55 protein-coding genes are annotated in these 56,752 nt (G+C 70.5%); 21 read left to right on the top strand and 34 right to left on the bottom strand.

Going from position 1 to position 56,752, the window contains the following annotated elements; all coding sequences use genetic code 11:
- Positions 1-229: 229 nt before the first annotated feature.
- On the top strand, positions 230-529 hold the full coding sequence (locus ACFO6S_RS18335) for a hypothetical protein (protein ID WP_378419392.1): 300 nt from the start codon (positions 230-232) through the stop codon (positions 527-529).
- 58 nt (positions 530-587) lie between these two features.
- Here the strand turns inward: ACFO6S_RS18335 and ACFO6S_RS18330 are convergent, their stop codons facing one another.
- Both ACFO6S_RS18330 and ACFO6S_RS18325 read right to left on the bottom strand, forming a co-directional pair.
- On the bottom strand, positions 588-1,079 hold the full coding sequence (locus tag ACFO6S_RS18330) for a YflT domain-containing protein (RefSeq protein ID WP_378419391.1): 492 nt from the start codon (positions 1,077-1,079) through the stop codon (positions 588-590).
- 85 nt (positions 1,080-1,164) lie between these two features.
- Positions 1,165-2,121: an HpcH/HpaI aldolase/citrate lyase family protein gene (locus ACFO6S_RS18325; RefSeq protein ID WP_378419390.1), complete on the bottom strand. Its 957-nt coding sequence runs from the start codon at positions 2,119-2,121 to the stop codon at positions 1,165-1,167.
- Between the two features lie 98 nt (positions 2,122-2,219).
- Between ACFO6S_RS18325 and ACFO6S_RS18320 the strand changes: the two genes are divergently transcribed.
- From ACFO6S_RS18320 to ACFO6S_RS18295, 6 genes are all read left to right on the top strand, one after another.
- On the top strand, positions 2,220-3,491 hold the full coding sequence (locus ACFO6S_RS18320) for a magnesium transporter MgtE N-terminal domain-containing protein (protein WP_378419389.1): 1,272 nt from the start codon (positions 2,220-2,222) through the stop codon (positions 3,489-3,491).
- On the top strand, positions 3,484-3,987 hold the full coding sequence (locus tag ACFO6S_RS18315; RefSeq protein WP_378419388.1) for a DUF1003 domain-containing protein: 504 nt from the start codon (positions 3,484-3,486) through the stop codon (positions 3,985-3,987). The genes ACFO6S_RS18320 and ACFO6S_RS18315 overlap by 8 nt, the downstream gene beginning before the upstream one ends.
- A gap of 112 nt (positions 3,988-4,099) precedes the next feature.
- Positions 4,100-5,266 carry a lytic transglycosylase domain-containing protein gene (locus tag ACFO6S_RS18310; RefSeq protein WP_378419387.1) on the top strand — a complete coding sequence of 389 codons (1,167 nt, stop codon included), beginning with the start codon at positions 4,100-4,102 and terminating at the stop codon, positions 5,264-5,266.
- 200 nt (positions 5,267-5,466) lie between these two features.
- Entirely contained in the window at positions 5,467-6,321 is an 855-nt protein-coding gene (locus ACFO6S_RS18305; RefSeq protein ID WP_378419386.1) for a lytic transglycosylase domain-containing protein, read from the top strand.
- Between the two features lie 26 nt (positions 6,322-6,347).
- The gene (locus ACFO6S_RS18300; RefSeq protein ID WP_378419385.1) at positions 6,348-7,484 is read left to right on the top strand and encodes an Mrp/NBP35 family ATP-binding protein; all 1,137 of its coding nucleotides are present in this window, start codon (positions 6,348-6,350) and stop codon (positions 7,482-7,484) included.
- A gap of 110 nt (positions 7,485-7,594) precedes the next feature.
- Positions 7,595-8,032: a hypothetical protein gene (locus tag ACFO6S_RS18295; RefSeq protein ID WP_378419384.1), complete on the top strand. Its 438-nt coding sequence runs from the start codon at positions 7,595-7,597 to the stop codon at positions 8,030-8,032.
- Between the two features lie 72 nt (positions 8,033-8,104).
- Here the strand turns inward: ACFO6S_RS18295 and tatB are convergent, their stop codons facing one another.
- From tatB to sigE, 4 genes are all read right to left on the bottom strand, one after another.
- The gene (gene tatB, locus ACFO6S_RS18290; protein ID WP_378419383.1) at positions 8,105-8,548 is read right to left on the bottom strand and encodes a Sec-independent protein translocase protein TatB; all 444 of its coding nucleotides are present in this window, start codon (positions 8,546-8,548) and stop codon (positions 8,105-8,107) included.
- A 73-nt stretch (positions 8,549-8,621) separates the two neighbouring features.
- Complete coding sequence (locus ACFO6S_RS18285) at positions 8,622-10,100, bottom strand: S1C family serine protease (RefSeq protein ID WP_378419468.1); 1,479 nt, start codon at positions 10,098-10,100, stop codon at positions 8,622-8,624.
- A gap of 110 nt (positions 10,101-10,210) precedes the next feature.
- The gene (locus ACFO6S_RS18280; protein ID WP_378419382.1) at positions 10,211-10,585 is read right to left on the bottom strand and encodes an RNA polymerase subunit sigma-70; all 375 of its coding nucleotides are present in this window, start codon (positions 10,583-10,585) and stop codon (positions 10,211-10,213) included.
- Between the two features lie 17 nt (positions 10,586-10,602).
- Entirely contained in the window at positions 10,603-11,238 is a 636-nt protein-coding gene (sigE, locus tag ACFO6S_RS18275) for an RNA polymerase sigma factor SigE (protein WP_378419381.1), read from the bottom strand.
- 289 nt (positions 11,239-11,527) lie between these two features.
- Here sigE and ACFO6S_RS18270 point away from each other — a divergent pair, with 289 nt between their 5' ends.
- The 4 genes from ACFO6S_RS18270 (at position 11,528) to ACFO6S_RS18255 (ending at position 15,489) form a co-directional block, all read left to right on the top strand.
- Positions 11,528-12,139, top strand: a complete 612-nt coding sequence (locus tag ACFO6S_RS18270; protein WP_378419467.1) for an O-methyltransferase — start codon at positions 11,528-11,530, stop codon at positions 12,137-12,139.
- A 79-nt stretch (positions 12,140-12,218) separates the two neighbouring features.
- On the top strand, positions 12,219-12,908 hold the full coding sequence (locus ACFO6S_RS18265; RefSeq protein ID WP_378419380.1) for a TetR/AcrR family transcriptional regulator: 690 nt from the start codon (positions 12,219-12,221) through the stop codon (positions 12,906-12,908).
- A gap of 11 nt (positions 12,909-12,919) precedes the next feature.
- Positions 12,920-13,849 carry an ABC transporter ATP-binding protein gene (locus ACFO6S_RS18260; RefSeq protein ID WP_378419379.1) on the top strand — a complete coding sequence of 310 codons (930 nt, stop codon included), beginning with the start codon at positions 12,920-12,922 and terminating at the stop codon, positions 13,847-13,849.
- Positions 13,846-15,489: an ABC transporter permease gene (locus ACFO6S_RS18255; protein ID WP_378419378.1), complete on the top strand. Its 1,644-nt coding sequence runs from the start codon at positions 13,846-13,848 to the stop codon at positions 15,487-15,489. The genes ACFO6S_RS18260 and ACFO6S_RS18255 overlap by 4 nt, the downstream gene beginning before the upstream one ends.
- Position 15,490: 1 nt before the next feature.
- Here ACFO6S_RS18255 and glgC read toward each other — a convergent pair whose 3' ends face one another.
- Positions 15,491-16,705 (bottom strand): glucose-1-phosphate adenylyltransferase, encoded by a 1,215-nt coding sequence (gene glgC, locus ACFO6S_RS18250; RefSeq protein WP_378419377.1) that lies wholly within the window; start codon positions 16,703-16,705, stop codon positions 15,491-15,493.
- Between the two features lie 75 nt (positions 16,706-16,780).
- Between glgC and glgA the strand changes: the two genes are divergently transcribed.
- Positions 16,781-17,983: a glycogen synthase gene (glgA, locus tag ACFO6S_RS18245; RefSeq protein ID WP_378419376.1), complete on the top strand. Its 1,203-nt coding sequence runs from the start codon at positions 16,781-16,783 to the stop codon at positions 17,981-17,983.
- Here glgA and ACFO6S_RS18240 read toward each other — a convergent pair.
- The 11 genes from ACFO6S_RS18240 to ACFO6S_RS18190 all read right to left on the bottom strand — a co-directional run bounded on the left by ACFO6S_RS18240 (position 17,968) and on the right by ACFO6S_RS18190 (position 26,584).
- Positions 17,968-18,801, bottom strand: a complete 834-nt coding sequence (locus tag ACFO6S_RS18240) for a putative RNA methyltransferase (protein WP_378419375.1) — start codon at positions 18,799-18,801, stop codon at positions 17,968-17,970. The two genes, glgA and ACFO6S_RS18240, sit on opposite strands and share 16 nt — an antisense overlap.
- A gap of 177 nt (positions 18,802-18,978) precedes the next feature.
- Positions 18,979-19,146 (bottom strand): DUF3117 domain-containing protein, encoded by a 168-nt coding sequence (locus ACFO6S_RS18235; RefSeq protein ID WP_005059648.1) that lies wholly within the window; start codon positions 19,144-19,146, stop codon positions 18,979-18,981.
- 163 nt (positions 19,147-19,309) lie between these two features.
- Complete coding sequence (locus ACFO6S_RS18230; RefSeq protein ID WP_378419374.1) at positions 19,310-19,891, bottom strand: DNA-3-methyladenine glycosylase I; 582 nt, start codon at positions 19,889-19,891, stop codon at positions 19,310-19,312.
- On the bottom strand, positions 19,888-20,292 hold the full coding sequence (locus tag ACFO6S_RS18225; protein WP_378419373.1) for a DivIVA domain-containing protein: 405 nt from the start codon (positions 20,290-20,292) through the stop codon (positions 19,888-19,890). Before ACFO6S_RS18225 ends, ACFO6S_RS18230 begins: the two co-directional genes overlap by 4 nt.
- Before the next feature lie 87 nt (positions 20,293-20,379).
- The gene (locus ACFO6S_RS18220) at positions 20,380-21,306 is read right to left on the bottom strand and encodes a glucosyl-3-phosphoglycerate synthase (protein WP_378419372.1); all 927 of its coding nucleotides are present in this window, start codon (positions 21,304-21,306) and stop codon (positions 20,380-20,382) included.
- Entirely contained in the window at positions 21,303-22,199 is an 897-nt protein-coding gene (gene folP, locus ACFO6S_RS18215) for a dihydropteroate synthase (protein WP_378419371.1), read from the bottom strand. The genes ACFO6S_RS18220 and folP overlap by 4 nt, the downstream gene beginning before the upstream one ends.
- Positions 22,200-22,281: 82 nt before the next feature.
- Positions 22,282-22,827, bottom strand: a complete 546-nt coding sequence (locus ACFO6S_RS18210; protein WP_378419370.1) for an LOG family protein — start codon at positions 22,825-22,827, stop codon at positions 22,282-22,284.
- Positions 22,824-23,654: an LOG family protein gene (locus tag ACFO6S_RS18205; protein ID WP_378419369.1), complete on the bottom strand. Its 831-nt coding sequence runs from the start codon at positions 23,652-23,654 to the stop codon at positions 22,824-22,826. Before ACFO6S_RS18205 ends, ACFO6S_RS18210 begins: the two co-directional genes overlap by 4 nt.
- Positions 23,655-23,692: 38 nt before the next feature.
- Positions 23,693-24,787 (bottom strand): succinyl-diaminopimelate desuccinylase, encoded by a 1,095-nt coding sequence (gene dapE / locus ACFO6S_RS18200; RefSeq protein ID WP_378419368.1) that lies wholly within the window; start codon positions 24,785-24,787, stop codon positions 23,693-23,695.
- A gap of 79 nt (positions 24,788-24,866) precedes the next feature.
- A complete protein-coding gene (locus ACFO6S_RS18195; protein WP_378419367.1) occupies positions 24,867-25,925 on the bottom strand; it encodes a chymotrypsin family serine protease in 1,059 nt (352 codons plus the stop codon).
- Positions 25,926-26,206: 281 nt separating this feature from the next.
- Positions 26,207-26,584: a hypothetical protein gene (locus ACFO6S_RS18190; RefSeq protein WP_378419466.1), complete on the bottom strand. Its 378-nt coding sequence runs from the start codon at positions 26,582-26,584 to the stop codon at positions 26,207-26,209.
- Positions 26,585-26,929: 345 nt separating this feature from the next.
- Between ACFO6S_RS18190 and dapD the strand changes: the two genes are divergently transcribed.
- The 4 genes from dapD (at position 26,930) to ACFO6S_RS18170 (ending at position 31,726) form a co-directional block, all read left to right on the top strand.
- A complete protein-coding gene (dapD, locus tag ACFO6S_RS18185) occupies positions 26,930-27,883 on the top strand; it encodes a 2,3,4,5-tetrahydropyridine-2,6-dicarboxylate N-succinyltransferase (RefSeq protein WP_378419366.1) in 954 nt (317 codons plus the stop codon).
- Positions 27,883-29,277, top strand: coding sequence for an amino acid permease (locus tag ACFO6S_RS18180; RefSeq protein WP_378419365.1), 1,395 nt, complete (start codon positions 27,883-27,885; stop codon positions 29,275-29,277). Before dapD ends, ACFO6S_RS18180 begins: the two co-directional genes overlap by 1 nt.
- Before the next feature lie 100 nt (positions 29,278-29,377).
- Positions 29,378-30,187: an enoyl-CoA hydratase gene (locus tag ACFO6S_RS18175; protein ID WP_378419364.1), complete on the top strand. Its 810-nt coding sequence runs from the start codon at positions 29,378-29,380 to the stop codon at positions 30,185-30,187.
- A gap of 84 nt (positions 30,188-30,271) precedes the next feature.
- Complete coding sequence (locus ACFO6S_RS18170) at positions 30,272-31,726, top strand: HNH endonuclease signature motif containing protein (RefSeq protein ID WP_378419363.1); 1,455 nt, start codon at positions 30,272-30,274, stop codon at positions 31,724-31,726.
- A gap of 169 nt (positions 31,727-31,895) precedes the next feature.
- On the opposite strand, the gene ACFO6S_RS18165 is transcribed toward ACFO6S_RS18170, so the two are convergent.
- From ACFO6S_RS18165 to ACFO6S_RS18120, 10 genes are all read right to left on the bottom strand, one after another.
- Entirely contained in the window at positions 31,896-32,300 is a 405-nt protein-coding gene (locus tag ACFO6S_RS18165) for a YrdB family protein (protein ID WP_378419362.1), read from the bottom strand.
- Positions 32,297-33,331, bottom strand: a complete 1,035-nt coding sequence (locus ACFO6S_RS18160) for an NADP-dependent oxidoreductase (RefSeq protein WP_378419361.1) — start codon at positions 33,329-33,331, stop codon at positions 32,297-32,299. Before ACFO6S_RS18160 ends, ACFO6S_RS18165 begins: the two co-directional genes overlap by 4 nt.
- Positions 33,332-33,437: 106 nt before the next feature.
- Entirely contained in the window at positions 33,438-34,835 is a 1,398-nt protein-coding gene (locus tag ACFO6S_RS18155; RefSeq protein ID WP_378419360.1) for an acyl-CoA synthetase, read from the bottom strand.
- Positions 34,836-34,869: 34 nt separating this feature from the next.
- Complete coding sequence (locus ACFO6S_RS18150; RefSeq protein WP_378419359.1) at positions 34,870-35,838, bottom strand: proline dehydrogenase family protein; 969 nt, start codon at positions 35,836-35,838, stop codon at positions 34,870-34,872.
- Between the two features lie 5 nt (positions 35,839-35,843).
- Complete coding sequence (pruA, locus tag ACFO6S_RS18145) at positions 35,844-37,487, bottom strand: L-glutamate gamma-semialdehyde dehydrogenase (RefSeq protein ID WP_378419358.1); 1,644 nt, start codon at positions 37,485-37,487, stop codon at positions 35,844-35,846.
- A 165-nt stretch (positions 37,488-37,652) separates the two neighbouring features.
- Positions 37,653-38,750 (bottom strand): succinyldiaminopimelate transaminase, encoded by a 1,098-nt coding sequence (dapC, locus tag ACFO6S_RS18140; protein WP_378419357.1) that lies wholly within the window; start codon positions 38,748-38,750, stop codon positions 37,653-37,655.
- A 3-nt stretch (positions 38,751-38,753) separates the two neighbouring features.
- Entirely contained in the window at positions 38,754-39,077 is a 324-nt protein-coding gene (gene fdxA, locus ACFO6S_RS18135; RefSeq protein ID WP_378419356.1) for a ferredoxin, read from the bottom strand.
- A gap of 115 nt (positions 39,078-39,192) precedes the next feature.
- The gene (locus ACFO6S_RS18130) at positions 39,193-39,969 is read right to left on the bottom strand and encodes a hypothetical protein (protein ID WP_378419355.1); all 777 of its coding nucleotides are present in this window, start codon (positions 39,967-39,969) and stop codon (positions 39,193-39,195) included.
- Positions 39,966-42,524, bottom strand: a complete 2,559-nt coding sequence (locus ACFO6S_RS18125; RefSeq protein WP_378419465.1) for a bifunctional FO biosynthesis protein CofGH — start codon at positions 42,522-42,524, stop codon at positions 39,966-39,968. The genes ACFO6S_RS18130 and ACFO6S_RS18125 overlap by 4 nt, the downstream gene beginning before the upstream one ends.
- Before the next feature lie 91 nt (positions 42,525-42,615).
- Positions 42,616-42,798, bottom strand: coding sequence for a hypothetical protein (locus tag ACFO6S_RS18120; RefSeq protein WP_378419354.1), 183 nt, complete (start codon positions 42,796-42,798; stop codon positions 42,616-42,618).
- Between the two features lie 132 nt (positions 42,799-42,930).
- Here ACFO6S_RS18120 and ACFO6S_RS18115 point away from each other — a divergent pair, with 132 nt between their 5' ends.
- The 5 genes from ACFO6S_RS18115 (at position 42,931) to ACFO6S_RS18095 (ending at position 49,886) form a co-directional block, all read left to right on the top strand.
- Positions 42,931-43,410, top strand: coding sequence for a PH domain-containing protein (locus tag ACFO6S_RS18115; protein ID WP_378419464.1), 480 nt, complete (start codon positions 42,931-42,933; stop codon positions 43,408-43,410).
- A 149-nt stretch (positions 43,411-43,559) separates the two neighbouring features.
- A complete protein-coding gene (locus ACFO6S_RS18110; protein WP_378419463.1) occupies positions 43,560-45,020 on the top strand; it encodes a PH domain-containing protein in 1,461 nt (486 codons plus the stop codon).
- 114 nt (positions 45,021-45,134) lie between these two features.
- Positions 45,135-46,097, top strand: a complete 963-nt coding sequence (locus tag ACFO6S_RS18105; protein WP_378419353.1) for an esterase/lipase family protein — start codon at positions 45,135-45,137, stop codon at positions 46,095-46,097.
- Between the two features lie 79 nt (positions 46,098-46,176).
- Positions 46,177-49,176, top strand: a complete 3,000-nt coding sequence (locus tag ACFO6S_RS18100) for an alpha-mannosidase (RefSeq protein WP_378419352.1) — start codon at positions 46,177-46,179, stop codon at positions 49,174-49,176.
- Between the two features lie 20 nt (positions 49,177-49,196).
- Positions 49,197-49,886 (top strand): uracil-DNA glycosylase, encoded by a 690-nt coding sequence (locus tag ACFO6S_RS18095; RefSeq protein ID WP_378419462.1) that lies wholly within the window; start codon positions 49,197-49,199, stop codon positions 49,884-49,886.
- Here the strand turns inward: ACFO6S_RS18095 and ACFO6S_RS18090 are convergent.
- The 6 genes from ACFO6S_RS18090 to typA form a co-directional block, all read right to left on the bottom strand.
- Positions 49,883-51,253, bottom strand: a complete 1,371-nt coding sequence (locus ACFO6S_RS18090; RefSeq protein WP_378419350.1) for a YncE family protein — start codon at positions 51,251-51,253, stop codon at positions 49,883-49,885. The two genes, ACFO6S_RS18095 and ACFO6S_RS18090, sit on opposite strands and share 4 nt — an antisense overlap.
- A gap of 100 nt (positions 51,254-51,353) precedes the next feature.
- Positions 51,354-51,761, bottom strand: coding sequence for a hypothetical protein (locus ACFO6S_RS18085; protein ID WP_378419348.1), 408 nt, complete (start codon positions 51,759-51,761; stop codon positions 51,354-51,356).
- Positions 51,762-51,784: 23 nt separating this feature from the next.
- Positions 51,785-51,943 (bottom strand): hypothetical protein, encoded by a 159-nt coding sequence (locus ACFO6S_RS18080; RefSeq protein ID WP_378419346.1) that lies wholly within the window; start codon positions 51,941-51,943, stop codon positions 51,785-51,787.
- A 73-nt stretch (positions 51,944-52,016) separates the two neighbouring features.
- Positions 52,017-52,916, bottom strand: coding sequence for an N-acetyl-1-D-myo-inositol-2-amino-2-deoxy-alpha-D-glucopyranoside deacetylase (gene mshB, locus ACFO6S_RS18075; protein ID WP_378419344.1), 900 nt, complete (start codon positions 52,914-52,916; stop codon positions 52,017-52,019).
- A complete protein-coding gene (locus tag ACFO6S_RS18070) occupies positions 52,916-54,748 on the bottom strand; it encodes an ABC transporter family substrate-binding protein (RefSeq protein WP_378419342.1) in 1,833 nt (610 codons plus the stop codon). Before ACFO6S_RS18070 ends, mshB begins: the two co-directional genes overlap by 1 nt.
- A 91-nt stretch (positions 54,749-54,839) precedes the next feature.
- The gene (typA, locus tag ACFO6S_RS18065; RefSeq protein ID WP_378419340.1) at positions 54,840-56,747 is read right to left on the bottom strand and encodes a translational GTPase TypA; all 1,908 of its coding nucleotides are present in this window, start codon (positions 56,745-56,747) and stop codon (positions 54,840-54,842) included.
- Between the last annotated feature and the right edge of the window lie 5 nt (positions 56,748-56,752).

Raw genomic sequence — 56,752 nt, 5'->3', positions numbered from 1 at the left:
GCCGCAGGCCGCCGCACACCACGACGTGATCAGCAAGTTCATCGCCCGTAGCACGGAATTCGGGCCGTTGCGGGGCCAGGCTGGCACCCTGCTGTGAATGCCGCCGCGGCCCTGTCCGTGGCCGCGATTGCTGGCCTAGCGTCGAAATCGGATCGAGGTTCCGAGCACGGGAACCGACCACCCCACGGGACCCGAACCTCGTATCCGACACCGAGGAAAGGACACCACCATGACCGCACCGCAGCAGCCCCGCCGAAGCCGCCGGACCGCCAGACGCCTCGTCGTGACCGGAGCGCTGATCGGACTGCCGCTGATGGCCGTGACCGGAACCGCGATGGCCGACCCGGTCCATCACGACGGCGACCGCGGTCAGTACCAACAGGGCGACCACCACGACGGGGACCGGGACAACGGCTGGAATCAGCACCACGACCGGAACCAGAACAACTGGAACCCCGGCAACTGGAACCAGGGCAATGACTGGCAGCCCCCGAACCCGCAGTTCCCGGCACCCGCATTCGGGAGCTGAGGCCCGTCGGACCCCGCCGCCGCGCGCAACCTCCCCCGAGCGCGCGGCGGCGGTCTCGTCAGATGGCCAGCTTGGCCAGCAGGTCGCGGGCCCGTTCGGCCGACTTCGGGTCGCACAGCACGTCGTAGCGGCCGGCGACCAGCTGCATGGTCGAGGAGAAGTCCCGGGTGCCGCGGGTCGCCGCGTACGGAATCGTCGTCGAGATCAACCCGAACACGACACCGCCGAAGATGCCCGCCGCGAGCGGTCCGAGCAGTCCGCCGGTGAAGATCCCGAGCAGCAGGCCCAGGAACACGCCCAGCCAGGCACCCGAGACAACTCCGCCACCAATGACTTTCGCCCAGGTGAGTCGGCCGAGCACCCGCTCGACCTGCATCAGGTCGACGCCCACGATGGTGACGTCCTGCACCGAGAACTGTTCGTCGGAGAGGTAGTCGACCGCGCGCTGCGCCTCCGCGTAGGTGGGGTACGAACCGATCGGCCAGCCGGACGGCGGGGTCGGCAAACCGCCGCGTCCGGGCCCGTTCGGCGTTGCGAGTGGATTGGCCATTGTCGGTGCTCCCTCAGGTCTGTGGCGTTGACACCGGGTGCTCCTGCCGTGCACCCAGTGTCCATTTTACGGAGATTGCGGACCTTTACGGAGATTGCGGATCGAACCGCTGGGTCCGGGTCATTCGCGCCGCCCGCCCCTTGCCCGCGATCACCTGCGCCATCTTCGCGCTGGCCTCGTCGATCATCTCGTCGCCGAGCATCGCGGCGCCGCGTCCCCCGCCGGCGGCCGAGGTGTGGAACTCGTAGGCGTCGAGGATCATCTCGGCACGGTCGTAGTCGGCCTGGCGTGGGCTGAACACCTCGTTGGCGGCGTCGATCTGCGTCGGGTGCAGCACCCACTTGCCGTCGAAGCCCAGTGCCGCAGTCCGGCCTGCCGCGCGCCGGAAGGCCTCGACGTCGCGGATCTGCAGGTACGGGCCGTCGATCGCCTCCAGGCCGTGGGCGCGGGCGGCCATCAGGATGGTCATCAGGATGTGGTGGTAGGCGTCGCCGGTGTCGTACCCGTCGGGCTGCTCGCCGACCACCAGGGTCCGCATGTTGATGCTCGCCATGAAGTCCGCGGGGCCGAACACCAGGGTCTGGACCCGCGGACTGGCGGTCGCGATGGCGTCGATGTTGGTGAGCCCCAGCGCATTCTCGATCTGCGCCTCGATGCCGATCCGTCCCACCTCGAGCCCGTGCGCCTTCTCGACCTGGGTCAGCAGCAGGTCCAACGCCTGCACGTGCGCGGCGTCGGTCACCTTCGGCAGCAAGATCGCGTCCAGGTTGGCGCCCGCGCCCCCGACCACCTCCACCACGTCGGCGTAGGTCCACTGCGTGGTCCAGTCGTTGATCCGGACCACCTTGATCTGGTCGCCCCAGCCGTCCGAGTTGAGGGCGTCGACGATCTCGACGCGCGCCTGCGCCTTGGCGATCGGGGCCACCGCGTCCTCGAGGTCGAGGAACACCTCGTCGGCGGGCAGGCCCTTCGCCTTCTCGATCATCTTCCGGCTGCTGCCGGGTACCGCCAGGACGGACCGACGCGAGCGCGCAGGCACCATGAGGACCTCCAGTGGATGGAAGGACGTGCCCCTCGGTAAACCGCGTGTGCCAGCCCGCGATCCTCCGTCGGGGCACCGAGCGAATTAGCCTTGCCATCATGGCAGCAATGAGCAAGGTCTTCGCAGCCAGGCTGGCGGGCCTGGTGGTGCTCGGACCGGACGGCGAATCCATCGGCCGGGTACGCGACGTCGTGATCACCATTCGGGTCGGCCGGCAGCGGCCGCGGGTCCTCGGGCTGGTGGTCGAACTGCTCACTCGCGGCCGGATATTCATCCCGATGCTTCGGGTGACGGCGATCGCCCCCGGCTCGGTCGCGGTCACCGGAAACGTCAGCCTGCGCAGGTTCACCCAGAAGCCCGGCGAGGTACTGGTCCTCGCGCAGGTCCTCGACACCACCGTGCGGGTCGACGACCCGGAGCTCGACGAGCTGGCGGGGCAGGACGTGCTGGTGGTGGACCTCGGTATCGAGCTGACCCGGACGAGGGACTGGGTGGTCGCGCGGGTGGCCGTCCGGCGGCCGCGCGGGCGGCTGTCCCGCCGCGCGGCCATGCACGTCGTGGAGTGGCCACACGTGCACGGGCTCACCCAGACGCAGCTGGCCCTGCCCGGGCAGGGCGTCTCGCAGCTGCTCGCCCAGTTCGAGGGAATGCGCCCCGCCGACGTGGCCAACGCGATCCGGGAGCTGCCGGACAAGCGGCGCTACGAGGTGGCGGTCGCGCTCGACGACGAGCGCCTCGCGGACGTGGTCCAGGAGCTGCCCACCGACTCGCAGACCGACCTGCTGATGCACCTCGAGGTGGAGCGCGCGGCGGACGTGCTCGAGGCCATGGACCCCGACGACGCCGCCGACCTGCTCGGTGAGCTGCCCGACGCCGAGGCCGAGTCACTGCTGCAGCTGATGGACCCGGAGGACTCGGAACCCGTCCGGCGGCTGCTGCAGCACTCCCCCCACACGGCCGGCGGCCTGATGACCCCCGAACCGGTGATCCTGACCCCCGCCACGACGGTGGCCGAGGCGCTGGCGCGGGCCCGGCACCCCGACCTGACACCCGCCCTGGCGAGCATCGCGTTCGTGGTCCGGCCGCCGATCTCCACCCCCACCGGGCGCTACCTGGGGTGCGTGCACCTGCAGCGACTGCTGCGCGAACCACCGGCGACACTGGTCGGCGGCATCCTGGACACCGACCTCACCCGGCTCGGCCCCGAGGACCCGCTGACCACGGTGACCCGGTACTTCGCCCGGTACAACCTGGTGTGCGGGCCGGTCGTCGACGACGAGGGCCACCTGCTCGGCGCCGTCGCGGTCGACGACGTGCTCGACCACCTGCTCCCGACCGACTGGCGCGACGAGGCGGCCGACGATGAGTGAGAAGACCACGACCCCGGCCGGCCAGCGCCTCGACACGCCCCGGGGGTCCCGCCGCATCGGCCTGCACATCGACATCGAGGCGGTCGGCCGGGTCAGCGAGTCGATCGCCCGTTTCCTCGGCACCGGCAAGTACCTGCTGATCCAGACGGTCTTCGTGATCGTCTGGATCATCCTCAACGTGGCCGCCGTCGGGCTGCAGTGGGACCCGTACCCGTTCATCCTGTTGAACCTGGCCTTCTCCACCCAGGCCGCGTACGCGGCGCCACTGATCCTGCTCGCCCAAAACCGGCAGGAGAACCGCGACCGGGTCTCGCTGGAGGAGGACCGGTCCCGGGCCGAGCAGACCAAGGCGGACACCGAGTTTCTCGCCCGCGAGCTCGCCGCCCTGCGGATCGCGGTCGGCGAGGTGGCCACCCGCGACTACCTGCGCCGCGAACTCGACGAGATCAAGGGTCTGCTCGCCGATCTCGACACCGACCGCACCCCGCCCGGGTAGCGGGGCCGGCCGAGGCGTCTCGACCGGACCCGCGTCGACCCAAACGCCGCGCACCACCGTTTCCGTTATGTAACCTGAATCACATTTGCAGGAACGGTGACGGGGAGGGCTCATGCGGCTCAGGGGTATCGCGACTGCGGCAACGATCGGGCTGGTGTCGCTGGCCACGGCCGCGTCGTCGGTCGGCACGGTGACCGCGGCGGACCTGCCGAGCCAGCCGGCGCCGGCCGCCGTCTCACCGGAGCCGCTGCCGGCAGGCGCCCCGCCCACCGGGCCCGACGCAGTGCCGACCGGAACCGTGGGACTGGTGGGAGCGGCGCCGCGCCCAGTCCGCACGCCCCGGGCCTACACCCCGCCGCCGCCGGTGGTGTTCGAACTGCCGCCCGCCGTCGCCGAGAAGCTCACCCAGGCCCCGGTCTCGCTGAGCGCGCTCGGCATCCCCGAACTGGTGCTCGGCGCCTACCGGGCCGCCGAGGCAACGATGTCCGACGAGGCGCCCGGCTGCGGCGTGAGCTGGCACCTGCTGGCCGGGATCGGCCGGATCGAGTCCGGACACGCGGGCGGCGGGCGCACCGACGCCGCCGGCACGACGGTGACCCGGATCCTCGGACCCACCCTGGACGGCACGCTGGCCGGAAACAACGTCATCACCGACACCGACGGCGGCCGCCTCGACGGGGACCTCCGGCACGACCGTGCGGTCGGGCCGATGCAGTTCATCCCGGGCACCTGGGCCAGGTACGCCGCGGACGGCAACGACGACGACGTCTCGGACCCGAACAACATCTTCGACGCCACGCTCGCGGCGGCCCGCTACCTGTGCTCCGGCGGGCTGAACCTGCACGAGCCCGCCCAGGAGCTCAAGGCGGTGCTGCGGTACAACAACTCGGCCGCGTACGCGACGAACGTGCTCGCCTGGTCGGCCGCCTACGCCGCGGGCGGCACGCCTGCCCCCGGCTCGATCCCGGACGTCCCCGCCGAACCCGCCAAGCCCGGCGAACCAGGCAAGCCCGGCGACCCCGCGAAGCCTGACGACAGGTCCCCGGCGCTGAACGCGTCGGCGCCGACGCCGCCCACCTCGACCCCGACGACACCGCCGCCGGCGCCGTTGTTCCCGGGCCTGCCTGCGCTGCCCGAACTGCCGTGCCTGATCTTCTGCCCGCCGCCCCCCGCGCCGGTCCAGGCACCCCCGGCCCCGGCGCCAGCCGGCAACGCTGCCCCGGCTCCCGCCGGGGCCGCTGACCATGTCCCGGCCGGGGCCGCTGCACCGGTCCGCTGACCAGGCCGCCACGCCCGGGCGGCACGCCCGGCCGAGATCAATTCGACACCTGAAGAAAGTCCTCCTGACCTCCACCGACGCCGCGCCCTGCCCACTTTCACATCACGGCAAGATAACGGAAGCATCTCAAACCGGGTAGCCTCGATTTCGGTCTAGAGCATCACAGCGCCCCATCCGGGGGTTCGCAGGAGGTTTTCTCGGTGGGTCGTCACAACAAGAAGTCCAACTCGACGCTGCGCCGCGGCTCCGTCATCGCACTGACCGGGATGATTCCCGGCGGACTGATCACCGCGGCCGCCACCTCCGGCGCCGCCCCCGCGATCCCGTTCCTCACCACGGCCGCTAAGTCCGACCCGATCGCCGCAGAACCCGCGACCGTCGATGCGACGCAGGAGCAGGAGGTGACGGCCCAGCCGATCGCCGAGCCCGCACCCGCGCCGGTCGCCATCCCAGCGCCCGCCGACGCCGCACCCGCGCCCCTGCCCGCCCCGCTCCCGGAGGGCCCGCTCGGCATTCCCGCGATCAACTACGCCGCGTACCAGAACGCCGAGCGGGTCATCGCCGAGCGACAGCCCGACTGCGGCATCAACTGGATGCAGGTCGCAGGCGTGGGACGGGTGGAGTCCAGCCATGCCAACGGCGGCAAGGCCGACGGCAACGGCAACCTGTTCGAGCCGATCATCGGTCTTCCCCTCGACGGCAGCCTGCCCGGCCAGGCCGTCATCATGGACAGCGACGGCGGCGCCCTCGACGGCGACTCTGTCTACGACCGCGCGGTCGGTCCCACCCAGTTCATCCCGACCACCTGGGCGCACTACGGCATCGACGGCAACGGCGACGGCAAGGCCGACCCTCAGAACCTGTTCGACGCCGCCGCGTCCACCGCCAACTACCTGTGTGACGGCGGCACGAACATGCGCGACATCGTCTCCGCGACCAAGGCGATCCTGCGGTACAACAACTCGATGGCCTACGTCGCGAACGTCACGGCCTGGTCGCTGGCGTACTCCACCGGCATCACCCCCACCGCGGACGCCCTCCCCCGGATCCACTGATTCGGCTCACCACTACCATCGGGGGTATGCCAGCAGTGACCGAGTCCGACGTTCGTAGCGCGCTCGCCAAGGTTCTCGACCCCGAGATCCGCAAACCCATCACCGAGCTCGGGATGGTCAAGAGCGTGGTGATCGCCGACGACGCGAGCGTCGACATCATCGTGCTGCTGACGACCGCCAGCTGCCCGATGCGCACCGAGATCGTCGACCGGGTCACCACCGCCGTGGCCGACGTCGCCGGCATCGGCGCGATCCGCGTCGAGCTCGACGTGATGGACGACGAGCAGCGCACCACCCTCCGCAAGTCACTGCGGGGCGATTCCGCGGAGCCCGTCATCCCGTTCGCCCAGCCCGGGTCGCTGACCCGCGTGTACGCCGTCGCGTCCGGTAAGGGTGGCGTCGGAAAGTCGTCCGTCACGGTGAACCTCGCGGCCGCCATGGCGGCGAAGGGGCTGTCCGTTGGCGTGCTCGACGCCGACATCTACGGCCACTCGGTCCCCCGCATGCTCGGCACCGACGCCAAGCCCACCCAGGTCGAGCGGATGATCATGCCGCCGCAGGCGCACGACGTGAAGCTCATCTCGATCGCCCAGTTCACCCAGGGCAACACCCCCGTCGTGTGGCGCGGGCCGATGCTGCACCGGGCCCTGCAGCAGTTCCTCGCCGACGTCTTCTGGGGCGACCTGGACATCCTGCTTCTGGACCTGCCGCCGGGCACCGGCGACGTCGCGATCTCGGTCGCCCAGCTCATCCCGGGCGCCGAGATCCTCGTCGTCACCACGCCCCAGCAGGCGGCCGCCGAGGTCGCCGAGCGCGCCGGTGCGATCGCCCTGCAGACCCGTCAGCGCATCGCAGGCGTGATCGAGAACATGTCGTGGATGGACCTGCCCGACGGCACCCGGATGGACGTCTTCGGCTCCGGCGGCGGTCAGGCCGTGGCCGACCGGCTCACCAAGGCCGTCGGCGCCAAGGTCTCACTGCTCGGTCAGATCCCCCTCGAGCAGGCCGTCCGCGAGGGCGGTGACGAGGGCACCCCGATCGTGCTCAGCGCGCCGGACTCCCCGGCAGGCACTGCCCTGCGCGAGATCGCCGAGAAGCTGTCGGTCCGCTCCCGCGGGCTCGCGGGCATGTCGCTGGGCATCGACACCACCCGGCACCTGTAGGAACACCCGAACTGGACAATTCGACCCCGACAAATCGCCCCAGCGGTTACCTTCGCACCCGAACCACTGATCGATGCCGCCCCGCGGCATCCGACGACAGGAATCCGGGTATGAACAAGGCCGTCCTCCGCACCGCGCTGTTCTCCGTCACCGCAGTGCCCCTGCTGTTCGTCTCCCCCGGGGTCGCATCCGCGGCCGTCGTGTCCAGCGCCGACATCATCGAGAACGACGTGGTCGCGTCGGTCGAGGGAGTCGACGCGGCCGCGCTCTGCGGCGCCACCCTGCTCGACCAGGGAACCGGAACCGTTGTCGGGGACATCGCCCCTGCCGCACCGAACGACGGCTGGATCGGCTACTCGTGGCCCGCCGTGGCGGACGGGGTCTACGAGGTGCGGCACCGTTGCACGGTCGGCGACGAGGTCGTGTTCGCGAATTCCCACCGCGACCTGGTGGCCCCGAACGCGATCCGGCCGGCGTTCGGCTCTCTCGGCACCGGCAGCGGCTGGGTCGGCGAGCCCGGCCTCATCGAGACCCTGTTCGGGTCGTAACCGCCGGCATTCCACCCGAACCACGACGGGCCCCTGCCGGAACTTCGGCAGGGGCCCGTCGCGTCGAGATCTCTAGGTGGCGTCGCCGTCGAACGGCGGACGCTCGCCCTCCGCCAGCGGGGCGGAGTCGCTCGGGGGTTTCGGCGCGGACCCGTTCACGGCCGCTGCGCTGCCGGCCGCACCGCTGCCGCCCTTGGTCATGTCGATGCCGCTCAGTGGCTTGCCCTCGAAGCTGCTGAACAGTGAGTCGTCGCCGTCGAGTAGGTGCTTGGTGATCACCCCGCGCGGAGTCATCCCACGCAACTGCTGCAGGTCCGCGAGCGGCTTGCGCAGGTCGTCGAACTCGGGACCCAGTTCGTCCTTGAGCTGCGCCGTGGCGCCGCTCGCGTAGTCCCTGACCTGACGCAGCGATTTCGAGACCCAGCCGACAGCGCCCGGTAGACGCTCTGGTCCCAGGACCACGAGCGCCGCGACGAGCAGGACCATCAACTCGCCCCAACCAATGTTGCCAAACACGTGCCCCAGAGTACGTGGCCCCGGCACCGCACGTCGCCCGCACCGAGAAAATCACCTCGCGGGCGCCCCGGGGTCAGTCCGAGACCGGGGTCACCTGGACCTCGACCGACCGTCCCGACCGGATCAGCTGCACCGGCACCGACTGCCCCGCCTGCTGCTGGTGCACGGCGACCACCAGTTCGTCCGCGCTGCCGACGTTGCGCTCGCCCACCTTGACGATCACGTCGCCCTCGACGATGCCGGCCTGCTCGGCCGGGCTGCCGCTCTGCACGTTCGCGACCTGGGCGCCGGTGGTTTGCTCGTTGGTGACCGACCGGGCGTTGACGCCGATCTCCGAGTGGTGCATCGCGCCGTCACGGATCAGCGCCTGGGCGACCTGGGTGACGTCGTCGACCGGGATCGCGAAGCCGAGGCCCACCGACCCGCCGCTCTCGCTCCGGATCGCCGAGTTGATCCCGATGACCCGGCCCTCGTCGTCGACCAGCGGGCCACCCGAGTTGCCGGGGTTGATCGCGGCATCGGTCTGCACCGCGTCGATCACCGCGTCGGTGTCGGTGCCGTCGCCGCCGAGGCGGACCGGCCGGTGCAGCGCGCTGACGATGCCACTGGTGACGGTGTTGCTCAGGCCCAGCGGCGAACCGACGGCCACCACGTCGTCCCCGACCGCGACGTCACCGGACTTGCCGAGTTGGGCGACGGTCAGGTTGCCGACGTCGACCTTGACCACCGCGAGGTCGGTCTTGGTGTCGCGCCCGACGATCTTGGCGGGCACCCGGGTGCCGTCGTCGAACACCACATGCAGCGTCGCCTTCTCCGGGTCGCTGGCGGCCATCGAGATCACGTGGTTGTTGGTGACGATGTAGCCGGCACCGTCGATGACCACCCCGGACCCCGTCCCCGACGCATCGCGGAGCGCCACCTGGAGCGAGACCACCGAGGGCTGGACCGCGGCCGCCACCTTGGCCACCTGGCCCGCCTCCCGGTCCCCGGCACCGGACTGGGTGAGCGATACCTTCTGGCTGGTCAGTGCGCCGACGTTCTCCGCCGTGACGCGGCCGACGACGCCGCCGACCAGTCCGATCGTGAGCGCGACACCGGCCAGCGCGGCCAGTGCACGGGGCGCGATCCGGTCACCGAGCAGGACGTCGCGCACGCTGAGCTTGGCGGCAGGCGGCGTCGTGGGCTCCGGCGGCGTGGTCAGCGCGGCGGCACCGAGGCGGACCGACGCGTCGGGGTCGCGCCACGGGTCCGCGGGCGCCTCGGGTGCCCCGGGCGCCGGTGCGTCGCCCGCGGGATCGCGCTGGATGGACTCGACCGCACCGTCGGGCCGTCCGAACGCCTCGGCCAGCACCGGGTCCGGCGGCCGGACGGTCAGGGCGGGGTCGGCCGCGGCGCCACGGTCGGTGGAGAAGGATGTGTCGGTACCCGCGGGACGTCCGAAGGCCACGGCCGAGGCCGGATCGACGGCGGGGCGGTACAGCGGCCGGGGCTGCAGCCGCGGCGGGGCCGAGGCCGCACTGTCGGCCGGGTTGGGGGCCGGCTTCGGGCGCATGGTCGAGTCCGAGTTCACGCCGGCCCGTGCCCCTCGTTGGCGTCAGTCACGCGTCCCAGTATCACCGACGCGCGAAGACCGGTCGTCACCGACGCGGGCATTGACCGGCGCTAGCGGAAGCGGCGTCGGGCCGACGCGGAGTAGGAGTTCATCCGGGCGGAGATCGCGGCCCGGGTCCGACCGAACTGCGAATCGGTCCCCGGCCCGCCCGCGGCGTCCGGATCCACCGGCGGAGTGCACATCGGGATCTGGCTGAGCAGTCCCAACAGTCCGCTGGGCATGCTGATCTCGGCGGAGCGACGAAGCGCCCCCCGCGCGTGCTGCTGGGCGTCCACCGCGGCGGTGCACTCGTGGCACTGCGCCATGTGCTGGGAGGCCCGCATGTACGCAGCCATCTGCAGTTCACCGTCGACGTACGCGGCGACCGCCTCGCTGGCCAGGTGCTCGGTGGAACTGAACTGGCGCCGTCGGCCCGCTTGCGTCATCAACCCCTCCTGCACCGTCACTTCGTGGTCACCGTCTCCATACTGCGGGACGACGACAGGTGGTCCCGCAGCGCCTGCCGTCCGCGATGGATACGGCTTCGTACGGTACCGAGCTTGACTCCCAGTGTGGCACCGATCTCCTCGTAGGACAGACCTTCGATGTCACAGAGGACGACGGCGGCGCGGAACTCCGGCGCCAACGAGTCGAGTGCGGCCTGCAGATCCGGGTCCAGACGGGCGTCGTGGTAGATCTCCTCCGGGTTCGGCCGGTCGGAGGGCACCCGCTCGTAGTCCTCGGGCAGCGCCTCCATCTTGATCCGGTTGCGGCGGCGAACCATGTCGAGGAACAGGTTGGTGGTGATCCGGTGCAGCCAGCCCTCGAACGTGCCGGCCTGGTAGTTCGACAGCGAACGGAAGACCCGGATGAACGTGTCCTGGGTGAGGTCCTCGGCGTCCTGGGCGTTTCCGGAGAGTCGGTAGGCCAGCCGGTACACGCGGTCGCCGTGCTCGCGGACCAGCTCGTCCCAGGACGGCATCGCCGACTGGTCGCCGCTGGCGTCGAACGCCGCGGTGCCACTCAGGTCGGCCGAGGCGAGTTCCGCCGCGCCGAAGAACTCGGCGCCGACCTTGGGCGTCGGGATGACGTTGATCATCGAGATGTGGTGACCTCCTGCTTGGGACAGCTGGTGGCAATGCGCGACAGACTTTCGACGCGTGACGGGTACAACGCCCGGGTTGTCCGGGATGTTCCCGACGTGAACTCTCTGATGCCACCGGTGCGGTCTGGTGATCTCGGTGTACTCCGTCAGCCTTTCGCACCCGAATGTGCGCGCACTATGAGAAGCCTGAGTGTCGCCTGAGAATCCGCCCGCAACGCGCGCCTGTACCCAGCCACGCCGTGACGGCGATAACCTCGACACCGTGCAGACCAATGGCGACCAGATGCTGGCCCACACCGAGGACTCCGTCATGGAGGACGAAGTGCTCCTCTCCGCGCGTGAACGGGCCGAGGACCTCGGCGGCGATCCCGTGCCGGCTTCCGTCGGCGCCCTGCTCAGCCTGTTCGCCCAGATGCTCGACGCCAAGACCGTGGTCGAGATCGGTACCGGCGCCGGGGTGAGCGGCCTGTGGCTGCTCGACGGCATGCGGGCGGACGGCGTGCTCACCACCATCGACGCCGAACCCGAGCTGCAGCGTGCCGCCAAGGACGCGTTCCGCTCCGGTGGCATCGGATCGTCGCGGACCCGGCTGATCAACGGCGACGGCCTGGAGGTGCTGCCGCGGCTCGCGGACGGCGCCTACGACCTGGTGTTCGTCGACACCTCGCCCGCCGACCACCTCCGGTATGTCGAGGAGTGCGTGCGGCTGCTGCGGCCGGGAGGGGTGTTGGTGCTGCACAACGCCCTGCTCGGCGGGCGGGTTGCCGACCCGACGGCGCGCGACGCCACCACGCTCGCGGTCCGCTCTGCGGCCCGGGCCATCGCCGAGGACGACCGGCTGACGAAGGTGCTGCTGCCGGTCGGCGACGGGGTGCTCTGCGCCTCGCGCAGCTGAACCCCCGACCCGGTCTTGACGCTTTCCTGACGGCCCCCACCCTTGCCGCCGGACTGAACGGGCGTTTAGCCTTTTAAACATGCGTTCAACCAGCGCCGACTCGCCGATCCCCGACCGGGATCTGACCAACCGGGCCCGAATCCGGGACGCGGCGGTTCTCGTGTTCGGCGAGCGGGGATTCTCGACCGGGGTGCGTGCCGTCGCCGCCGCGGCCGGGGTCTCGCCGGGACTGGTCAACCACCACTTCGGTTCCAAGGAGGGCCTGCGCGCCGAGTGCGACGCGCACGTCCTCGAGGTGTTCCGGATCGTCAAGACCGAGTCCCTGACCCGGCCCAGCGCCGCCGGCCTGCTGCACCAGCTCGCCGAGGTCGAGGAGTACGCGCCGCTGCTCGCCTACCTGATCCGGAGCTGGCAGGCCGGCGGCCCCCTCGCCCGGTCGATGTTCGAGCACCTGGTCGCCAACACCGAGCGCTACCTGGCCGAGGGCGTCGCCGCAGGCACCCTGCGGCCCAGCCGGGACCCCGCGGCACGGGCCCGCTACCTGAGCATGCAGAACCTGGGCGGCACCCTGCTCTTCCTGCAGATGCGGGGCGAGACCGACGACCCGGTCGACTGGCCCCGGGCGCTGCGCGAGCTGACCGACGAGATCATGCTCCCCGCGCTCGAACTGTTCACCGAGGGACTGTTCCTCGACCGCACCTACCTCGACACCGTCCTGGAGCATCGGGAGCAGAGCACGGACAGCGAAACCTCAAGCAAGACAGCCTGATAGGAATGCCGATGTCTGGAATCATCGAAGTTCGGAACCTGGTGAAGACCTTCGGCCGCACCCGCGCCCTCGACGGGCTGGACCTGGACGTCACCGAGGGCGAGGTGCACGGCTTCCTCGGCCCCAACGGCGCCGGCAAGTCCACCACCCTCCGGGTACTGCTCGGGATCCTGCGCGCCACGTCCGGGCAGGCCCGGATACTCGGCCGCGACCCGTGGGTCGACGCCGTCGACCTGCACCGCGAAATCGCTTACATACCCGGCGATGTCACCCTGTGGCCGTCGCTGTCCGGGGGCGAGACGATCGACCTCCTCGCCCGGATGCGCGGCGGCATCGACACCGCGCGGCGCGCCGAGCTCATCGAGCGTTTCGACCTGGACCCGCGCAAGAAGGTGCGCACCTACTCGAAGGGCAACAGGCAGAAGGTGGCCCTCGTCTCGGCCCTGTCCTCGCCCGCCCGCCTGCTGCTCCTCGACGAGCCGACGTCCGGACTGGATCCGTTGATGGAGCAGGTGTTCCGCGAGGCCGTGGCCGAGTCCACCGCGCGCGGCGCCACCGTGCTGCTGTCGAGCCACATCCTCTCGGAGGTGGAGGCGCTGTGCCAACGGGTCACCATCATCCGCGCGGGCCGGACGGTCGAGAGCGGACTGCTGTCCTCGATGCGACACCTGCAGCGCACCTCGATCACCGCCGAACTGCTCGGCGACCCTGGCGACCTGAGCACGATCCCCGGGGTCGCGGACGTCAGCCTCGACGGCGCCACGCTGCACTGCCAGGTCGACAGCGAGCACCTCGGCGACCTGATCCGGGTACTCGGCGACACCGGGGTGCGCAGCCTGGTCAGCGCACCGCCCACGCTCGAGGAGCTGTTCCTGCAGCACTACCGGATCGACGCCGACGCCGAGGCGTCGGACGAGAGCGGAGAGAAGGTGCGGGCATGACCACCACCCTGGCCCCGCGTCGGCCGGTCGAACCCAAGCCGTCGCGGACCGCGAACTTCGCCGGCACGCTCTACCTGTTGCGGCTGAACCTGCGGCGGGACCGAATCGTGCTGCCGCTGTGGGTGCTGCTGCTCTCCCTGCCGCTGGCGTCGGTGTACATGGGCAGCATCGAGAGCATCTACCCGAGCGCCGCCGGCCGCGCGCAACTGGTCGACACGATCATGAGCAGTCCGGCGCAACGGGCCATGTACGGCCCGGTCTACAACGACAGCCTCGGCGCGGTCGGCATCTGGAAAGCCGGCATGTTCTACACGCTGATCGCGGTGGCGGTGATCCTCACCGTCGTCCGGCACACCCGCGCCGAGGAGGAGTCCGGCCGGGCCGAGCTGCTCGGCTCCACCGCCGTCGGCCGGTACGCCGGACTGACCGCAGCCCTGGCACTGGGATTCGGCGGCTCGCTCGCGACCGGGCTGATCGGGACCGCAGGCCTGCTGACCACCGACGTGCCGTGGACCGGCTCGCTGGCGTTCGGCCTCGCACTGGCCGGTTCCGGGGCGGTGTTCACCGCGGTCGCCGCGGTCGCCGCACAACTGTCGACCAGTGCCCGCACGGCCCGCGGCATCGCGTTCGGGGTGCTCGGCGCCGCGTACGCGCTCCGGGCCGTCGGCGACGCCGGATCCGGTGCGCTGTCGTGGCTCTCGCCGCTGGGCTGGTCGCTTCAGGTGCGGCCGTACGCCGGCGACCGCTGGTGGGTGCTGCTGCTGCACCTGACGACGACGGTGGCCCTGACCGCGGCGGCGTACGCGCTGCTGCGGCGCCGTGACGTCGGCGCCGGGCTGATCGCCGAGCGCCCGGGCCCGCCGTCCGCGTCGCCCGCGCTGAGCGGCCCGTTCGGGCTGGCGTGGCGGCTCCAGCGCGGGGCGCTGATCGCGTCCACGATCGGAATCTGCCTGTACGCCCTGGTGTTCGGCAGCGTTGTGCACGGCATCGGCGACGAGATCGGCGACAGCGACGCCGTCCGCGAGATCGTCAACCGCCTGGGCGGGTCGCAGGCCATGGAGGACTCGTTCGTCACGATCGCCTTCACCATGCTCGCGGTCGGCGCCTCGGCGCTGGCGATCTCGTCGGCACTGCGGCTGCACAGCGAGGAGAGCTCGCAGCGCGCCGAGCCGGTGCTCTCCGGTGCCGTCGGGCGGATCCGGTGGGCGGCAGGCCATGTCGCGATCGCGATCGTCGGACCGGCGCTGGCCATGCTGGCCGCCGGGCTGGTGGCCGGGGTCGCCTACGGCGTCGCGGCAGGCGACGTCGGCGCGAAGCTGCCCGGGGTGCTCGCCACGGCGCTGGTGCAGCTGCCCGCGATCTGGCTGCTTGCCGCCGTCACCGTGGCGCTGTTCGGACTCGTTCCGCGGTTCACCCCGGTGGCGTGGGGCGTGCTGGTGGCGTTCATCGCGCTGTACCTGCTCGGCTCGATCTCCGGGTTCCCGCAGTGGGTGCTCGACCTCGAACCGTTCACGCACACACCCCGGCTCCCGGGCGCCGAGTTCACGGCCGCACCGGTGCTGTGGCTGCTGCTGATCGACGCGGTGCTGCTCACCGTCGGGCTGGTCGCCTTCCGGCGTCGGGACCTGCGCACCGACTGAGTCAGATCCAGACGCCCTTGCCGATGGCGACCACGCCGCCGGCGCTGACCGCGAACCGTTGCCGGTCGCGTTCGAGGTCGACGCCGATGATCTCGCCCTCCCCCACCACCACGTTCTTGTCGAGGATGGCGTGCCGCACCACCGCGCCCTTGCCGACCCGGACGCCCGGCATCAGCACGCTGCCCTCGACGGTGGCGCCGCTGTCGACCATCACGTTCGAGCTGAGCACCGAGTTGCGCACCGTCGCCGCGGACAGGATGCAGCCCGCCCCCACCACCGACTCCTGCGCCAGCCCGCCCTGCACGAACTTCGCTGGCGCCAGGTTCTCGGCGGCGCCGCGGATCGGCCAGCGCCGGTTGTAGAGGTTGAACACCGGGTGCACCGAGACCAGGTCCATGTGCGCGTCGTAGAAGGCGTCGATGGTCCCGACGTCCCGCCAGTAGCCGCGGTCCCGGTCGGTGGCACCGGGCACCACGTTGTCCTTGAAGTCGTAGACCGAGGCCTCGCCCGCCGCCACCAGTGCCGGGATGATGTCGCCGCCCATGTCGTGGTCGGAGTCGGAGTTCTCCGAGTCCGCGCGGATCGCGTCCACCAGCACCTTGGTGGTGAACACGTAGTTGCCCATGGACGCGAAGGTGACGTTGGGGTCGTCGGGGGTGCCGGGCGGATGCACCGGCTTCTCCAGGAACTGGATGATCCGCCCCGACTCGTCGCTGTCGATGCATCCGAAGGCGGCCGCCTCGCTGCGCGGCACCCGGATCCCCGCCACCGTGACGCCCGCGCCGGAGTCGATGTGGTGCTGGACCATCTGCTCCGGGTCCATCCGGTACACGTGGTCGGCGCCGAAGACCACGATGTACTCGGGGTCCTCGTCGTACACCAGGTTCAGCGACTGGAAGATGGCGTCCGCGCTGCCGGTGTACCAGCGCGGGCCGAGTCGCTGCTGGGCCGGGACCGGGGTGATGTACTCGCCCGCGAACCCGGACAGCCGCCAGGTCTGCGAGATGTGCCGGTCCAGCGAGTGCGACTTGTACTGGGTCAGCACACAGATCCGCAGGTATCCGGCGTTGACCAGGTTGCTCAGGACGAAGTCGATGAGGCGGTAGGCCCCACCGAACGGGACGGCCGGCTTGGCCCGGTCCGCGGTCAGGGGGTGCAGACGCTTCCCCTGGCCACCGGCGAGCACGATTCCGAGCACATGCGGCTGGCTCCTCACCCTGCCAACCTATCGGCCCCACCGCACCCCCGCCAGCAGTAGCCCTCCCGGGCACCCACCGGCTACCTTTAGCGCGTGCGGGTTGCGATGATGACCAGGGAGTACCCACCGGAGATCTACGGCGGCGCCGGGGTCCACGTCACCGAGCTCGTCGCCCACCTTTCCCGCCTCTGCACGGTGGACGTGCACTGCATGGGCACCCCCCGCGAGGGCGCGCTGGTGCACCGGCCGGATGACGCTCTGGCAGCGGCAAATCCCGCGCTGGCCATGCTCTCCGCCGAGCTGCGGATGGCCGCGGCCGCGGCAGGCGCGGACGTGGCCCACTCGCACACCTGGTACACCGGGCTGGCCGGGCACCTCGCCGGCGAGCTGCACGGGATGCCGCACGTGCTGACCGCGCACTCGCTCGAGCCGCGACGGCCGTGGAAGGCCGAGCAGCTCGGCGGCGGCTACCGGATCTCGTCCTGGTCCGAGCGCAACGCGGTGCAGTACGCCGACGCGGTCATCGCGGTGAGCGCGGGCATGCGTGCCGACCTGCTGGCCGCCTACCCGTTCGTCGATCCCGACCGGGTGCACGTGGTGCGCAACGGAATCGACACCGACGTCTGGTACCCGGACCCGGCCGGGCGCGCCGGATCTGTGCTGACCGGTCTCGGACTCGACCCCGATGCCCCCATCGCGATGTTCGTCGGACGGATCACCCGGCAGAAGGGCGTCGACCACCTGATCGCCGCGGCCCACGACTTCGACCCGAGCGTGCAACTGGTGCTGTGCGCCGGCGCACCGGACACCCCCGAGATCGCCGCGGACACCGAGCGGGCGGTCGCCGAGCTGTCCCGCGCACGCGGCAACGTGCACTGGATCCGCGAGATGCTCCCCACCGCGCAGGTACGTGAACTGCTCTCCGCCGCAACAGTGTTCGTATGCCCCTCGGTGTACGAGCCGCTGGGCATCGTGAACCTCGAGGCGATGGCGACCGAGACCGCGGTGGTGGCCTCGGACGTCGGCGGCATACCCGAGGTGGTCCAGGACGGCGTCACCGGCACTCTGGTGCACTACAACTCGTACGAACCGGCCGCCTTCGAGCACGCGCTGGCCGACGCGGTCAACAAGGTGGTGGCGGACCGCGACGCCGCGGCCGAGATGGGCCGCGCGGGTCGGCGACGGGCGATCGCCGAGTTCTCCTGGGCGCAGATCGCCAGGGAGACGATGGCGGTCTACGAGTTCGCGGTCGAGCGGTACACGGGCCGCCCGGCCGGCGACTACGCCAGGCGGTAGCGCGAGACGGTGACCGAGGCCGTCACCGTCGTGGGGTCCGGCAGGGCCGCGATCCGTTCGGCGCGGGCCGCGTCGTCGAGGTGCCTCGCCGACGGCCCCATCGCGATCAGTGACTCGACCTCGTTGTGCGTCAAGGTCATCGGATACTCGACGGCGGAACGCTCGACGCACTCGAAGTGCCCGGCCATCGTGGCACCGAGCCGGACCGTCTTGTTCTCGTCGACCCGCACCAGGCCGAGCAGGTCCACCAGTTCGTGCTGGTGACGGTCGGTGGGGGTGAGCACCACCAGGGTGCCGTCCGCGCGCAGCACCCGGCGCAACTCGGCGGCATTGCGCGGGGCGAAGATCGACAGCACGTGGCTGACCGCGCCGTCGCGTACCGGCAGCTGGGTCCAGATGTCGGCGACCACGGCGCCGGCCCGGGGATGGCTGCGGGCGAGCCTGCGGGCCGCCGCCTTGGACACGTCGAGGCCGATGCCGCGGGACGACGGCAGCGCGTCGAGGACCGTCGCGAGGTAGTGCCCGGTCCCGGCGCCGACCTCGAGCACGGCCGGCTCGTCGACGGGCGTCCGGGCGGTGGCAGCAGCGACCGCCTCGCGCAGCGGGTCGAAGTGCCCGCCGTCGAGGAAGTCCCCGCGCGCGGCGATCATCTCCGCGCTGTCGCCGGTGAACTTCGCCGCGCCGGGCAGCAGGCTGACGTATCCCTGCCGGGCCACGTCGAAGCTGTGCCCCCGTTCGCACAGCAGGGTGCGCTCGACCGTCTCGAGCGCGGTGCCGCAGTGCGGGCACGCGAGCAGGTCCACCACATCGGCGAGCATCGCCGTCAGCTCCTCACATCGAGATCGCCCCGGCCGACCGGGGCATTGGCGTCGCCCCCACGACCGTGCCATTCCAACGACCGTGCAATTCCAACGACGAGGCCCCGCCTGCCGCGATGGCGTGCGGGGCCCTGAACGTCGAACGGTGGTGCGTGAAACCGCACCGGTCGTGCGCAGCTAGCTGGTGACGTTCTTGAGTTCGTCGCCGAGTGCAGCGGCTTCGTCCGGGGTCAGTTCGACGACGAGCCGACCTCCACCCTCGAGCGGAACCCGCATGACGATCCCTCGTCCTTCTTTGGTTGCTTCGAGGGGACCGTCACCGGTCCGGGGCTTCATGGCCGCCATTACCTGCTCCCTCCAGATCTGCGCCGAACTGCTCTGCGCCTAGGCTTACCGTCCGATCCGGCGGATTTTGCCGGGTCGACAAGACTTATTCTTCCCTATCGCCTGAGAGCACGAGAACCTGAGGCACCCAAAAGGCCCATCGGCGCCGATTTCGACGGCCCGCTCAGCGCCGCAAGACCCAGCATTCCGCCAGGTGGTCGTCGACCATCCCGACCGCCTGCATCAGCGCGTATGCCGTGGTAGGACCCACAAAACGGAAGCCGCGGCGCTTGAGTTCACGGGCCATCGCGGTGGACTCGTCGGTGATCGCCGGGACCTCCTCGACAGTGCGCGGTCGGCGTGGGCGTGGCGCCGGGGCGAAGGACCACAGCAGCGAGTCGAGGTCGGTGTCGGTGAGGGCGAGGACCGCGCGGGCGTTGCCGATGCAGGCGTCGATCTTGGCGCGGTTGCGGACGATGCCGGGATCGGCCATCAGCCGCTCGACGTCGGCCGGGCCGAAGCCCGCAACGGCGTCGACGTCGAAGCCGGCGAAACCGGTCCGGAACGCCTCCCGCTTGCGCAGCACCGTGATCCAGGACAGCCCGGCTTGGAAGGCCTCCAGGCAGACCCGCTCGAACAGTGCGTCCCGGCCGTGCAGCGGGGTACCCCACTCGAAGTCGTGGTAGTCCCGGTAGAGCGTCGAGGAGTTCGCGTCCACCGCCCACGGGCAGCGAATCCTGGTGTCGTGGCTCGGCTCCGCGGTCACGGCCGGGTCTCCGGGGTCGAGGGCTCCGCAGAAGGTGCCTCCGCGGGCGAGGGCTCCTGGGGCAAGGGTTCCGCGGCCGCGGGCTCCGTGCTGGGCGCTTCCCCGGGCGGTTCGGATTCCTCGCGAACCGCCGCCAGTTCGTCGCGGAGGGCGTCGATCTCGGCGGCCAGACGCTCGAGCGCCCAGTCCACCTCGCTCATCTTGTAGCCGCGGGCGGTCTGCTGGAACCGCAGCGCCTGCACGTCCGCGCCGACCAGATTCCGCGCCGGCAACGCGGTGACGGTGGTCCCGGGGGGCAGCGGGGCCATTTCCTCGCCGCGGCCGAACACCGTCGACGCCACCAGGAACAGGACGCCGCCGACAAGCGCCATCACCAGCAGGTAGAGCAGCACCGTGAACATGACCCGATCCTGTCACGCGGCACCGACATCACGCCGACGGTGTCCGGACCGGCGGTGCCTGCTGTGGTCCCCGGCCAGCGGCGGTCGCTACCGACGCGGCCGCAGCGAGTTCATCGGCGGCCGGTCCTCGAGGGCCACCTCGGTTGTCACCGGCAGGAAGGTGCCGCCCTCGAGGTGGAACTGGGTCAGACCGACCCTCGAGTCCTCGATCCCGAATCGGCCGAGCATGGTGCCGATGATCTGCCGGCTCATCACCCCGAGCTCCAACAGCGGCCGGTTGCGGTGCGTGCGGACGCCGAGGTTCACCTGCCCGATCGCACCAAGGCCGAACCGGTCGTAGGTGTCCAGCAGCAACCCGATCTCGACGCCGTAGCCCGGCGCGAACGGCACCGACGAGAGCAGCTCACGGGTGCCCGCGTACTCGCCGCCGAGGGGCTGGAGCACCGCCGTCAGCTCCGGACGCATGGCCGCGAGCATCGGCCGCGCGACCAGTTCGGTCACCCGTCCCCCGCCGTTGGCCTCCTCGGTGCCGCTGACCCGCAACGGACGCCGGTAGAAGCCCTTGACCAGCTGGATGCCGTCGCCGGTCAGCAGCGGACCGAGCAGCTTCGGCACGAAGAACGGGTCCGGGTCGATCAGGTCGGAGTCCACGAACACGATGAGGTCGCCGGTGCTCGCGGCGATCGACCGCCACAGCACCTCGCCCTTGCCCGGGGCGGGGGCCAGTTCCGGGACGGCCTGCTCGCGGCTGACCACGGTGGCACCGGCCGCGGCCGCCCGTTCCGCCGTCTCGTCGGTCGAGCCGGAGTCGAGCACGATCAGCTCGTCCACCAGCCCGCCGAGCAGCGGATGGATCGAGTCCACCACCGTCGCGACGGTCTGCTCCTCGTTGAGTGCGGGCAGCACCACCGACACAGTGCGTCCGGCCTTGGCCGCCACCAGTTCCTCGATGGTCCAGTCCGGGTGTTCCCAGGTGTTGTCCGTCGACCACACCCGCTCGGTGCTCAGCGTCATGCCAACCCCCTCACGGTCCGGACCGGCGCCCGCCGACCCGCGATCGCCGCCGTCATGTCGACCACCCGTCGGGTGGCCGCCACCTCGTGCACGCGGAAGACCCGCACCCCGGCCGACGCGGTCAGCGCGGTCGCGGCGAGGGTGCCCTCCAGGCGGTCGTTCAGTTCCACTCCCAGAGTCTCGCCGACAAAGTCCTTGTTACTCAAGGCCATCAGCACGGGCCATCCAGTCTTCACGAGCTCGTCCACGCGACGTAACAACTCGAGCCCGTGGAAGGTGTTCTTGCCGAAGTCGTGGGTCGGGTCGATGAGGATCCCGTCGGCGGGCACGCCGAGCGCGCGGGCTCGTTCCGCGGCGCCGACCACCTCGTCGATCACGTCCGCGACCACGTCGGCGTACCGGACCCGGTGCGGACGGGTCCGCGGCACCGCACCTCCGGTGTGCGAGCAGACGTAGCCCGCGCCGAGTTCGGCCGCCACCTCGACCAGCTCCGGGTCCGCGCCGGACCAGGTGTCGTTGACCAGGTCGGCCCCGGCGGCGCACGCCAACCGGGCCACCGAGGCGCGCCAGGTGTCCACCGAGATCAGCAGGTCCGGGTACTGCGCGCGGATCTCCTCCACGAAGGGCACCACCCGGCGGATCTCTTCGTCCGCGTCCACCTCGGCGCCGGGTCCGGCCTTGACGCCGCCGATGTCGACCAGGTCGGCGCCCTCGGCGACCGCGCGGTGCACCGCCGCCATCGCCGCGACGTCGGTGAAGGTGGCGCCGCGGTCGTAGAACGAGTCCGGCGTCCGGTTCACGATGGCCATCACCAGCGCCCGGTCGGTCGCCACAGGTCGGCCGCACAGGGTCGGCAACGGCGTCGCAAACGCCGCTGTGTTGGTCTCGGTCATGGCTTCATAGTGGCATGGCGCCGTGGCGGCGCCCCACGGCATATCGCTCCGCCGGGACCTGGATCCGAGGCGCCCGCGCCCGCTACCGGGCGCAGCCGTCGAGCGCGGTCGCGATGTCGTCGGTGACCAGCAGCGAGTCCAACGCCCGCTGCTGGACGAAGCCGCCCGCCGTCAACCCGTCGAGCCAGCTGAGCAGCCCGGTGTAGTGGCCGACCGGGTCCAGCAGCACCACCGGCTTGTCGTGCATGCCGAGGTAACCGGCGGTCCAGGTCTCGAACAGCTCCTCGAGGGTGCCGATCCCGCCGGGCAGCGTGATGAACGCGTCCGCCCGGTCCTCCATGATCTGCTTCCGCTGCCGCATGGTGTCGGTGACGATCAGCTCGTCGGCATCGGTGTCGGCGACCTCCCTGTGCACCAACGCCTTCGGGATGACGCCGACGGTCCAGGCGCCGGCCTCGCGGGCCGCGGCCGCCACCGCACCCATCATCGAGACGTTGCCGCCGCCGGAGACGAGCTGCATGCCGCGGCGTCCGATCTCGGTGCCCAGCTCCGCCGCCAACGCCAGGTACGAGTCGTCGACCGGGCCGGAGGCGCAGTACACGCACACCGACAGTGGACGGGCGGTCACTGCGGGTCCCCGTTGTCGGGCCGCGGCGCCTCGTCGGCGCCGCTCTGCGAGGCCACCACGATGCGGACGGCCTCGTCCACGCTGTCGGTCATGTGCAGCAGGTCCACGTCGGACGCGGAGATCTTCCCATCGGCGACCAGCGTCGTCTTGATCCACTCGACCAGCCCGGACCAGTACGCGGTGCCGAGCAGCACGATCGGGAACCGGGTGACCTTGCCGGTCTGCACCAGCGTCAGCGCCTCGAACAGCTCGTCGAGGGTGCCGAATCCGCCGGGCAGGCAGACGAAGGCCTGCGAGTACTTGACGAACATGGTCTTGCGGGCGAAGAAGTAGCGGAAGTTGATGCCCAGGTCCACCCACTCGTTGAGACCCTGCTCGAACGGCAGCTCGATGCCGAGCCCGATGGAGAAGCCACCGCACTCGCTGGCCCCGCGGTTGGCGGCCTCCATCACGCCGGGTCCGCCGCCGGTGATGACGGCGTAGCCCGCCTCGGCCAGGGCCGCGCCCAGCGCGCGGCCCTGCGCGTACTCGGGATGGTCCTGGCCCGTGCGGGCAGAACCGAACACGGTGACCGCGCGGGGCACCTCGGCGAGCGCGCCGAAGCCCTCGACGAACTCGCTCTGGATGCGCAGCACCCGCCACGGGTCGGTGTGCACCCAGTCGGTGGGCCCGCGCTGGTCGAGCAGACGCTGGTCGGCGGTGCCCGAGCCTCGCTTGCGGTCGCGGCGCAGCATCACCGGCCCTCGGCTCTGGATGCTTGCGCTGGGGCGCTTGGCGCCCAGGGAGTCCATCTTCGCGGGTCGTCCGGGCGTCTTGTCAGGTGCCATGGGCCAAGGCTAACGGGTGGCCGCGACCACCCCGCGCCTCACGCGCTGAGGTACCCGCGCAGCACCGCGGTGACGTCGGTGATCTGCTGGACCGGCACCCGCTCGTCGCGCTTGTGCGCCAGGTTCGGGTCGCCGGGGCCGTAGTTGACGGCCGGGATGCCCAGCGCCGAGAAGCGGGACACGTCGGTCCAGCCGTACTTGGCGCGGAACTGCCCGCCGGCGGCCTCGATCAGCGCGGCCGCCGCCGGGGCGCCGAGCCCGGGCAGCGCGCCGGGCGAGGAGTCGGTCACCTCGAAGTCCAGGTCCAGGCCGTCGAGCACCTCGCGGACGTGCTCGATTGCCTGCTCGACGCTGCGGTCCGGCGCGAACCGGAAGTTGACGTCCACGTCCGCGGTGTCGGGCACCACGTTGCCCGCCACGCCGCCGGAGATCCGCACCGCGGACAGGCCCTCCCGGTACACGCAGCCGTCGATGTCCACCGACCGCGGCTGGTAGTCCGCGAGCCGCGCGAGCAGTGGCGCCAGCTTGTGAATCGCGTTGTCCCCCAGCCAGGATCGTGCCGAGTGGGCGCGGGTGCCGGACGCGGTGAGCCGCACCCGCAGGGTGCCCTGGCAGCCCGCCTCGATGAAGCCGCCGGACGGCTCGCCCAGGACCGCGACGTCGGCCTGCAGCCACTCCGGCAGTTCGCGCTCGATGCGGCCGAGCCCGTTGTACTGCGCAGCGATCTCCTCGCAGTCGTAGAACACCAGCGTCAGGTCGTGCGCGAGGTCGCTGATCGTGGCGGCCAGGTGCAGGAACACCGCGTCGCCGGACTTCATGTCGACGGTGCCGCAGCCGTGCAGCACGTCGCCCTCCTCGGCGTCGACGGTGCGCCGGCTCGGCACGTTGTCCGCGATCGGCACGGTGTCGAGGTGCCCGGCCAGCATCACCCGGCTGGGCAGGCCGCGGTTGGTGCGGGCCAGCACCGAGTTGCCGCTGCGGATCACCTCGAAGCCGGTGGTCTGCTCGCGCAGCGCGGCCTCGACGACGTCGGCGATCAGCGCCTCGTCCTGCGAGACGCTGGGGATGTCCACCAGCGCGGCGGTCAGGTCGATCGGGTCGGCATGCAGGTCCAGGCGCGGCTGAGTGGTCACCCGACCAGGTTAGGCGGCTCCGCCGCCCGGGCGTCCTTGTGGCCCGTGGCGGGGCCGGAAGGACGCACGGGCGGGTGGGTCAGTTGTTGGTGATCTGGAAGCCGGCACCCGGACACGGAACGGTAGCGCCACTGTCCGTGCAGGTACGGCCGTTCAGGTGGTCGAGGATCAGCTTGGCCGACTGGTAGACGTAACTGACGGGGCCCGCCGAGCCAACGACAATCCCGGCCCACTCGTTCGACCGGCCGACAACTCCGGCCGGACCACCGGAGTCGCCGCCCCTGCTGAAAGTTGTGGAACGAAGGTACCCGTTTTGGCTGTTGAAGATGTAACCGGTCGGTACCAGAGTGGGATCGGGGGTGGGATCAATACCAACCAAGAGATTCGTACCCTGGGCATGCATCTGCATACTCGTCCACCCCACCTGACCGAGATTCGCGCCGATCCCGGGATTGACCGGGTTCCCCGCCGCATCGGAATAGACCTTGTTCATCTTGAAAAGGGGACGCGGAGGAACGTCGACCTCCAGGGGCAGATCTCCGTCACCCCCCCCGGCGCGGAAGACACTGCCATCACTCCTGGACTTGTACTTCGGCGCCGTCATGAGCGTGCTGGAGAGGGTGACGTGGGGGGCAAACTCGATGACCATGTAATCGAGGAGATTGAGATTCTCAACGGTATTGGCAACCGTTCCATCTTTCGATGCGTACCGAATCCACCCAATTGGCGCGGGATGCGGGCCGGCCGCGCCTCTAGTTTCCGTCCAGTCGTAAACCGGATGACGGACCTTCTCCGAGTCGGTGACAGGTACATCCTTCGGGACACCTGACGGAATTACAGCGTCACCTGGCGCATCGGTAACTTTAAGGCCATTGCAATGACCTGCTGTGATACCGATCTTGCGGTTCATCGAGTCGGTACCCACCGCGCCGAGGGTGCACCTGGTCAAGTTTATCGGCGTGTCCGGATCCTTCATATAACCCGGTTCCAATTCGAAGGTGATTCGCATACCCGCCTGGACGGTCTTGGGCGCCGGGGTTGCCGGCGCATCCTCCGCCTGGGCGGTGCCGACACCCAGACTGGCAACCAATGCTGTAGCGCTGAGCAGGCCGGTGAGATATCGGGTCGTGCGTCTCATACAGAGCTCCTGAAAGTTCTTGTGGGACATGACGAGCGAAACGTAGACCATCCAGTTGGTTTCATTCAGGTAATGCCCGAACCTCGAATGTGATTGCAGTCATTAGACGGTTTCCCGGCCCGCCACCGCGGCGGTCGGGCCGTCCGGCGACGGATCCCGCCCGGCCCGGAGGTCCGCGCATTGCCGAGACCGCGACGACTACACAGCAAGACGCCCGTCGACCTCTCGAACGCACCAAGTGGATGCGAGAGGTCGCCGGGCGGGCGGTTGGACGGCCTACGTCAGGGGACGACCACTTCAGTCGACACCGGGAGACTCGGGCGGTCGGTCCGCATGGTCAGCTGAACCCGGCCCGGTCCCGTGCCGACCTGCACGATCATCGGCCAGGAACTCGTGTTGGACGCGGGCACGTACCGGGTCACCGTGCCGCTCTGACCGGTGTCGAGGTTCCGCCAGTCGACGATCGCGTTGACGTCGCAGGCCAGGATTGTCGGAGCCCACTCCCCGAGGGGCGAGAAGCCCTGTGTGATCCGCAACTCGACGGAATGGACGGCCCCCGGCACCTCCGAGTACTGCCCGAGGGGTCCGTCGAACGCATTTCCGGCGGCGGTCAGCATGCCGGCACAGATGCCGTTCCCGAGTGTCCACACCGGCGCCATCGTGACGGGTGCCTGTTGGCAGGTTCGCGGTCCTACATTCGACCAGCCGAGCTGGCAGGTATCGGCTGCGTCGGTGGCGCCGGCCACGCCCGGCGCCGCAACGGCCATCGCGGCGCCGATGAGCGCGGTTGCTGTGACAGAGGCAGTTCTCCTTGTAATTGACATGCGCCAATCATTGTGAGCACTGCGCACATTGCGGTGTATTTACCGAAATGTCCAGCTCACTGGCGCGCCACCGAGCCCCGTCGCTCGCCGGGCCCTTGCACGCTCCCTGCAGACCATCCAACCGATCCATCGATGCAGGCCGGTCGGGGTCCACCGGCCCGGCCGGTATCCTGACTACCCGTGAGCATTCAGGGAGCATCTGCAGTCGGCATTGCAAACATCACCACGGGCGGCGTCGTCCTCGACACCTGGTACCCGGAGCCCGCCCTCGGCGAGTTCGGCCAGGCCTCCACCGTCGTCCTCGACGCAGGCGACGTGCCCGCCGAACTGTCCGCGCTGACCGGCGAGGACGAGGCCCGCGGGGTCCGCCAGGTCGCGGTCCGCGTCACCATCGCCGACCTGGCCGCCGCGCCCGTCGACGCGCACGACGCGTACCTGCGCCTACACCTGATCTCGCACCGCCTGGTCCAGCCGCACGGGCTGAACCTCGACGGCGTCTTCGGTCTGCTCGCGAACGTGGTGTGGACGAACTTCGGACCCTGCGCGGTCGAGGGCTTCGAGCTGGTCCGCGCCAAGCTGCGCGCCCGCGGACCGGTCACCGTCTTCGGTGTCGACAAGTTCCCGCGCATGGTCGACTACGTGGTCCCGTCCGGCGTCCGGATCGGTGACGCGGACCGGGTCCGTCTCGGCGCACACCTGGCGTCCGGCACCACCGTCATGCACGAGGGCTTCGTGAACTTCAACGCCGGCACCCTGGGCAACTCCATGGTCGAGGGCCGGATCTCCGGCGGCGTGGTCGTCGACGACGGCTCCGACGTCGGTGGCGGCGCCTCGATCATGGGCACCCTGTCCGGCGGCGGCAAGGAGGTCATCTCGGTGGGCAAGCGCTGCCTGCTGGGCGCGAACTCCGGCCTGGGCGTCTCGCTCGGCGACGACTGCGTGGTCGAGGCCGGCCTCTACGTCACCGCGGGCACCAAGGTGACCGGCCCGGACGGCACCGTCGTCAAGGCCAAGGATCTCAGCGGTCAGTCCAACCTGCTGTTCCGTCGCAACTCCGTGACCGGAGGCGTCGAGGTGGTGGCACACAAGGGCACCGGCGTCGAACTGAACGCCGCCCTGCACGCGAACGACTGATGACCACGAACTCGGCTCCCTCGGCGCCGCTGGACGAGCAGGGCGACACCTCACATCTCGGCCACGGGCTCAAGGTCCGGCACCTGACGATGATGGGCCTGGGCTCCGCGATCGGCGCCGGCCTGTTCCTCGGCACCGGCGTCGGCATCGCGAAGGCCGGCCCGGCCGTCCTGATCTCGTACATGATCGCCGGCATCGTGGTGATCGCGGTGATGCGGATGCTCGGCGAGATGGGTGCCGCGATCCCCGCGAGCGGATCGTTCAGCCACTACGCCCGGATCGGCATCGGAGAGTGGGCCGGGTTCACCATGGGCTGGCTCTACTGGTTCATGCTGATCATGGTGCTCGGGGCCGAGATCACCGGCGCCTCCACGATCGTGCACGGCTGGCTGCCCGGCGTGCCACAGTGGGTGATCGCGCTGGTGTTCGTCACCTTCTTCGCGGTGGTGAACCTGGCGAAGGTGAGCAACTTCGGGGAGTTCGAGTTCTGGTTCGCGGCCATCAAGGTCACGGTCATCATCGCGTTTCTGGTCATCGGGCTGCTGCTGGTGTTCGGCCTGCTGCCGGACACCGACCCGGTGGGCACCACCAACCTGTTCGGCCAGGGCGGATTCATGCCCAACGGTTTCGCCGGCATCGCCGCCGGACTGCTGGTCGTGGCCTTCGCGTTCGGCGGCATCGAGATCGTCACCATCGCCGCGGCCGAGTCGAAGGATCCCGAGCGGTCCATCGCGACGGCGGTGCGCAGCGTGGTGTGGCGAATCAGCCTGTTCTACATCGGCTCGATCTCGATCATGATCCTGGTGCTGCCGTGGAACTCCGAGCAGTTGCAGAGCGGTCCGTTCGTCGCGGTGCTGAGCGAGGCGAACCTGCCGTACGTGGCCGGGGCCATGGAGCTGATCGTGGTGATCGCGCTGCTGTCCGCGTTCAACGCGAACGTGTACGGCACCTCCCGAATGGCGTTCTCGTTGGCCCGACGCGGCGACGGCCCGAAGGCCCTCGGCGTGCTCTCCAAGACCGGGGTGCCCACCAACGCGGTGGTCCTGTCGGTGTTCTTCGGCTTCGTCAGCGTGCTGCTGAACTGGCTGCTGCCGGACTCGCTGCTCTCGATCCTGCTCAACGCGGTCGGGGCCGCACTGCTGGTGATCTGGATCTTCATCGTGGTCTCGCAGCTACGACTGCGCCGGCAGCTCGAGGCCGAGGGCAAGCTGACCCTGCGGATGTGGGGCTTCCCCTACCTCAGCTGGGCCACCCTGGCCGCGCTCATCGGGTTGATCCTGTTGATGCTCACGGACGCCGATGCCCGCAGCCAGCTGATCTCCACCGCGACGCTGTTCGTCCTGATCGCCGGGCTGTCGGTGCTCAACGGACGGCGGCGTCGGGCCGCCGCGTGACGCCGGCACCGAATCCGCACCTGGTATCGGAAAGGGCAGTTCGCCTGCGCTCTGCGGCGTAGGGTCGGCGCACCCCGGCCCTCCACCCGCAGGAGAACTCGTGAGCTTCGTCGTCGTCGACCGCCCCCGTGAGCACGTCGCGCTGGTGACCCTGAACCGGCCCGAACGGATGAACGCGATGGCGTTCGACGTGATGGTTCCGCTCAAGGAATCGCTCGAGACGCTCGGCAACGACAACTCGGTGCGCGCGGTCGTGCTCACCGGCGCCGGACGCGGGTTCTGTTCGGGCGCGGACCAGTCCTCCGCGGGCAGTCCGCCGCACATCGACGGTCTGACCCAGCCGACGATCGCGTTGCGAGCCATGGAGATCCTCGACGACGTCGTGCTCGCCCTGCGGCGCCTGCACCAGCCGGTGATCGCCGCCGTCAACGGTGCCTCCATCGGCGGCGGTTTCTGCCTCGCACTGGCCGCGGACATCCGACTTGCCGCCGCCGACGCGTACTTCCGGGCAGCGGGCATCAACAACGGATTGACGGCCAGCGAACTGGGCCTGAGCTACCTGCTGCCGCGCGCGATCGGTTCGTCCCGGGCCTTCGAGATCATGCTGTCCGGACGCGACGTCGACGCCGCCGAGGCCGAACGGATCGGCCTGGTCTCCCGACTGGTCGACGGACCCGACCTGCTGGACGAGTCATTCGACCTGGCCGAACGGATCGCCGCGTTCTCGCGTCCGGGCGTCGAGCTGACCAAGCGGACGCTGTGGTCGAGCCTCGATGCGTCGTCGCTGACCCAGCACATGAACCAGGAGGGGCTCGGTCAGCTGTACGTCCGACTGATGACCGACAACTTCGAGGAGGCCACCGCGGCTCGTAGGGAGAAGAGGAATCCGGTGTTTCGGGACAGCAGGTAGATCGGGAAGTAGTCACAGACCGCATTCCGTTCACCAGGCGAAACGTCATTGTGATCGAATGTATGTACGAGTATCGTTTGGTGTATGGAAATCGTCGAGATGCTCACCGACCCCACCGGGGTCGAGGCATGGCGACTCGACGAAACCGAACTCGCTTCGACGGTTCCGGAACTGTCATCGAAAATCCTCGAGCTGGAAGCCCTACGGGTCCGACTGGTCCACGAGGCCGACCAACGCTGCGTCCCCAACCACCTCGGTGCCGCCGACACCACCTCCTGGCTCACCGACGCCACACACATGACCGCAGGCCACGCCGGCAAGATCGTCCGGCTCGGACGGGAACTGCCGTTGCACCCGCGAATGGCCGCCGCATTGGATGCCGGGCGAATCGAACTCGGACACGTCCAGGTGATCGTCGACTTCCTCGCCCGCCTCGAACGACTCACCGTCGGTCAGCCTGGCCCGTTGGTAGAGACCGACTGGGACCACCCCGACCCCGAAACCGGCCGACCCGACGACTGCCAGGCCTACCTGCTCATCGCCGCCCAGCTCGAGAACGCCACCGTCCTGCGCCGACGCGCCCGCGCGCTGGAGCTGCTCCTGCAACTCGACGGGACCGTGCCCCCGGACGGCGAGAATCCCGAACTCAACGAGTTCCACGCCTCCGCCACCCTCGGCGGACGAGTGCACATGAAGGGCTCCTTCGACGCCGAGACCGGCGAAGCCCTGAACACCGCTCTGTCCGGCCTGTCCAAGCCGCACCCGAGCACCGACGACGACGGAAACCCGATCCGCGACCCGCGTTCGGCTGCGAAGCGCCGAGCGGACGCGTTGGAGCAGATCATCCGCGGCCACCTCGACAACGCCCGCGGACCGGCCGAGGGCGGCGAACAACCGCACGTCACGGTGACCATCGACCTCGACGCACTGAAAGACGCTGTCGCCAAGACCGCGCCGACACCGGCGACCGGGGCATGGACCAAGAACGGCTGGGACTACCACTCCGACAACGCAACCGGACCACTCGATACAACCGGACCGGTCGGCAACTCCCGCGGTGAGAACTGCTCAGACGTCCGGCCGCCGCGGCACTACCGCCGCGTCCGGCACGCCAGCATGCCCTGGGCCGGACCCGTCTCCGCCGCCATCGCGGCCCGCCTGTCCTGCGACGCGAAGGTCACTGCGGTGTTCGTCGACAAGGAGGGCAACCCGCTCGACGTCGGCCGCAGCACCCGCTTCGTCACACCAAGCCTGCGGAAGGCGTTGGCGGCCAGGGACTGCGGCTGCGCGTTCCCCGGCTGCGGACGCCCCGCCGCCTGGACCGACGCACACCACATTCGGCACTGGTCCAGGGGCGGTCCCACCGCACTGTCGAACCTCGTGCTGCTGTGCAAGAAGCACCACACGATCATCCACAAGAACCACTGGGCCGTGAAGATCGAATCAGACGGATTCCCGTGGTTCACACCACCCGCCTGGGTCGACCCGGCGCGAAGACCCCGGCCGGCTCATAACCGGCGCGAGATCCACGGAGCCTGACCAGGCGAAGGCCTGAACACCCACCGACAGCCGGACCGGTTGCGGCCGAGACACACTCGGCCGCAACCGGTCTGCGCTGTCCCGTCGGCGCTGCCCCGGTCGGCGCTGCCCCGGCCTGCTGTCCCGGCATACCCTCGACGTCACACCGAGAACGCGCCCTCGAATCAGGTCAGACCCGCTGCGCCCGCTCGTCCCGCATCTCCCGCCGGCACAGTTCCGCGAACACCCCCGCGGTCACCACGAAGAACACCAGCCCCACCAGGTGGCCGAGGAACACCCCCGCCACGACGGCCGTCACCGCGAACAGCGCGACCTGCAGGTACAGCCGCCGAGGGTTCGGCAGTCGCCGACTCGAGGTCGGCGCCATCCACACCGCCCAGGTCGCGGCCGCCACACCGGGCAACGCCACCGCACCGACGATCTGGCCGAACACCGACTCCGCCACCGCGGCGCCTGCCAGTGCCAGCAGGACCAGCATCGACAGTTCGCACAGGAATGACATCAGCTCGAGAACGCCGACTCGGGTCAGCGGCGCAACGCCGTCGACCTCGGGCGCCTCACGTGCCTCGGTCACTGCTCTGTCATTCCGACATTGACGATCAGCTTGCCGAAGTTCCGCCCCTCGAGCATGCCGATGAACGCCGCGGGCGCGTTCTCCAGACCGTTCACGATGTCCTCGCGGTACTGCACCCGCCCCTGGTGGACCCACTCGGACATCTCGCCGATGAAGTCCGCGTACCTGGTGCCGACGAACTCACTCTGGATGAAGCCGCGAATGGTCAGGCTCCTGGTGAGGATTGCGCTCATCAACGCCGGCGCCCGGTCGGGACCCTCGGGCCTGGAGGTCCGGTTGTACTGCGAGATCAGCCCACACACCGGCACCCGGGCGTACGTGTTGAGCAACGGCAGCACCGCGTCCCAGACCGCACCGCCGACGTTCTCGAAGTACACGTCGATGCCGCCGGGGACCGCGGCCGCCAGCTGCTCGGCGAAGTTCGGTGCGCGGTGGTCGATCGCCGCGTCGAATCCCAACTCCGTCAGGTACGCACACTTTTCCGGCCCACCCGCAATCCCGACTGCCCGCGCGCCCTTGATCTTCGCGATCTGCCCGACCGCGGAGCCGACCGGACCCGACGCGGCGGCCACCACCACCGTCTCCCCCGGCTGCGGCCGACCGATCTCCAGCAGGCCCGCGTAGGCCGTGAAGCCCGGCATCCCGAGCACCCCGAGTGCGGTCCGGGGCGGGGCCAACCGTGGGTCCAGCTTGCGGACGTGCCGGGCGTCCGCGACCGCGTACTGCTGCCATCCCGAGAAGGCCAGCACGATGTCGCCGACGTCGATGCCCGGTTCCCTGGACTCGATCACGTCGCAGACGGTGCCGCCGACCATCACGTCGCCCACCGCCATCGGCTCGGCGTAGGACTTGGCGTCGCTCATCCGCCCACGCATGTACGGGTCCAGCGACAGGTAGCGGGTCCTGAGCAGCAGCTGGCCGCTGGAGACCTCGGGGACCGGGACGGACTCGACCCGGAAATCGGACAGCACGGGCTCACCGACGGGGCGGGAAGCGAGCACGACGCGGAGGTTCTCGGCAGGCAGGCTCATGCGAGTCCACGCTAGTCCGGCGCGCCGGGAATTGCTGGGTGCGCGCGGGGCGCGCCCTCAATTCCCGACCCCCACAGTCAAGAAATGCCGGGGCCCGGCCAGCCGCTCAGCCGAGCAGCTTCTTCTGCACCTTGCCCATCGCGTTGCGCGGCAACGACTCCACCACCCGGACCTCGCGCGGGCGCTTGTGTGCGGACAGCTCCGCCGCGACGTGCGCGATCAGCGCCTCGGGCTCCACGCCGTCGCCGACCACGTACGCGACCAGCCGCTGCCCGAGGTCCTCGTCGGGGACGCCGACCACCGCCGCCTCGCGCACCGACGGGTGCCCGAGCAGCGCGGTCTCCACCTCGCCGGCCCCGATCCGGTATCCCCCGGACTTGATCAGGTCGGTCGACGCCCGGCCGACGATCCGGTGGCATCCTCCCTCGTCGATCACTGCCACGTCACCGGTCTTGAACCAGCCGTCCTCGGTCCAGGACTCGGCCGTCGCGTCCGGGCGGTTCAGGTAGCCGTCGAAGAGCATCGGGCCGCGCACCTGCAGTTCACCGATCGACTCGCCGTCGTGCGGGACGTCGCCGCCGGCCTCGTCGACCAGCCGCGTGCTCACCCCGGTCACCGGCAGTCCGACCCAGCCCGGACGCCGCTCGCCGTCCGCCCGGGTGCTGAGCGTGATCATCGTCTCGCTCATCCCGTAGCGCTCGATCGGGGTCAGGCCGGTCAGCTCCACCAGCCGGTTGAACACCGGGACCGGCAGCGGCGCGCTGCCGGAGACCAGCAGCCGCGCCCCGCTCAGGGCGCGGGCGGACTCCTCGTCGCGGGCCACCCGCGACCACACCGTCGGCACACCGAAGTACATCGACCCGCCCGCCTGTGTGTAGGCCTGCGGCGTGGGGCTGACGGTGTGCACGAGGCGGCTGCCCACCCGCAGCGGGCCGAGTAGTCCCAGGATCAGTCCGTGCACGTGGAAGAGCGGAAGTCCGTGCACCAGTGTGTCGTTCGAAGTCCACTGCCACGCCTGCGCCAACGCGTCCAGCCCGGCTGCGATTGCCTGGCGGCTCAGCAGCACGCCCTTCGGCGGACCGGTGGTACCGGAGGTGTAGAGCACGAAGGCGATCGACGACGGACGCGGCTCCGGGTGTCCGTGCCAGTCCCGGGCGTTGACCCGCACCGGGACGACCGGCAGGTCGGTGCCCTCGGGCGCGTTGCCGAGCCAGGCCTGCGCGCCCGAGTCGGACAGGATGTGCGCGATCTCCGCGGGACCGGAGTCCGGCGGCACCGGCACCACCGTGACCCCCGCGAACAGGCAGCCGACGACCGCGATCACCGTCGAGACGCTCGGGGTCGCGAGCACGGCGACCCGCTGGGCCCCGGCGATGCGGCGGGCCAGCGCCCCGGCGCCCCCGACGATGTCGCTGCGCGAGAGCACGGCGTCGCCGATCCGGACGGCATCGGGCAGGTCGTCGCCCCGGGCGACGGCGAGGGGGTTCAGTGAACTCAGGAGCACGAGCCCAGCGTCTCACACCGCTACGCCGGCGAGATCAGCCGTGGGTGAGGGCCGAGCGCAGGAAGAAGGTGAGGTTGGCGGGCCGTTCGGCGAGCCTGCGCATGAAGTAGCCGTACCACTGCGAGCCGTAGGGGACGTAGACCCGAACCTGGTCACCGAGCCCGGCCAGCCGCACCTGCTCGACGTCCCGGATCCCGTAGAGCATCTGGTGTTCGAACTCCGCCGACCCACGCCCGACCTGCTGCACCAACTCCTGGGTCCGCGCCACGACGGCCGGGTCGTGCGAGGCCACCATCGGGTAGCCGGGACCACGCATCAGCGTCTCGAGGCACCGCAGATACGACGCGTCGACCTCGGACCTGCGTTGGTAGGCAACCGATTCCGGCTCCCGGTAGGCGCCCTTGCAGAGCCGGACCCGGGAGTGCGCCGACGCGAGTTCCCGGCAGTCCCATTCGGTCCGGCGCAGGTACGCCTGCACCACCGCGCCCAGCCACGGGAAATCGGCACGCAGCTGGGTCACCAGTTCCAGGGTGATCTCGGTGGTGGTGTGGTCCTCGGCGTCGACACTCACCCAGACCCCCGCGGCCTGCGCCGCCTCGCACAGCGCATGGGCATGCTCGAGCGCCACCTGCCGACCGTCCCGCGGCAGCGCCAGCCCGAGCGCGGACAGCTTCACCGACACCTCCAAACGGCGGACCCCGGTGCCGGCGTCGGCCTCGGGTTGCTCGCCGAGCTCGCGCAGCAGCTGCCGGTACTCAGCGAGGGTGGCGCGGGCCCCGGCCAGGTCCGTGGTGTCCTCACCCAGGTGGTCGACGCTGACGCTGCGCCCCGAGTCCAGGATCGCCCGCGCGGCGGCCAGCGCGTCGGACCGGTCCTGCCCCGCGACGAACCGGGTGACCAGGCCCCGGGTGACCGGGGCCCGGGTGATCGCCGACTTGATCCGTGGCGAACGGGCCGCGGCGAGGATCGCCGGCCGCAGCGGATTGCCCAGCGCGCCGGACACGGCGATCAGTCCCGCGGTCCCATGTGCGGATACCGATGGTCGGTCGGCGGGACGAAGGTCTCCTTGACCGTGCGCGCGGACATCCAGCGCAGCAGGTTGATCGGCGACCCGGCCTTGTCGTTGGTGCCCGACGCCCGTGCTCCACCGAACGGCTGCTGCCCCACCACCGCACCGGACGGCTTGTCGTTGACGTAGAAGTTTCCGGCCGCGAATCGCAGTGCCGCCCCGGCCTTGGCGACGGCCGCCCGGTCCCCTGCGATCACCGACCCGGTCAGCGCGTACGGGGCCGTGGTGTCGACGATGTCGAGGACCGACTCGAACGCGCCCGGGGCCGCATCGTCGTAGACGTAGAGCGAGAGCAGCGGGCCGAAGTACTCGGCCGCGAAGCACTCATCGCCGGGATCGTCCGACAGCAACACCGTCGGGCGGACGAAATAACCCTCGCTGTCGTCGTACTTGCCGCCCACCGCGATCCGGATGCCCTCCACGCCGCGGGCCCGTTCGATCGCGGCGACGTTCTTCTCGTACGCAGGCCGGTCGATCAGTGCCCCACCGAAATTCGTCAGGTCGGTGACGTCGCCGTAGCTGAGCTGGTCGGTCTCGGACAGGAAGTCCTCACCCATCTGCGCCCATACCGAGGCCGGGACGTACGCCCGCGACGCGGCGGAGCACTTCTGGCCCTGGTACTCGAAGGCGCCGCGAATCAGCGCCGTGCGCAACACGTCCGGGTCTGCGGAGGCGTGCGCGACGACGAAGTCCTTGCCTCCGGTCTCCCCGACGACTCTCGGATAGCCGTGGTAGCGGTCGATATTGGTCCCGACCTCGCGCCACAGGTGCTGGAAGGTCCGGGTGGAGCCGGTGAAGTGGATGCCTGCCAGCCGCGGATCACCCAGTGCCACATCCGAAACCGCGGCGCCGGACCCGGTCACCAGGTTGATCACGCCTGGGGGCAGGCCGGCCTCCTCGAGCAGACGCATGGTCCAGTAGGCGGCCAGGGTCTGCGTCGTCGAGGGCTTCCACACCACGGTGTTACCCATCAGCGCAGGCGCAGTCGGGAGGTTGCCGGCGATCGCGGTGAAGTTGAACGGGGTGATCGCGTACACGAACCCCTCCAACGGCCGGTAGTCCAGCCGGTTCCACACCCCGGGACTCGACTCCGGCTGCTCCGCGAGCAGCTGCCGGGCGAAGTGCACGTTGTACCGCCAGAAGTCGACGAGCTCGCAGGGCGCGTCGATCTCCGCCTGCTGCACCGACTTCGACTGGCCGAGCATCGTTGCGGCGGCGACGGTCTCGCGCCACGGCCCGGCGAGCAGGTCCGCCGCACGCAGGAACACCGCGGCCCGGTCGTCGAAGGACAGGTCGCGCCAGCCGGGGCCCGCCGCGACCGCGGCCTGCACCGCGGCGTCGGCGTCCTCGTGGGTGGCCGAGGTCAGGGTGCCGAGCACGGCGGAATGCCGGTGCGGCTGCACCACGTCGACCCAGTCGCCGGAACCCTGCCGGTGGACGCCGCCGATCACGTGCGGCAGGGCGACCGGTTCGGCGGTGAGTTCCGCGATCCGGTCGATCAGGCGGGTGCGCTCCGGGCTACCCGGTGCGTAGGAGTGCACCGGCTCGTTACCCGGACGGGGAACCTGTGTGACGGCATCCATGCTGGCTCCTGCCCACGGCGGCGTTCCCGGGGCGGACCCCGGCAACGAGGACTTCCGTCCCCAGGCTAGCGCAGCTTGCCGTCCCAGCAGGCCGGACGCGCACGATCGATGATCATCGTTTCCGGGCCCCTTCGGGACCCGTCGTCCGCCGACCCGACGGCCGCGCTACAGGCGCGCTGCGGCCGCCGCGATCCGCTCGTCGGTGCCGGTCAGCGCGATCCGCACGTGCTGGCCGCTGCCCGGACCGTAGAAGTCGCCGGGGGCGACCAGGATGCCGCGGTCGGCGAACCAGTCGACGGTCTCGCGGCAGGGTTCGCCGCGGGTCGCCCACAGGTACAGCCCGGCCTCGGAGTTGTCCACGGTGAAACCGGCGCCGCGCACGGCACCGAGCAGCACCTCGCGCCGGGCACGGTAGCGCTCGCGCTGGATGTCCTCGTGCTCGTCGTTGTTCAGCGCGGCGGTCATCGCGGCCTGCACCGGCAGCGGCATGATCATGCCGGCGTGCTTGCGCACCTCCAGCAGCTCCGCGACCAGCGCCGCGTCCCCGGCGACGAAGCCGGCCCGGTAGCTCGCCAGGTTGGACGTCTTCGACAGCGAGTGCACGGCCAGCAGACCGGTGTGGTCGCCGTCGCACACCCGCGGGTCGAGGATCGAGTAGCCGTCGGCCTCCCAGGTCAGCCCCAGGTAGCACTCGTCGGAGACCACGATCGCGCCGCGCTGGCGGGCGAAGTCGACCACCTTGCGCAGATGCTCGAGGCCGAGCACCTTGCCGGTCGGGTTGGACGGCGAGTTCACGAAGATCAACGCCGGGTTCTCCGGGCCGAGCCGGGTCAGTCCGTCGGCGCGCAGCACCCGGCAGCCGGCCAGCAGCGCGGCGACCTCGTACGTCGGGTACGCGACCTCCGGGATGACGACCAGGTCATCGGCGCCGAGCCCGAGCAACCGCGGCAGCCACGCGATGATCTCCTTGGTCCCGATGGCCGGCAACACCGACGCCGGGTCCAGTCCGGTGACCGAGTAGCGACGCGCCAGCGCCGCGACCGCGGCCTCCCGCAACGCGTCGGTGCCGTGCGTCGTCGGGTACCCGGGCACCGCCGACACGGAGGCCAGGGCCTCGCGGATCAGCGGCGCGACCGGATCGACCGGGGTGCCGACGGAGAGGTTCACGATCCCGTCGGGATGCGCCTCGGCCCTCGCCTTCGCCCCCGCAAGCGAGTCCCAGGGAAAGTCGGGAAGTGCGTGCGAAACAGCCGAACGAGGCAACTGCTAGTCCTCGCCCATCGGCGGGAGCGCCTTGATGAACGGCGGGTCGTAGTCGACCTTGCCGAGCTTGGCGGCGCCACCGGGCGACCCGAGCTCCACGAAGAAGTCGACGTTCGCGCTGATGTAGTCGCTCCACTGCTCCGGGACGTCGTCCTCGTAGAAGATCGCCTCGACGGGGCAGACCGGCTCGCAGGCACCGCAGTCCACGCACTCGTCGGGGTGGATGTAGAGCATCCGGCCGCCCTCGTAAATACAGTCGACGGGGCATTCCTCGATGCATGCCTTGTCGAGTACATCTACGCACGGTTCAGCAATCGTGTAGGGCACTGCCGCTCCCCTTGCCTTTCTCACACGGACCGGAAATTCTGCGCAGTGGACGAACAAACGCGCAGGGTCTCCTAGTATCACCCCTCGCCGCGGGGAGGACCCGGGCAGGGTCCACTCAGACGGTGCTGCCGCGCGGCGAGAGCGAGTCGACCGCACCGCGCACGGTGTGCCCGTCGATCCACCGCATGGCCTGCACCGCGGCGTCGACCAACGCGCCTCGCTCGCCCAGGTAGTCGGCCACCGCGCCGAGGACCGGCACCTTTCCGAGGAGCTGGTAGGGCCGGGTCGGCTGGGGCCGCTTGTGGAGTTCGTCGGGAATCGCACGGAGCGTGCGCGCGGCCGACCACATGCCGCCGAGCATCGCGAAGGGCTTCCACCCGGACTGCTCCGGCACGGCCGCCCGCGGCTGCACCAGCTGGGTCCGGGAGTCGATCTCGCGACGGCACAGCACCGACGCCAGCAGATCCACCTGCGCGCTGCGTTCGGTCACCCCCATCTCCCGGGCCACCGCGACCAGCACCACCGTCTGGTTCGCGAAACCCAGCACGTCCTGCAGCGGCAGGCGCTTCGCCAGCGGGCCCAGCACACCGGGAAACGCGACGACGATCGTGTTGAGCAGGCCGAGCCGGGTCAGCCACCACCGAGCGCGACGCTCGTCGCCGGCCCGGTCCCAGGCGGCGGTCCCGGGAACCTGCGCGATGTCGAGCAGCCAGGCCGCCGCGTCCAGCGCCTTCTCCGCGGCCGAGCGCTGCTCGGCGTTCGGCCGGAAGGTGCGGGCCTTGATGCCGAACGGGTCGGACGCCACCAGGTCCAGCACCGGGTTGATCCCCCAGGCCGCCCGGTCGAGGACCGCCACCACCCGGTCGTCGCCGATCCGGTCCTTGGCGGTCACCGGACGCTCACCCGGTCGGCGTACTTGGTGGTGCGCTCCCGGGCCGGACGGCCGATGCCCTCGGCGATCGAACGCAGCTCGGCCACGGTCTTCTCCGACCCGTGCATCGAACCCGCCATCCGCGAGATGGTCTCCTCCATCAGCGTCCCTCCCAAGTCGTTGGCGCCGCCCTGCAGCATCGCCTGCGTCCCCTCGGTACCCAGCTTGACCCAACTGGTCTGGATATTGGGGATCCGGCCGTGCAGCATCACCCGCGCCAACGCGTGCGCGGCCCGGTTGTCGCGGCGCGTCGGGCCCGGCCGGGACGCGCCGGCCAGGTACAGCGGCGAGGACTGGTGCACGAACGGCAGCAGCACGAACTCCGTGAACCCGCCGGTGCGGTCCTGGATCCCGCGCAGCACGTTCAGGTGCCCCACCCAGTGCCGCGGCTGGTCCACGTGGCCGTACATCATCGTCGAGCTGGACCGCAGCCCCACCTCGTGCGCGGTGGTGACCACGTCGACCCAGGTGCTCGTGGGCAGCTTGCCCTTGGTCAGCACCCAGCGGACCTCGTCGTCGAGGATCTCGGCGGCGGTGCCGGGGATGGAGTCCAGTCCGGCCTCGCGCAGGTCGATCAGCCAGTCCCGGACGCTCTGCCCGCCGCGCGAGGCGCCGTTGACGATCTCCATCGGGCTGAAGGCGTGCACGTGCATCGACGGCACCCGGGCCTTGATCGCGCGCACCAGGTCCGCGTAGCCGGTGACCGGCAGTTCCGGGTCGATGCCGCCCTGCATGCAGATCTCGGTGGCCCCGGCGACGTGCGCCTCCCAGGCCCGGTCCGCGACCTCGTCGGTGGACAGGGTGAAGGCGTCGGCGTCGCCCTTGCGCTGCGCGAACGCGCAGAACCGGCAGCCGGTGTAGCAGATGTTGGTGAAGTTGATGTTCCGGTTCACCACGTAGGTGACGTCGTCCCCGACCGCGTCCTTGCGCAGGTTGTCGGCCAGCGCCACCAGCGCCTCGAGCCCGACGCCGTCCGCGTTGGCCAGCGCCACGTAGTCGTCGTCGGAGCAACCCGCCGGGTCCCGCTCGGCGTTGCGCAGCGCGGCCAGCACGTCGGTGTCCACCCTGGTCGGCGCGCTGAGCTCGAGCACCTGCTCGCGGACGGTCTCCCAGTCGCCGAAGGCGCTGCCCAGGTCGCTGCGGGTCTCGGTGTTGCGGCCGTCGGTGTCGATCTCGGTGTTCAGGTCGACGCGGCCGCTCGACTCCCAGGCCTCGTCGGGTTCCTGCCACGGCAGGCCCACCGGGAGGGTGTCCGGACGCGCCAGCCCGGTCACCGGGTCGGCCAGCGCGTGCACGTGCGCGGAGATCCGGGGGTCGATCCACGGCGAACCCGCGAGCACGTACTGCGGCTGCGCGGCGGTGCGTTCGGTCAGCGTGTAGCCGGCGGCCGCGGTGATCTCCGCGAGCGTGTCGAGGTTGGGCCACGGGCGCTCGGGGTTGACGTGGTCCGGGGTGAGCGGGGAGACCCCGCCCCAGTCGTCGACGCCCGAGGCGATCAGCGCGGCGCACTCGTCGGCGGAGACCAGGTTCGGCGGCGACTGGATCCGCATCCCGGGACCGAGCACCAGCCGGGCGACGGCGATGGCGGCGCGGTACTCCTCGATGCCGGCGTCAGGCGCCGACCGCATCACGGTGTCGTCCTTGGCCAGGAAGTTCTGCACGATCACTTCCTGGATGTGACCGAAGGCCTTGTGCGACTTGCGGATCGCCATGATCGAGTCGGCCCGCTCGGCCATCGTCTCGCCGATGCCGACGAGGATGCCGGTGGTGAACGGCACCGAGAGCCTGCCCGCGTCGGTGAGCGTGCGCAGCCGGACCGCGGGGTCCTTGTCGGGGCTGCCGTAGTGGCACTCACCCTTGTCGGTGAACAGCCGGGTCGCGGTGGTCTCGAGCATCATGCCCATCGACGGCGCCACCGGCTTGAGCCGGTTGATCTCCTCCCAGCTGAGCACCCCGGGATTGAGGTGCGGCAGCAGGCCGGTCTCCTCGAGCACCCGGATCGAGACGGCCCGGAGGTAGTCCAGCGTGGAGTCGTAGCCGCGGGCGTCGAGCCACTCCTGCGCCTCGGGCCAGCGGACCTCCGGACGGTCACCGAGGGTGAACAGCGCCTCCTTGCAGCCCAGCGCCGCACCCCGCCGCGCAATGTCGAGCACCTCGTCGACCTCGAGGTACATCCCGTGTCCCTCGGCGCGGAGCTTGCCGGGCACCGTCACGAAGGTGCAGTAGTGGCACTTGTCGCGGCACAGCCGGGTCAGCGGGATGAAGACCTTGCGCGAGTAGCTGACGGTTTTCGGCCGGCCCGCCGCCTCCAGTCCGGCGTCACGTACCCGCGCGGCCGAGGCCGAGAGGTCGTCGAGGTCGGCGCCGCGCGCGTGCAGCAGCACGGTCGCCTCGTCGACGTTGAGGGTCGCCCCGTCCCTGGCCCGGCGCAGCGCCCGGCGCATGGCCGACGCGGACGGCCGCTCGAGCCCCGCCGGTTGCCCGGAGCCGGACGGCATGACCGGATCGGGGAGCATCGAGGGGCTGGACTGCGCGTCGTCGTGAGATGTCACCGCTCGATCATGCGCCATGCCACGACGGGAGGGCCACCGTAGGTGTCCCGACCGCTCAGGAGTGCGGGTACTCGTCCTCCTCCGGAACGCCCCGCTGCTGCTCCGCGGCGTCGGCGACATTCACCTCGAGTGCGCTGGTGGGCGGCGCGTCGGCCTCGTCGACCTCGTCCGCGTGGTCGGCGGGCGTCGCCTGCTCGACAGCGTCCGCCTCGGGGACCTCCGGATCGAATCCGTTCATGTCGGTTCCTTTCCTCGCCTGCCCCCGAGGCTAGCCCCGACGGGCGCTCCCCGGGCCGCGCCTTGCCCGCACCGACGCCGCGGATCGGGCAGGCTGGGGGGCGTGAGTACCCCACCGCCCGCCGTCGTGACCATGGCCGATCCCCAGTGGCGACCCAGCACCAGGGCGCCGCTGCTGTGGGCGGTCAACGCCGCGCTGATGTGGATACCCGTGTTCGTGGCGCAGCTGGTCTGGGCCGTGGTCGACGGCACCGCCACCAGCTGGCCGCACGTCGGCGTGTTCGCCGCGAGCGTGGTCGCCGCGCTCGCGCACGTCGCGGTGGTGCCGCAGTGGCGCTACCGCGTGCACCGCTGGGAGATCAGCGAGGACGCCGTCTACACCCGGACCGGCTGGTTCACCCAGGAGCGCCGGATCGCCCCGATCTCGCGGGTCCAGACGGTGGACACCGAGCGGGGGCCGATCGACCGCATGCTGGGCCTGGCCACCGTCACGGTCACCACCGCCTCCTCCGCGGGCGCCGTGAAGATCACCGCACTCGACAACGCCGTCGCCGATCGCACGGTCGCCGACCTCACCCGGATCGCGGGCCGCAACCTGGGGGACGCGACGTGAGTGCCGGGACGCCTATCCCCGAGTCGCCGGTTCCCGGTTCGCGTGTCGGCCCGCTCGCCCCCGCCCCGGGCACCGCACCCCCGGAGGCGAGCGGCGCCGCGGCGCTGGCCGCCGAGCAGGAGCAGCCGTGGCTGCGTCTGGACAAGCGAATGCTGCTGGTGCACCCGGTCTCCGAGGTGGTCAAGCTGGCACCGGTGCTGCTGGTCTCGGTACTGATCGGCAGCCAGAGCGGCAACCACACGTTCGGACTGATCGCCGTGGCGGTGCTGGTGGCCTTCGCGCTGCTGCGCTGGTACACCACCAGCTACCGGCTCGGCCCCGTACACGTGCAACTGCGTAGCGGCGTGTTCCAGCGGAACCTGCTCTCGGTGCCGCGCAACCGAATTCGCTCCGTGGACGTCGAGGCCGGGCTGCTGCACCGACTGCTCGGCCTGGCCGTGGTGCGAATCGGCACCGGACAGCAGTCCGGCCGCGGCAGCGAGTCCGGCAGGTTCGAACTCAATGCCCTGGACGCCGCGCTGGTACCCGCGCTGCGCGCCGCGCTGCTGGCCCGACCCGACACCTCCGGGCCGGTGTCCGACGCCGGCGCCGCTCCCCCACCGGCCCGCCCCGAGACCGAGATCGCGCACTGGACGCCGGCCTGGGTGCGGTACGCACCGTTCTCGGTGACCGGGTTGATCACCATCGCCGCCGTCGTCGGTCTCGCCTTCCAGTACGGCATCGCGCAACGCCTCACCGAGTCCGAGACCGTCTCGGGGTGGGTCGACTCCGCGCGGCACCTCGGTGTCGCGGCGCTGGCCGCCGCGGGCGTGCTGGCGCTGCTGCTCGTCGCGAGCACGCTGGCCTGCGCGCGCTACCTCATCGCGTACGGAAACCTGCGCGTCACCGACGACGGCCGGGTCCTGCACGTGAGCCACGGACTGCTCAAGACCCGGCAGACGACGCTGGACCGGGCCCGGCTGCGCGGCACCACGCTGCGCGAGCCGCTGCTGCTGCGGCTCGCCGGCGGCGCCCGACTCGACGCCATCATGACCGGGGTGAGCGCCGAGAAGCAGCAGTCGTCGATGCTGCTGCCGCAGGCACCCGCGGTCGAGGCGAAACGGATGATGGGCGTCGTCCTGGGCGAACGCCGGTTCCCCGCCGACGCCGACCTGCCTCTGCGCCCGCACGGCCCGGCCGCCCGACGCCGCCGCTACTCCCGCGCTCTGCTGCCGGTGGGAGTCGTCGCGGTCGCGGTCGGCGCTGCGGGCGTGCTGGGCGTACGCGTGCACTGGTCGGTGTGGCCCGCCCTGGCCGTGGCCGTGGTCGCCGCCGCCGTGCTGGCCTGGGACCGCTACCGGGGCCTCGGGCACGCCGTCCCCGCCGGCTGGCTGGTCACCCGCAGCGGCTCACTCGACCGCGGGCGACACAGCCTCGAGGCCGACGGCATCATCGGCTGGACGGTGCGACAGACCTTCTTCCAGCGACGCGCCGGCGTCGCCACCGTGGTCGCCGCGACCCCCGCCGGCACCCGGCGCTACGAGGTGCTCGACCTGCCCGCCGACGAGGCCTGGGCGCTGGTCGAGTCCGTCACCCCCGGCGCCGGCGGCATCTGGACCCGCAGCGCCTGACCGCACGGATCGGCACGGACCCCGGCGTTCTCCTGCGTCTACCACGCCGCCAGTGCTAGAGAGGACAGTTGCACCACATCGACTGTCCCACAATGATTATCAGGAGTTCTGCACTTGACTACCCGACTCCGCGCGGCCACCACGAGCCTCGCGACCATCGCTCTGCTGACCCTCGGCACCGCGCTCATGCCGTCGACTACCGCCTCCGCGCAGCTGGGCTCGTCCGGCTCCTCCGGAGGGGCCGGAGCGGGCGAGATTCCGGGCGTGAACGAGGAGGGGTGCACGTCGACACAGCACCCGCAACCGGTCGTGCTCCTGCACGGAACCGACATGACCTGGCAGGACACCTTCGAGGACTTGGTACCGCCGCTCAAGGGCGACGGCTACTGCCTCTTCGCGTTCAACTACGGCGGGCTGCCGGCGAAGAACGAACTCCTTCCCAGGACCGCATGGGGCACCAAGCCGATCGAGCAGTCGGCAGCGGAACTGAACACATACATCGACGATCTCCTCGAGCGCACCGGGGCCGAGCAGGTCGACATCGTCAGCCATTCCCAGGGCGGCACCATGACGCGTCAGTACCTGCGGTTCCTGGGCGGGGCCGACCGCCCCAAGGTCAAGACGCTCGTCATGCTCGCGCCGTCGACCCACGGCTCCACCGGAGGAGACACGTTCTTCACGGAGGCCCAAGCCGCGGCCGCCGATGCACCCGTGGCCATCCAGCAGCAGGTCATCGGATCGCGCTTCCTGACCGCACTCAATGCCGACAACAAGGAGACCTTCCCGGGAATCCAGTACACCGTCATCGCATCCAACACGGACGAGGTGATCACCCCGGCCCCGCCCAAGATCGCCACGAACCTCTCGTTGCTCATTCCCGCCCCCGGCACCGAGGACTCGGTCCACAACATCACCGTGCAGGACGTGTGCAACGACCCGGGACTCCTCATCCGCCACAACGATGACGTGAACAAAGACACCGGGAAGCCGATGGGCATGCTCAACCATCCGGCCCCGCTGTTCCTGGTCCGCAAGGCCCTCGACCCGACGCTCGCGGACACCATCTCCTGCTCCTAGACCTGATCGCCGCGGTGGGCCCGGCAACCCGGGCCCACCGCGGGTAGCGTCGGAACGGTCGCCGCCGAGGGAGGCCACGATGCACGACGACCGGCAGACCGTGGAGGACCGGCTACGACGGTTCGTGGACGAACGACTGCGACCCGCGCTGTACCGCGAATGCGTACCCGCGGCACTCACGGCGTGGACGGTGCCCGGCGAGCCGGTTCCGTTCGCAGAGGCGGTGGCGCAGAAGTTCACCCCGGTCGAGGTGGGCACCCACTGGGGCCGGCCGTGGGGCACGGTGTGGCTGCACGTGACCGGTACCGTCCCGGCGCACTGGCGGGGACGGGACGGCCTCGAGGTGGAACTCGTGGTCGACCCCGGCTTCACCGGCGGCCCGGGATTCAACGCTGAGGCACTCGCGTACCGCCCCAACGGCACGGTGCTCAAGGCGATCTCCCCGATGAACGCCTACCTACCGGTGGACCCACACGCTCCCCTCGACGTCTACCTCGAACTCGCCGCCAACCCGGATGTGGCCGCCGGCTTCGGCTTCCGGCCGACCACACTGGGCGAGATCGACACGGCCGGGCAGGACCCGCTGTACCGGCTGCGACGGGTGGACCTGGCACTGCGCGATGTCACCGTGTGGGAGCTGACGCAGGACATCTCGGCGCTCGAGGGCCTGATGCATGCGCTGCCGTTCGACCTGCCGCGCCGGCACGAGATCCTGCGCGCGCTGGAGCGGATGCTCGACGCCGTCGACCCCGACGACGTCCCGGGGACCGCGGCGAACGGCCGGGAACTGTTGCGGGAGGCGCTGTCCCGGCCCGCATACGCCAGCGCACACCACCTGGTCGCGGTGGGACACGCACACATCGACTCGGCGTGGCTGTGGCCGGTCCGCGAGACCGTCCGCAAGTGCGCCCGCACCTTCGCCAACGTGGTGGCGCTGATGGACGAGCATCCCGGCTTCCGCTTCGCGTGTTCGTCCGCACAGCAACTGGACTGGGTCAAGCAGGCCTACCCCGAGCTGTTCGAGCGGATCCGGGAGAAGGTGGCCGCCGGCCAGTTCGTGCCCGTCGGCGGCATGTGGGTCGAGGCCGACACCAACATGCCGGGCGGGGAGGCGATGGCGCGACAGTTCCTCGCGGGCAAGCAGTTCTTCCTCGACGAGTTCGGCGTCGACACCCCGGAGGTGTGGCTGCCGGACTCGTTCGGCTACTCGGCGGCGTTGCCGCAGTTGGTGGTCGCCTCCGGCTCGCGGTACTTCCTCACGCAGAAGATCTCCTGGAACCAGACCAACAGGATGCCGCACCACACCTTCCGCTGGGAGGGCATCGACGGCACCCGGGTGTTCACCCATTTCCCGCCCGTCGACAAGTACAACTCGGACCTCTCCGGCCACGACCTTGCCCACGCCCAGCGGAACTACCGCGACCACGGCGCGGGCACCGTCTCGCTGGTGCCGTTCGGCTGGGGCGACGGCGGCGGCGGACCCACCCGCGAGATGCTGGCCGCGGCGGAGCGCACCCGCTCCTTGGAAGGCTCGCCCACGGTCACGATCGACTCCCCCGCCAACTTCTTCTCCCGCGCCGAGGCCGAGTACCCGTCGCCGCCGGTGTGGTCCGGGGAGCTCTACCTGGAACTGCACCGCGGCACCTACACCTCGCAGGCAAAGACCAAGCGGGGCAACAGGAGAAGCGAGCACCTCCTGCGCGAGGCGGAACTGTGGGCGACGATGGCCACCGTCCGCTCCGGCGCGCCCTACACGTACGACGAGCTCGATCAGGTGTGGAAACTGGTGCTGCTTCAGCAGTTCCACGACATCCTGCCGGGCAGTTCCATCGCCTGGGTGCACCGCGACGCCGAGCGCAACTACGCGGCCGTCGCCGCCCGGCTCGAGACCGTGATCGACACCGCGGCGCACGCGCTCACCGGTGCGGGCGATTCCCTCCTCATGCTGAACGCGACGCCGCACCCGCGCGACGGCGTGCCTGCGCTCGGCATCGCCGAACCCGAGACCGCGGCCGAACCCACCCGAGTGATCCCGCATGGCGACGGCTTCGCCCTCGACAACGGTCTGCTACGCGCGGTCGTCTCGGCCGACGGCCTGCTCACCTCGCTGGTCGACACGGCAACGGGACGCGAGTCGCTCGCACCGGGCGCCGTCGGCAACCTGCTGCAACTGCACCGGGACACCCCGAACCGGTGGGACGCCTGGGACATCGACGAGTTCTACCGCAACACCGTCACCGATCTCCGTCGGGCGGACTCCGTGACCCGGGACGGTGACGCCGTCGTGGTGCGCCGGTCGTTCGGCGACTCGACGGTGGTGCAGCGACTCGGACTCGCACCCGGAGCCCGCGCCCTCGACATCGCCCACGACATCGACTGGCACGAACGGCAGAAGCTGCTCAAGCTGGCGTTCCCGTTCGACGTGCAGGCCGACCGCAGCGCCGCCGAGACCCAGTTCGGTCACGTGTTCCGTCCCACTCACTCGAACACCTCGTGGGACCTCGCGAAGTTCGAGATCTGCGCGCACCGCTGGGTGCATGTCGGAGAACCCGGGTACGGGGTGGCGGTGGCGAACGACTCCACCTACGGCCACGACGTCAGCCGGGACACCCACGGGGACATCGGCACCACCACCACGGTGCGTCTGTCCCTGCTGCGGGCACCCCTGTACCCCGACCCCGAGGCGGACCAGGGTCGGCACACCATGAGGGTCTCGGTGCTGCCGGGCGCCTCGATCGCCGACGCCGTCGCGGAGGGCTACCGGCTCAACCTGTCTGCCCGAACCGTCAGGGGCGCACGGGCAGTCGCGCCGCTGCTCGAGGTGTCGAACCCGGCCGTGGTGGTCGAGTCGGTCAAGCTCGCCCAGGACCGTAGCGGCGACGTGGTGGTGCGCCTCTACGAGTCGACCGGCGCCCGGTCCGCCGCGCGGGTGACGCTGGACTTCCCGCACACCGGGGTCGGGTTCGTCGACCTGCTCGAGCGGCCACTGGACCCGCCACCCGGCTGCACCGACGAGGGCGACGCCGTGGCGTTGACGCTGCGCCCGTTCCAGCTGGTGACCCTGCGGGCGCGACGGTGACGTTCCCGACGCTCGACGCCATGGACCGCGCACTGATCGAGTGCCGGCGCTGCCCCCGACTGGTGGCGTGGCGCGAGCAGGTCGCCCGCGAGAAGCGGGCCGCCTTCCGCGACGAGACATACTGGGGGCGGCCGGTTCCCGGTTTCGGCCCGGTGGACGCGTCGCTGCTGATCGTCGGGTTGGCGCCGGCCGCCCACGGCGCCAACCGGACCGGCCGGATGTTCACCGGCGACCGCAGCGGCGACGTGCTCTACGCCGCGATGCACGCGGTGGGACTGGCCAGCCAGCCCACCGCCACCGCCGTCGGGGACGGCCTGACGTTGCGGGGCACCAGGATCACCGCACCGGTGCACTGCGCGCCGCCGCAGAACAGGCCGACCACCCGCGAGCGGGACACCTGCCGACGCTGGCTCGACGAGGAACTGCGGCTGCTGACCCCGACGCTGCGGGCGGTGCTGGTGCTCGGCGGATTCGGCTGGCAGACACTGCTGCCGACGCTGCGGGCGGCGGGCTGGGCGGTGCCCACGCCGCGGCCGAAGTTCGGACACGGCGCGCACGTCCTGCTCGAACCGGCCACGCCGCAGCGAGATCCACTGCACGTGTTCGGCTGCTACCACGTCAGTCAGCAGAACACCTTCACCGGTCGGCTCACGCCGGCGATGATCGAGTCGGTGCTCACCGCCGCCGGCCGCGCCGCGGGGCTCCTCTAGGAGCCGACGCTGCCGGTGTCCAGGCCCCCACTGCCCAGGCTCCCGCTGTCCAGGCTCCCGCTGCCGACACTCCCACCGCCGGTCTCGACGACGGGGGTACCGGTCCAGCCGGCCGGAACGTGCCCGATGCGCACCCGCTGCGGGTGGTCGCCCACGGGCACCGTCGCCACCTTCCGACCGGTCGCGAAGTCGATCGCGCTGACGGTGTCGGAGGCACTCTCGGAGATCACGCAGTGCGTGCCGTCGCCGTTGACGGTGGCCCAGTACGGCTTTGCCGCCGGGACGAGCGGGGACTCGTCGAGGGTGGCGGTGTCCACGATCGTCACGTAGTCGTCCATCGTCCCGGCGATGCACAGCTTGCTGCCGTCGGGGTTGATGGACATGCCGTGATGACGCGAGTCGTTGACCCAGGTGGTCCGGTCCGGGTCGGTGTCCGGGTTCTTCGGCAGTTCCTTGACGCGGGTGATCTTGTCGGTGGCGACGTCGTATTCGACGAAGCCGTTGAAGAAGGACACCTGGAAGTACAGCTTGCTCTCGTCCGGGCTGAACGCGACGGGCCGCACCGAGTCCGACAGGTCCTGGCGGCCGAAGGCGTCCAGTCGGTCTCGCATGTCGATCACCTTGACCGTCTGGAAGGTCTGGGCGTCGACGACGGTGATCCTGCGGTCGCCCTTGGTTCCGTCCTGCGACGGGTCGTCCGTCCCGGTGTTCACCTCACCGATCGCCATGTTCCACAGGTAGCGGCCGCCGTCGGTGAAGACGTTCTCGTGCGGCTTGTCCCCGGTCTTGAACGACCCGACCTGCGCACCCGTGTGGATGTCGAGCACGTGCACCGTGTTGCTGGTGGACGCCGAGACCGCGACCCGGTTGCCGTCCGGCGAGACCGCCATGTGGTCCGCGCGGAACCCCGACACCGGGAAGCGCCAGTTCATCTTTCCGGTGACCAGGTCGATCGAGACGACGTCCGCGAAGCTCGGCCGGGACGCCACCACGGCCGAGCCGTCCGGAGTGGTGTACATGTCGTCCACGAACTGGTCGTGTCCCTCGCCCGCGGTGAACCGCACGCCGAGGAAGAAGGCCAGCTTGACCGGGTCGAGGTTGATCGCCTCGAGCCGGGCCTCCTTGTCCGGGATCATGTTCACCCGTCCGACCTTGGCGTAGTCGCCGGTCGACTCGATGACGTCCGCGGTGCCTTCCCAGTTGTTGCCGACGAACAGCACCTCGTTGAGCCCGTCGGCGGGCAGCGGATCCGCGTGGGCCGCGCCCGTGCCGACCACGACTGCCGCAGCGGTGACGGTGGCGGCCAATGCCGCTGCGGCCCAGCCCTTCCGACCCATCCGGTTCCCCAACCCTGATGCCTCGATCACGTGTCCACTCCAGTCCTCGCGGTGCCCGGTCGACCGGACGGTAGCAGCCGTCGGTCGACGCCCAGCGGGAATCGAGCGAATCGCATCCCGAGGCGCGGGGTCACCGACGGCCGCGAGCGACCGCCTCGTCGGCGGCGAACTTCATCAGCAGCACCCCGGCGGGGACCAGGCCGGCGACGAGCAGCAGCAGGGTGCGCCAGTCCGCGAGCATCATCGCGTCCCCTCCCGGCCCGCCGAACATGCACACCACGAACCCGACGAACCAGCCGAGCAGCGGCAGCGCCATCCGCGACGCCCGGTCGGTGACGGTCCTGGCGCCGAACACCAGCAGCACGTTGACCGCCGCGGCGATCAACGCGGCGACCGGGAACGGAACGGTCCCGAGTCGGAGCGGCAGGAACAGGACCGCGAGCACCGCGGTGAGGAAGCCGTCGAACACCAGCAACGCGAGGATCGCCGAGTCGAGGATCCCGCGAGTCGTGTGGTCTGGTCGAACGCTGGCCGTCATACCCACGATGGTAGGCGGCGCGGTCAGTCCACCGGCGGGTAGCCGAGCAGGGTCAGCAGGTGGCTCTGCATGTCCACGAACGAGTACAGCCCGTTCATGTACATGTCGTGGTACATCTGCGCATTCGGCCGCAGCGAGTCCACAAATGCCACGATCGCGTCCTGCACACCCGAGTTGACCATCGGATCCCTCCCGCCGAGCCGCGCCACCGGTGTGACGCACTGCACAGCCTATGTCGTCAGGGCCGGGCTGTCGCTACCCCTCGGCGGCCGGGACACCGGCGAACAGGTCGTGCTCGCGACCGTCCGCACCGACCGGCCCGAGCTCGCCGCGGACCAGGGTGAAGTGTTCGGTGCCGAGGATCGGCAGCGCGATGTTGTTCGACAGGGTGAACTCGGGCCCGAGCTCGGACACCGCGACCTGAGTGGCGTGCGCGGCCAGCGCCGCCCGCTTGGCCGCCAGCACCGCGGTCACGTCCACGTCCGTGGTTACCGTCTCGTCCGGGACGCAGGCCCGCTCCCCCGGCTCCGGCAGCCGCCACCCGTCCGGCAGCTCACCGATCGCGCAGATCCCGTCCTCCAGGGCGGCGTGCTCGGTGACGGTCCAGTACAGCTTCGCCACCTGCCAGGGCGCGCCGGCGTCCGGGTACGCGTCGGTGCCCGCGGCCTCGACCGCGGCGGTGGTCAGCCGGTGCGCCTGGATGTGGTCCGGGTGCCCGTAACCGCCGTTCGGGTCGTAGCCGACGACCACCTGCGGACGCAGCTCGCGGATCACCGCCACCAGTGCGGCGGTCGCCTCGTCCGCGTCGGCGTTGACGAAGGCCCGGGGATTCGCCGCCGACGGGGTTCCGGCCATCCCGGAGTCGCGCCAGCGCCCGGCGCCGCCGAGGAAGCGCGGGGCGTCGACACCGAGTTGCGCCAGCGCCGCGGTGAGTTCGCCGATGCGGTAGCCACCGAGCTGGTCGGCGCGGTCCGCCACCAGCTGGGCCCAGCGGTCCCCGATCACCTCACCCTCCTCGCCGAGGGTGCAGGTCAGTACGGTGACCTCGGCACCCGTCGCGGCGTAGTGCGCGATGGTGCCGCCGGTGGTGATGGTCTCGTCGTCCGGGTGCGCGTGCACCAGCAGCAGCCGTCGACCGTTTCCGTTCTCTGCCATCACTTCTTCTTCCTGGACCAGTGGTCGGCGTCGGCGAAGATTCCGACCTGGACGGCCCCGTCGAGTGAGACACCCTCGACGTCCGGGCCGGCCGCGACCACGGTGGTGTCCTGCATGATCGGCAGCACGGCGGCAAGGTCCCACAGCAGCGGTTCGGCGTGCGCGATCACCTGGCGGACATCCGCGGTGCCGCGCAGTGCGTCGTCGATGCCGACCTGCAGGGCCGGGTCGCACAGTCCGGACAGGTTCACCGGCATCGGATCCGGCGCGGCTTCGCTTGTCTCACTGTCGGTCTCGTCGCCCGCGGGAGCCTCATCCTCGGCGGGTGCGACCGCAGGCGGGACCGGAGCCGGGCAGCCGAACCTCGAGGCCATGGCCGTCGCCGGGTCGGACCCGGCCCGGGCCCAGCCGAGGACCGCGTCGACCTGCCCGTCGAGCACCGCGCGGCCATACAGTTCGTCGGCACGCAACGTCCGCACCGTCGCGTCGATCCCCGCACCGCGGAGCTGGTCTGCGGCGGTGTTTGCGACCGCGATCGCGCTGTCGTCGTTCTCCGGCGTTCCGATGACGAACCCGAACGGCTTGCCGTCCTTCATGATTCGGCTCGGTTCCGCGGCATCCGGATTGTCCACCGGGGCGAGGACCCAGCCCGACTCGCCGAGCAGCGCCAGGGCCTGTTCGGTCGTCGGCCGCGGCGGCGCCGTCGGCGCGTAGCCCGGATCCGAGGGCACCAGCACCTGGGCCCGCACCACGGTGGCATCGGCTCCGTCGGGGGTGCCCACCCGGGCCAGCAGGTCCGGATCGAGCAGGCCGAGCAGGCCGCGGCGCACCCGCTGGTCGGCCAGCGCAGGCACCCGGCCGTTGAGGGTGAGTTCGAGCGCCCGCGGCGCGAAGGTGGTGGCGGCCTGCACCGTCGGGATGGCGGCCAGCTGGGCCTGCAACTGCGCGGCGCCACGCACCTGCGCCACCTGGGCGTCACCGGTCCGAAGTGAATCTGCCAGTTGGGAATTGGAGCCGCCGCGGCGCATCAGGATCCGGTCTGCGACCGCGGGCTCACCCCAGAAACGGTCGTTTCGCTCGAGCAGGATCTCGTCACGGCCACGATCGATGGACTTGATGCGGAACGAGCCGCCGGAGACGGGGATGTCCTCGGCGAGACCACGGGCGAACCCGCCGAGGGTGTCCTTCACCAGGTGCGAGGGCAGCAGGTCGGTGAACAGTTCACGCCACGCCGGGTAGGGCGAACGCATGGTCACGGTGACGGTCTTGCCACCGTCCGACGAGCCGATGTCGTCGATCAGCGCATATCCGGCGGGGTCGACGACGCCGGGCTGCGTGATCATCTGCTGCCACAGGTAGCGGAAGTCCTCGGCCGCGATGGGCGCGCTGTCGGACCACTGCGCTTCGTTCCGGAGCCGGTAGGTGAGGGTGAACGGCGCCTGGGCGGTGACGTCCGCGGAGATCAGCAGGGATTCGTCGGGGATCCAGTCGGTGCCACCTGGGCGGCCGGGACTGGGCACCGGGCGGAACGGGCTCGGGAAGAGCATCAAGCTGACCGCCGAGTTGACCGGCGACTGGTCGGCACGCAGGTGCGGGTTGAACCCCTGACCCACGTCGTCGATCGCCACCACCACGGTGTTCTTGGTGGGCACGGCCGTCGTGGGCTTCGGGCTGGCGGTGCTCTCCACCGGCGGCGGCGGATTCGCCGTGCACCCGGCCAGTGCGAGGCCGGCAACGAGGAGGCCGACGATCGGCAGGATCCGCCGGTTGCGCCGCTCGGAACGGCGACTGCGGAGCGACGGGACTGCGCCGACTGGTCCTGCTCGGTGCACTCGAGGTGTCCCTTCGTTGCGGCTGAAACGCCGTGCGCGGTTGACGAGTCGGCAGACTCGTCAACCGCGCACGGTGCGCGAAGCGCAGACTTTACAGCGCGGCCTTGTCACGGGACTTCGCACGCGAACGCTCGCGGGCGCGGTCCGTCTGCGACAGGTGCAGCTTGCGGACGCGGACAACCTCGGGGGTGACCTCGACGCACTCGTCGGCGGCACAGAACTCCATGGCGCCCTCGAGGCTCAGCTCGATCGGCTTGGCCAGGGTCTCCATCACGTCGGCGGAGGACTGACGCATGTTGGTCAGCTTCTTCTCGCGGGTGACGTTGATGTCGAGGTCCTCGGAACGCGGGTTGATGCCCACGACCATGCCCTCGTAGGTGTCCGCACCCGGCTCGACGAAGAACGTGCCGCGGTCGGCCAGCTGGATCATCGCGAACGGGGTGACCGTGCCGGTGCGGTCGGAGACGAGCGAGCCGGTGTGGCGGGCACGGATCTCGCCGGCCCACGGCGCGTAGCCGTGGAAGACGGCGTTGGCGATGCCGGTGCCGCGGGTCTCGGTGAGGAAGTCGGTGCGGAAGCCGATCAGGCCGCGCGACGGGACGATGAACTCCATACGGACCCAGCCGGCACCGTGGTTGGCCATCTGGACCATCTTGCCCTTGCGGTTCGCCAGCAGCTGCGTGATCGCGCCGAGGTACTCCTCGGGGGTGTCGATGGTGAGCTCCTCGAAGGGCTCGTGCACCTTGCCGTCGACGATCTGGGTGACCACCTGCGGCTTGCCGACGGTGAGCTCGAAGCCCTCGCGACGCATCTGCTCGACCAGGATGGCGAGCGCCAGCTCACCACGGCCCTGGACCTCCCAGGCATCCGGGCGGCCGATGTCGAGGACCTTGAGCGAGACGTTGCCGACCAGCTCCTGGTCGAGCCGCGACTTGACCATGCGGGCGGTGAGCTTGTGGCCCTTGACCCGGCCGACCAGCGGCGAGGTGTTGGTGCCGATGGTGACGGAGATGGCGGGCTGGTCCACGGTGATCCGGGGCAGCGCGACGGGGTTCTCCAGGTCGGCGAGGGTGTCGCCGATCATGATGTCCGCGAATCCGGCGACGGCCACGATGTCGCCGGCGACGGCGAGCTCGGCCGGCTGACGCTCGACGCCGACGGTGGCGAGCAGCTCGGTGATCTTGGCCTTGGTGACGACCGGCTCGCCGTCGACCTCACGCATCCAGGACACGGTCTGGCCCTTGCGGAGCTCGCCGTTGTGGATGCGGACCAGCGCGAGACGGCCGAGGAACGCCGAGGCGTCGAGGTTGGTGACGTGGGCCTGCAGCGGCGCGTCGGCGGTCCCCTTCGGGGCCGGGACATGCTCCATGAGGACCTGGAACAGCGCGTCGAGGTTCTCGGCGTCGGGCGCCTGGCCGTTCTCGGGCTGGACCTTCGAGGCCTTGCCCTCACGCCCGGAGGCGTAGAGGACGGGCAGTCCGAGCGCCAGCTCGGCGGCCTCGGCGGCCTCGTCGGACAGGTCCGACGCGAGGTCGAGGAGCAGGTCCTGGGCCTCGGTGACGACCTCTTCGATGCGGGCATCGGGGCGGTCGGTCTTGTTGACCACGAGGATGACGGGCAGCGACGCGGCGAGCGCCTTGCGCAGCACGAAGCGGGTCTGCGGCAGCGGGCCCTCGGAGGAGTCGACGAGCAGGACGACGCCGTCGACCATGGACAGGCCGCGCTCGACCTCGCCACCGAAGTCGGCGTGGCCGGGGGTGTCGATCACGTTGATGACGGTGACAGAGCCGTCCTCGTTGTGCTTATGCACCGCCGTGTTCTTGGCGAGAATGGTGATGCCCTTCTCGCGCTCGAGATCACCGGAGTCCATCACCCGGTCGACCAGTTCGGCACGTTCGGCGAACGCTCCCGACTGGCGCAGCATGGCGTCGACGAGGGTGGTCTTGCCATGGTCGACGTGTGCGACGATGGCAACATTGCGGAAGGTGGTGCTAGGCACGCTGC

The sequence above is a fragment of the Rhodococcus kronopolitis genome, from assembly GCF_042654025.1.
GTDB lineage: Bacteria > Actinomycetota > Actinomycetes > Mycobacteriales > Mycobacteriaceae > Rhodococcus_G > Rhodococcus_G kronopolitis.
This window is presented reverse-complemented; position numbering and strand designations above follow the sequence as displayed.

Excerpts from the sequence above, each read along its gene's own strand:
- ACFO6S_RS18310 (WP_378419387.1), top strand. The coding sequence starts at position 4,100 with ATGCGGCTCAGGGGTATCGCGACTGCGGCAACGATCGGGCTGGTGTCG.
- ACFO6S_RS18125 (WP_378419465.1), bottom strand. The coding sequence starts at position 42,524 with ATGCTCCCCGATCCGGTCATGCCGTCCGGCTCCGGGCAACCGGCGGGG.
- ACFO6S_RS18160 (WP_378419361.1), bottom strand. The coding sequence starts at position 33,331 with ATGAGCCTGCCTGCCGAGAACCTCCGCGTCGTGCTCGCTTCCCGCCCC.
- ACFO6S_RS18265 (WP_378419380.1), top strand. The coding sequence starts at position 12,219 with ATGCGTTCAACCAGCGCCGACTCGCCGATCCCCGACCGGGATCTGACC.
- mshB (WP_378419344.1), bottom strand. The coding sequence starts at position 52,916 with ATGGCAGAGAACGGAAACGGTCGACGGCTGCTGCTGGTGCACGCGCAC.
- ACFO6S_RS18095 (WP_378419462.1), top strand. The coding sequence starts at position 49,197 with ATGGACCGCGCACTGATCGAGTGCCGGCGCTGCCCCCGACTGGTGGCG.
- ACFO6S_RS18205 (WP_378419369.1), bottom strand. The coding sequence starts at position 23,654 with ATGGCACCTGACAAGACGCCCGGACGACCCGCGAAGATGGACTCCCTG.
- ACFO6S_RS18100 (WP_378419352.1), top strand. The coding sequence starts at position 46,177 with ATGCACGACGACCGGCAGACCGTGGAGGACCGGCTACGACGGTTCGTG.
- ACFO6S_RS18260 (WP_378419379.1), top strand. The coding sequence starts at position 12,920 with ATGTCTGGAATCATCGAAGTTCGGAACCTGGTGAAGACCTTCGGCCGC.
- ACFO6S_RS18270 (WP_378419467.1), top strand. The coding sequence starts at position 11,528 with ATGCTGGCCCACACCGAGGACTCCGTCATGGAGGACGAAGTGCTCCTC.
- ACFO6S_RS18120 (WP_378419354.1), bottom strand. The coding sequence starts at position 42,798 with ATGAACGGATTCGATCCGGAGGTCCCCGAGGCGGACGCTGTCGAGCAG.
- ACFO6S_RS18085 (WP_378419348.1), bottom strand. The coding sequence starts at position 51,761 with ATGACGGCCAGCGTTCGACCAGACCACACGACTCGCGGGATCCTCGAC.
- ACFO6S_RS18110 (WP_378419463.1), top strand. The coding sequence starts at position 43,560 with ATGCTGCTGGTGCACCCGGTCTCCGAGGTGGTCAAGCTGGCACCGGTG.
- folP (WP_378419371.1), bottom strand. The coding sequence starts at position 22,199 with ATGACCGAGACCAACACAGCGGCGTTTGCGACGCCGTTGCCGACCCTG.
- ACFO6S_RS18330 (WP_378419391.1), bottom strand. The coding sequence starts at position 1,079 with ATGGCCAATCCACTCGCAACGCCGAACGGGCCCGGACGCGGCGGTTTG.
- ACFO6S_RS18170 (WP_378419363.1), top strand. The coding sequence starts at position 30,272 with ATGGAAATCGTCGAGATGCTCACCGACCCCACCGGGGTCGAGGCATGG.
- pruA (WP_378419358.1), bottom strand. The coding sequence starts at position 37,487 with ATGGATGCCGTCACACAGGTTCCCCGTCCGGGTAACGAGCCGGTGCAC.
- ACFO6S_RS18295 (WP_378419384.1), top strand. The coding sequence starts at position 7,595 with ATGAACAAGGCCGTCCTCCGCACCGCGCTGTTCTCCGTCACCGCAGTG.
- ACFO6S_RS18195 (WP_378419367.1), bottom strand. The coding sequence starts at position 25,925 with ATGAGACGCACGACCCGATATCTCACCGGCCTGCTCAGCGCTACAGCA.
- ACFO6S_RS18335 (WP_378419392.1), top strand. The coding sequence starts at position 230 with ATGACCGCACCGCAGCAGCCCCGCCGAAGCCGCCGGACCGCCAGACGC.
- ACFO6S_RS18300 (WP_378419385.1), top strand. The coding sequence starts at position 6,348 with ATGCCAGCAGTGACCGAGTCCGACGTTCGTAGCGCGCTCGCCAAGGTT.
- ACFO6S_RS18190 (WP_378419466.1), bottom strand. The coding sequence starts at position 26,584 with ATGGCGCCGGTGTGGACACTCGGGAACGGCATCTGTGCCGGCATGCTG.
- ACFO6S_RS18220 (WP_378419372.1), bottom strand. The coding sequence starts at position 21,306 with ATGACGCTGAGCACCGAGCGGGTGTGGTCGACGGACAACACCTGGGAA.
- ACFO6S_RS18080 (WP_378419346.1), bottom strand. The coding sequence starts at position 51,943 with ATGGTCAACTCGGGTGTGCAGGACGCGATCGTGGCATTTGTGGACTCG.
- ACFO6S_RS18320 (WP_378419389.1), top strand. The coding sequence starts at position 2,220 with ATGGCAGCAATGAGCAAGGTCTTCGCAGCCAGGCTGGCGGGCCTGGTG.
- ACFO6S_RS18180 (WP_378419365.1), top strand. The coding sequence starts at position 27,883 with ATGACCACGAACTCGGCTCCCTCGGCGCCGCTGGACGAGCAGGGCGAC.
- ACFO6S_RS18240 (WP_378419375.1), bottom strand. The coding sequence starts at position 18,801 with ATGCTCGCCGATGTGGTGGACCTGCTCGCGTGCCCGCACTGCGGCACC.
- ACFO6S_RS18325 (WP_378419390.1), bottom strand. The coding sequence starts at position 2,121 with ATGGTGCCTGCGCGCTCGCGTCGGTCCGTCCTGGCGGTACCCGGCAGC.
- sigE (WP_378419381.1), bottom strand. The coding sequence starts at position 11,238 with ATGATCAACGTCATCCCGACGCCCAAGGTCGGCGCCGAGTTCTTCGGC.
- ACFO6S_RS18235 (WP_005059648.1), bottom strand. The coding sequence starts at position 19,146 with ATGGCGGCCATGAAGCCCCGGACCGGTGACGGTCCCCTCGAAGCAACC.
- ACFO6S_RS18225 (WP_378419373.1), bottom strand. The coding sequence starts at position 20,292 with ATGTTCACGGTGCTGCTCTACCTGCTGGTGATGGCGCTTGTCGGCGGC.
- ACFO6S_RS18315 (WP_378419388.1), top strand. The coding sequence starts at position 3,484 with ATGAGTGAGAAGACCACGACCCCGGCCGGCCAGCGCCTCGACACGCCC.
- ACFO6S_RS18285 (WP_378419468.1), bottom strand. The coding sequence starts at position 10,100 with ATGCGCCCGAAGCCGGCCCCCAACCCGGCCGACAGTGCGGCCTCGGCC.
- ACFO6S_RS18255 (WP_378419378.1), top strand. The coding sequence starts at position 13,846 with ATGACCACCACCCTGGCCCCGCGTCGGCCGGTCGAACCCAAGCCGTCG.
- ACFO6S_RS18115 (WP_378419464.1), top strand. The coding sequence starts at position 42,931 with ATGGCCGATCCCCAGTGGCGACCCAGCACCAGGGCGCCGCTGCTGTGG.
- ACFO6S_RS18280 (WP_378419382.1), bottom strand. The coding sequence starts at position 10,585 with ATGACGCAAGCGGGCCGACGGCGCCAGTTCAGTTCCACCGAGCACCTG.